This window comes from Aneurinibacillus thermoaerophilus, assembly GCF_900099925.1.
In the GTDB taxonomy this organism is placed as follows: Bacteria; Bacillota; Bacilli; order Aneurinibacillales; family Aneurinibacillaceae; genus Aneurinibacillus; species Aneurinibacillus thermoaerophilus.
Map to the genome: position 1 here is coordinate 1 of NZ_FNDE01000001.1, position 57,671 is coordinate 57,671.

A 57,671-nucleotide genomic window follows, 5' to 3' on the forward strand; every position below is an offset into this window, starting at 1 on the left:
GGAAAATATATCTTGGTTTTTTGGTTAATAGTCTCTCGAATTCAACTGGAAATTCGTGATTTTGAGGGGCTTAAACATACTATACGAGGAGGATTTGTCATGAGCAAGAAAGCGGCGGATATGTCATTTGAGGAAGCGATGAAACAATTGGAAAACGTTGTGCAGCAGTTAGAAGCAGGAGAGGTGCCGCTTGAAAGAGCGATCGCGTTGTTTCAGGAAGGAATGGAGCTTTCCCGTCTGTGCAGCCGGAAATTGGAGGATGTGGAGCAAAAAATCGAAATGTTGCTGGAGCAGGAAGGGGAGCAAATTGCGGTTCCGTTTCGATTGGAGGGAGACGGCGAGTGAACCAGGCGCTGCTACATGACTATATGAAAACCAAAGCCGATCTTGTCGGGAAACGGCTGGCGGATTTGATCGAAACGCCGGAGATTCCGGAAACACTGCGTCAGGCGATGGCGTATTCATTGCTTGCAGGAGGAAAGCGCCTGCGTCCGGTGCTGGTGCTTGCGACGCTCGAAGCGTTCGGTAAGTCGATTGATGCAGGGATTCCGGTCGCCTGTGCCGTGGAGATGGTGCATACATACTCTTTGATTCATGATGATTTGCCTGCGATGGACAACGATGATTTTCGGCGTGGAAAGCCGACGAACCATAAAGTGTATGGGGAGGCAACAGCGATTCTCGCTGGCGACGCGCTGTTGACGTACGCTTTTGAAACGGTGTGCAGTGCGGAAGAAGCGGGTGCGCCATCAGGGCGTGTGTTGCGCATTGTACGGGAGCTGGCTTCTTACGCCGGCCCAAGAGGTATGGTGGGTGGACAGAGTGCGGATATGGAAGGTGAGGATATTCCGCTAACGCCTGAGCAACTCCGGTATATTCATCAGCATAAAACGGCCGATTTGCTTGTCTTTTGCGTGCGCGCGGGTGCCATTCTTGCCGGGGCTTCGGAAAGACAGTTATCGCTTTTGACCCGCTATGCGAACAATATCGGACTTGCGTTTCAAATTCAGGACGATATTCTTGATGTGACGGGCGATGAAACGAAAATGGGCAAGCCTGTAGGCAGTGACGAAAAGCGCAAAAAATCAACATACCCTGCGCTTATCGGAATGGAGAAATCGCGCTCGCTCCTGAAACAATTGATCGAAGAGGCAAATTTGGCGCTCGTGGAAGCTGCCCTTGAAGATAATAGTATTTTACGCGCCTTAGCTGCCTTTATCATTGAACGGGACTATTAAAGAAAAACCGCAGACCGCAGGTTTATACCTGCGGCCTTTTTTTTAGATTGGAGTTTATCGTTCGTTTGTGATACCATGTTGTTGATTCGTTTATAAAAAAATAGGTATGATATGTGTGCTATGTATGGAAAAATTAGAATGAAACGTTGAAAGCGAGGGTTTTCCTTGTTATCTACAATCAATTCCCCGCAAGACTTAAAAAAATTAAATATATCTCAACTAACTGAACTGGCGGAAGAGATTCGCGCGTTTCTCATCGAAAATTTATCAGTGACCGGGGGACACTTGGCGCCGAACCTTGGCGTAGTAGAACTAACGCTTGCGCTTCATTATATTTTTGACAGCCCGAAAGATAAACTCATTTGGGATGTAGGGCATCAGGCTTACGTGCATAAAATGCTGACAGGGCGTATGGAAAGGTTCGATACGCTGCGCCAATATAAAGGATTATGCGGTTATCCAAAGCGGAGTGAGAGCGAACATGATGTTTGGGAGACGGGTCATAGTAGCACTTCGCTTTCCGCGGCGATGGGCATGGCAATCGCCCGCGATTTAAAAGGTGAGAAGCACAAGGTCATTGCGATTATCGGTGACGGTGCGCTAACCGGCGGCATGGCGTTGGAAGCGATGAATCATATGGGGCACGAAGGCAGAGATGTTACTGTTATATTGAATGATAACGAAATGTCCATCGCGCCGAACGTCGGGGCGATGCACAACCACTTAGGAAAGCTGCGCACGAACCATAATTACAGACGCGCTAAGGAAGAGATTGAACAATTGCTGAAGAAAATACCGGCAGTTGGCGGCAAAATGGCCAAGCTGGTCGAGCGGCTTAAAGATGGTCTGAAATATGTAGTCGTGTCCGGCATTCTTTTTGAAGAGCTGGGCTTTACATATCTGGGACCGGTGGACGGGCATAATTTGCCTGCGTTGATGGAAGCTTTGCGTCAGGCGTCTCACACAAAAGGCCCTGTACTCGTTCATGTTATTACTAAGAAGGGGAAAGGATATGCCCCGGCTGAGCTCGACTCATACGCATTTCATGGTGTGGGTATGTATAAGATCGAGAGCGGTGAAGTGTTGAAAAGTGAAGGCCCGCCGAGTTACACAAGTATTTTCGCACGTACAATTGAAAAACTGGCCGAAAAAGATTCCCGCATCGTAGCAATTACAGCAGCGATGCCTAACGGTACAGGTCTTGATCACTTTGCGCAGAAATATCCCGAACGCTTTTTTGATGTCGGAATTGCAGAGCAACATGCGACAACGATGGCGGCGGGAATTGCGACGCAGGGGTTAAAGCCGGTGTTTGCTGTATATTCTACATTTTTGCAGCGTGGGTACGATCAGCTTGTGCACGATGTATGCCGCCAGAACCTGAATGTGACGTTTGCCATTGACCGAGCTGGTTTGGTCGGCGCGGACGGGGAAACACATCAGGGTGTATTTGATATCGCATATATGCGCAGCCTGCCTAATATGACAATTATGATGCCGAAGGACGAGAATGAATTGCAGCATATGCTGTACACGGCGCTTATGTATGATGGCGGTCCGATTGCTGTCCGTTATCCGCGCGGTAGCGGAGAAGGGGTGCCGTTAGATGGAGAGTTCAAGCTTCTTCCGATCGGTAAAGCAGAAATTTTGCGTCCAGGAGTGCATGTGGCGATTTTGGCATTTGGGAACATGGTGCCTATCGCGCAAAAAGCTGCGGACATGCTGATGGCGGAAGGAATGAATCCGATGGTGGTCAATGCCCGGTTCGCCAAACCGTTGGATGAGGAATTGCTTTTCATGTTGGCGCGGGACGGCTATACGATTGTGACGCTTGAGGAGGGGGCGGTGCACGGCGGCTTCGGCAGCGCCGTACTCGAATGTTACGCGCAGGCCGGTTATCATCATATAACGGTCGAATTAATGGGCATCCCGGATTACTATGTGGAACACGGCAGTGTGAAGGAACAGCGCGCTGAGGTAGGCTTAACTTCTGAAAAGGTAGCACATAAGGTTCGTTCGCTTTGGCCGGCAAGGAGGCAGAGGGCGTAGTCAATGAACAAAAAAGAAAGAATTGATGTACGCTTGGTGCAGGAAGGTTATTTCCCGAGCCGAGAAAAAGCAAGGGCCGCCATTATGGCAGGCCTTGTCTTTGTGGGGCAAGAACGCTGTGACAAACCAGGGGTGAAAGTGGAAGTCGATAAGTCGATTACGGTTAAAGGACATGTTCATCCTTACGTCAGCCGTGGCGGATTAAAGCTTGAGAAAGCGCTCAAAACATTCGGCATTGATGTAACGGATGCGGTGGTAATGGATATTGGTGCTTCCACTGGTGGATTTACCGACTGTGCACTTCAGCACGGTGCACGTCTTGTGTACGCGATTGATGTAGGTTATGGGCAGCTTGATTGGTCGTTGCGTCAGAACGAAAAAGTAGTCGTGATGGAGCGGACCAATTTTCGTTATTTGAAAGCGGACGAATGGGAAGGCGAGCGTATCCAGTTCGCCATGATTGATGTTTCTTTTATTTCGTTGCGGTTGATTTTGCCTGTCCTCAAAGATTTCCTAGATCCGGGTGCCAGCGTGCTAGCATTGGTTAAGCCACAGTTTGAAGCAGGGCGCGAACAAGTTGGAAAGCATGGTGTCGTTCGTGATGCGGCTGTGCACAGGGAAGTGCTCACCACAATGATGAGGTTTAGCGAGCAGCTTGGCTTTCGGGTGCGCGGTCTATCATTTTCTCCAATTACGGGTGGCCAGGGCAACATTGAGTTTTTGCTATATTTGGAATGGACAGAAGGGCCGGTGGTGCCGGAAGACCATACGGAAGATATTGCTCGTATCGTGCGAGAAGCGCATGCCGCTTTCTAAATAGAAAGGTAAAAAGCAGGAGCCTTGAAAGAGGATTCCTGCTTTTTTGCATTTTTATGCACTCGGAAATAAAACCATGTATAATAAGAGAGCAGGCAGTATCACCCTACGTAATCGAGGTGTTGTTTGTGACGGCAATAGGCATCGTAATGAACAAAGATAAGCACAATGCTTGGCTTGTAGCCGAAGCGCTTGTCCGCCTGCTGGAGGGGAAAAAAGCGGGCGTATATATAGACCATGTGGTTGCTGCCCATATTGGACGGCAGGATTTATCTTTACCGCTTGAACAGTTTCATGAAAAAGTAGATATTGTGTTCGTATTGGGCGGAGACGGCACATTGATCGGCTTAGCCCGCGAAATCGCTCCGTATTCCATTCCGATTCTCGGGATTAATCTTGGGCACCTTGGCTTTCTTTCTGAATCAGAGCCAGACGATTTGCCACGTGCGGTGGATCGCATCTTAAGCGGTGAATACTGTGTGGAAGAGAGGATGATGCTGCAAACGGAGGTATTCCGTAACGGGGAACGGGTTCACCAATCCGTTGCGCTGAATGATGTTGGCATTGCAAAGGGAAGCTTCGGTCGAATGATTAAATGCAGCGTGTACGTTGATGATTTATATGTAGGTACCTACAACGGCGACGGGCTCATTATTTCTACTCCTACGGGTTCAACCGCCTATTCCTTGTCGGCAGGAGGGCCAATTGTGGTACCGTATATCAATGTTATTTTGTTAACGCCAGTGGCGCCACATTCGCTGACAGCCCGTCCGCTTGTACTGCCAGCTAACGAAGAAATTCATGTGGTAGTTGATGCGACTCATAATGATATTGGCTTAACGATCGACGGCCAGCTTGGATATCCGCTTAAGATTAATGATGAAATTGTCATTTGCCGCTCACCTTACATTACTCCGCTAATTAAATGGAAAGAGCGAAGCTTTTTCGAAGTTGTGCGAAAAAAACTTCAAAGGGAGAACGGATAACATGAAAGAAAGCAGTACCGGAGGAAAGAATATGAACAAAGGTCAACGACATATTAAAATCAGAGAAATTATTGCTCGGAATGATGTAGAGACGCAGGACGAATTGGTTTATTTGTTGTGTGAAGCAGGATTTAATGTAACACAGGCTACAGTCTCACGCGATATTAAAGAATTGCACCTGGTGAAAGTGCCGACAAACGATGGGCGTTATAAATACTCTTTGCCTGCTGATCAGCGTTTTAACCCCCATCATAAATTGAAGCGAACCCTGATTGACAGCTTTGTCAGCATCGATCAGGCGGATAATCTGCTTGTGATGAAGACGATGCCGGGCAACGCACATGCGATCGGCGCGTTGATTGACAACTTGGAATGGTCCGAGATTTTAGGTACGATTTGCGGCGATGACACGATTCTAATTATTTGCCGGACAAAAGAAGCGGCAGGCGAGATGTCGCAGCGTTTTCTTAACATGCTGTAAACAGGCGGAGGGGGACTGTTTAATGCTTCTGGAATTAAACATTCGCAACTTTGCCGTAATTAAAGAGGTCTCCATTTCGTTTGGACGAGGCCTTACGATTTTAACCGGAGAAACGGGAGCAGGGAAATCGATTTTGATTGACGCCATCAGCATGCTTCTTGGTGGACGCGGCTCTTCTGAATATGTTCGCTACGGATGCAAAAAAGCGGAAATTGAAGGACTGTTCGAATTCGAAGCAGATGCCCCGGTGCTTGGCATGCTCAAGGAGATGGGGATTGATGTGGAAGACAATACGCTGATTATTCGCCGTGAATTGGCGAGTACGGGCAAGACGGTATGTCGGGTGAACGGTCGGCTTGTAACTCTATCCATGCTTAGAGAAGTGGCTCCGTGGCTGATCAATATTCATGGCCAGCACGAACATCAATCGCTTATGCAGGGTGAGCGGCATATTGACTGGCTGGATGCATTTGGTGACGAGAGAATCGTTCCCGCCTTTCGTGAATTTTCTAAGCTGTACGCGCAGTATCAGCAACTCCGTTCCGAATTGGATTATATATCCACTAATGAACGGGAAATGGTACAGCGAATGGACATGCTTCGGTTTCAATTACAGGAGATTGTATCCGCTAACTTGAAGCCAGGTGAAGACGAAGAGCTTATGAAGGAGAAGAAAAAGCTTTCGGGTGGCGAAAAGCTTGTGTATAGTCTCGAAGACGCGTATCGTTCCCTTATTGGAGAACAGCGTGGCATTGACTGGGTGGGGAATGCGGTTAGCCATCTAGAAACCATTCTTGAATACGATGAAGAACTAAGGGAAACACATCAAATGTTAGAAAGCGCATTTTACCAGATTGAAGAGGCAGCACGACTCATACGCGCGTACCGCGATACTATTGAATTCGACCCGGAGCGCCTCACACAGATTGAGAGCAGGCTGGATGAAATCAATCGTTTGAAGCGGAAATACGGCCTTTCGGTGGATGAAATTTTGGAATACGGTGCTTCCATTGAAGATGAACTCGACAGCATGGAAAATCGGGAGACGCGCATTGAGGAACTGCAAAAGAAGCTAAAGGAAGTCGCTCTTGATTTAGCGGTTGAGGCCCAAGAACTTTCGCAAATTCGCAAGCAAATCGCAGAAAAACTTGCCGTGGCGATTGAGCAGGAACTGAAAGACCTGCACATGAGCCGTGCCCAGTTTAAAATCGCCGTTCGGCAGCAGGAAGATGAGCGTGGACTTGATGTGAACGGTAACCGTTTTCGTGTGACGAGCAAGGGGATCGACACCGTCGAGTTTCTGATTGCGCCGAATCCGGGCGAACCGCTCCGACCGGTCAGCAAAATTGCCTCCGGCGGCGAATTGTCCCGTATTATGCTGGCGATGAAAACGATTCTTGCCGATGCGGAGAGCACGGATACGATGATTTTTGACGAGGTAGATACAGGAGTAAGCGGGCGGGCCGCACAGGCGATTGCGGAAAAATTGATGCGGGTTTCCCGCAAACGTCAGGTATTGTCGATTACACATCTGCCACAGGTGGCAAGCATGGCTGATACGCATCTGCGCATCGAGAAACATATGAATGAGAAAGAAACGGAGACGAAAGTCAATCCGCTGTCGTACGAGGAGCGGGTGGTAGAACTTGCTCGCATGCTCGGCGGCGCTCAGGTAACTGAGACAACGAAAGACAATGCCCGTGAAATGCTGGCGCAGGCTGAGGAAGTCAAGCAGGAGCTGGAAGGGTAAGCAGGAAGAGATTGTTTGAGCTATGCGGTTATAAACGCAGCCAACTACGGCAACATTATTACTACAGATATATGGAGGTGTAGGTAGGGAACGTGTAGGAGCGTGATGACCCATTGACCACCCGAAACAAAAAGAAAATGCTGATTGGATGCATTACAATTGCACTCGCTCTTCTCACTTTCTCTTCGACCCCTTTTCAGCAATTTGCTTCTTTTCCTGAGAAAATCCGCATGTTCCAGGGCTCTCTGTCTCAGCTTTCGCTCACCATGCCGGTGACGGCAACGCTTGAATCGACTGATCCTGATGTGGCGCATGTCAAGGAAGCCGTTACGTCAAAAAAGGTCGATTTACGCAATCCCCTTACCATTCAGCCCGGAAAACCGGGCGAAGCTAAAGTGACGCTAAAGCTTGGCAATATTCCTGTAAAAACGGTTGATGTGGAGGTTTTGCCTCAGCTAAAAGTAATACCGGGCGGACAGTCTATCGGTGTGCAATTGCACACTACCGGTGTCTTGGTCGTTGGCCATCATCAGGTGGAAAGCCGAGGCAAGAAGTTTTCTCCTGGAGAATTTGCTGATGTTAAAGTGGGCGATATGATCATCGGAATTAATGACGTGACCATCCACAACATGGATCAAGTGGGAAAGATAGTGAATGAAGCAGGGAAGCAGGGAAAAACAATCAAACTGAAGATTCTTCGGGGAAAGCAAAAGCTTACCGTTGATTTAAAGCCCGCTCTTGAGGATAAGGACAACACATATCGGATGGGATTGTATATTCGTGATTCGGCTGCCGGAGTTGGAACGCTGACGTTTTATGACCCGGAAAGCAAAAAGTATGGCGCGCTTGGCCATGTAATTTCCGATATGGACACCGGGAAGCCGATTACGGTCGGTAAAGGGCATGTTGTGCAGTCAAATGTAACATCCATTGAAAGAGGAAGAAACGGTGCGCCCGGCGAGAAGTATGCGCAGTTTCGCAACGAACGAGTCAAACTGGGCACCATTGAAAAAAATACGCTGTTTGGAATTTTCGGCACGATGAAGCAATTGCCGGATGACGCACTTACAACAGAGCCGATTCCGATTGCGCTGAGCGAGCAGGTAAAGACCGGGCCAGCCGAAATTTATACAGTCGTTAATGGTCAGAAAGTGGAAAAGTTCAAAATTGAAATCGTAAACACGATACCGCAAAAATACCCGGCCACCAAAGGATTGATCATTAAAGTAACAGATCCGGTACTGTTGAAAAAAACCGGAGGTATTGTTCAAGGGATGAGCGGAAGCCCTATTATTCAAGATGGTAAGCTTGTTGGTGCAGTTACTCATGTGTTTGTAAATGATCCGACCAGTGGATACGGTACGTATATCGAATGGATGTTGCAGGATGCGGGGATCGATCTTCGGCATCAAGCAGAAGAAAAGCGCAGGGCGAGTTAACTCCCTGCGTTTTTTTTGGAGTTTCGTCGAAACAGATAAATATTGGTCGAAAAGTCATTGGATTTTATTTGCAGGAGATAAAGGAAGAACGTCGAATTACAAAGTGGACAGAGCCATATTGCTTTTCCATACAGAAATTAGCCGCATATATACATGAAACGAGAGGATTTATAAGCAATGTGATGAAAATATAATTAAAGCAGTAGCGCAAAAGGGGCGAGACCATTTTGAGAATGATTCAAGTGATTTTGGCGGATGACAATCGAGAATTTACAGAATTGCTTCAGGAGTATTTGAATGACCAGCCTGATATTGAAGTCGTAGGAGTTGCGTTTAACGGAAACGACGTATTGAGTTTATTGAAGCATACGTTGCCGGATGTGTTGATTCTTGATATTGTTATGCCGCACTTGGACGGACTGGCGGTGCTTGAACAAATCCGCAGCATGAAATTGCCGACTATGCCGAAGATTATTATGCTGACCGCGTTTGGACAGGAAGAAATTACGAAGAAAGCAGTAGAATTGGGCGCATCGTATTACATTTTGAAACCGTTTGACATGGAAGTTTTGGCGAACCGCTTGCGGCAGGTTGCAGGGCTGACCCCTGTTTCTGCCCATAATCTACGTTCGCCTTCTCTGCCGCCGAAAGGAAAAAACCTTGATCAGAATATCACGAATATTATTCATGAAATCGGTGTTCCAGCACACATTAAAGGCTATTTATACCTGCGTGAAGCGATTACGATGGTGTACAATGATGTGGAGTTGCTCGGATCGATTACGAAAATTTTGTATCCGGAAATTGCTAAGAAGTTCAATACGACAGCAAGTCGGGTGGAACGGGCTATTCGGCATGCGATCGAAGTAGCATGGAGTCGTGGCAACATGGATTCCATCGGCAAACTGTTCGGCTATACGGTGAGCAACAGCAAAGCAAAACCGACGAACAGTGAATTTATTGCCATGGTCGCGGACAAGCTGAGAATTGAGCATCATGTAGGATAGAGTAAGTTGTATCAAGTATTTTATATTTATGCAAATTAAACCCAATCAGTGAAACAATACCAGCTCCCTTCTTTTCAAAGCTATAATTTTTTCATCAAGTCGCAATGGAGACATATGCCAACAAATTTTTCATGCAAGACTATTGAAAATATTAAACTGTAATGAAAGCAAAAGCTGACGCCTGTTTTTATGGTGTCGCTGCCTATGCCTAAAAGAAACTCCCAAGTGATGGTACGCTGAACCGCTTGGGAGTCCATCATGTTTATCGCGTTGAAATGGGATGAATAACATGATATTTTTATATTGTCTTTCCGGAAGTTGGCGGATTGTGAAGGGGTGACGCCAATGCGTATGAAAAAAGCATATGTGATTATCTCGGTTATTGTTGCCATTTCTTTGATATTGTCTATGATTGTGCCGTTCCTGCCATAAGGGGATAAAGTATGGACAATGGATAAAAAAATTAATGTGAACGGCGATTCGATACACGGGCATGAAGATTGAGCTTCTGATCTAGAAGTTGGCTGATTTCCACAACTTCCGGATGGCATAAACTGTTCTTTTCTTTGGCGATTTTATACATAGATTCGCGGAGTTGTGTGATTTCTTGTTGCAGATTTTCCAATTGATAGACAAAGTCTGTGTTCGGGGTATTTTCCATATACGAGGAAAGCATCTGAATTCCTCCTTCCGTATCTTGGCTTAAGCAACGCACATTCCTTGATGATTCCTAAAATTAGTTTGTGGATTTTTGTTTGCTTTTTGTTTTTTAATATATAGTGTTTACCGCTGGACTATGCTTGTATAAGGTAAAATTAACAGGAGAAAATAAACGAATGAGTATGCTGAAAAGTAGGAAAATTTTTGTTATGGACGTGGCGGAAACGGCGCTTGAGATGGGCATGCGTTATTTAGCATCTAGCCTTGGCCGGGAAAATATCCGCTATGCACAATTGGATGGATGAGGTGACATGATGGCAAGAGTGGATTTGCATTCTCATACAGTAGCGTCTGACGGAACATTCACAGTACGCGAGGTAATAGAGCGGGCGAAGCAAAAAGGACTTTGCGCTCTTGGCATTACCGATCACGATACGGTTGCAGCTTTACCGGAAGCGTTGGAGGAAGGAAAACGCCTTGGAGTGGAAATCGTACCAGGTGTTGAAATCAGTTCTGTAGATGAAGGGAAGGATGTGCATGTGCTTGGATATTATATTAACATTCATGACGAGAAGTTTCTTTCCTATCTCGAAGAGCTGCGCCAGGTACGGAGCAGGCGTAATCGGATGATCATTGCGAAGCTGAATGAACTAGGCATTGATATTACGGTAGAAGAAGTAGAAAGCCGCAAGAAAGAACAAGAGGGGAACATAGGGCGGCCACATATTGCCGAAGTATTGATGGAGAAAGGAATTGTGGCATCCATGGGAGAAGCGTTTGATAAATATCTTGGTTTTTCTGGCGCTGCGTATGTGAACCCGCCGCGTATTTCACCGGAGGAAGCGATTGACTTGATTAAGGATGCGGGCGGAGTAGCTGTGCTCGCTCATCCTGGCCTGTATGATAAGCCAGATATGGTAAGACGGCTGATCGGCCATGGTTTACAGGGGATTGAAATTCACCATCCGGATAACGATGAAGCGGATCGACGTCTATACGGGGAAATGGCGGATGAATACGGTTTGGTAAAGACAGCAGGCTCAGACTTTCACGGCATGCGGAACGCTCTTATATTTCATGCCGATTTAGGAACATGCACGACCACCCTAGACACCGTGCGCTATCTGCGTGAATTAAGCAAAAGCTGGTAAAAACATAAAAATCACGAAAGAGACATGTTCGTCAGCATTCCTTTTTGTTACATGGATTTAATCATTGCGATGTGTTCAATCCCCGCTTCCATAAACGTCTCCCCGTGTGCCTTATAGCCAAGGCGTTCATAAAACGGCTTGGCATGTACCTGCGCGTTCAATTTTAAGGTATGATAACCGCTTGCTTTCGCTTCAGCTTCTAGTTTCTCCATGAGCAAACGTCCGAGTCCGCTTCTGCGGCAGGAAGAAACGATAGCCACCCGTTCGATTTTACCGATCCCCTCGCCATAAGGACGTAACCTTCCCGTACCGACGGCATTTCCATTCTCATCAAGTGCCAGGACGTGCAGTGTATCAGCACTTTGATGGTCATACTCGTCCCATTCTATTTCTTCTGGCACATTCTGCTCTTCAATAAATACTTGGCGTCTAACAGCAAGAGCTTGCTGTTTCTCGGTTTCATTATGTACACACTTCACAGTATATATTGACATTATTTATCAGCTCCTTTTTTCTTTTTCTGTAAAGTAACATTGATTCTCTGTATATTTTTTATGATGATGGAAACCCTTATACATATTGAAAAAAGGGGGGGTTTTTTGGCTATTTTTTATATTGTTATTTTGTCTTTACTTTCCCTTTTCTTGCTTTTTGGTGCGAGTTATCTGGTGGTGGTCGTGCTAAACAAAATCAATCCGCCGCGTGCGGATTGGAAAGCGGAATATAGGCTTGCGTCTAAAGACAAAGAACCGGAGGATTAAGGCGAGAATCGGCCTTAAGCGCCGGTTTTTTTATGTTATTAAGAAAGGATATGTTATTTTACAGTATAAAGCAACATATATTTTCTTTTCATGAGTAAATGAGGAAACATTCACGCGTTTTGCTATTGGCAAAGAAACCAAGAAGAACATATATATAATTATATCTTTTTTCTTTAATATTTGTTATAGCCAGAATATTACCATCGTTACGGATCGGTTGTGATATGATGAAATTATATATTTTTTTTACTTGTAGCGTTATTGGTTTGGGGAAGGAGATAAAAAATGAAAAGACAAGTACACAGCAAAGAAGTAAAAAATGCAGCATTGCAGCGTCTTGCTGAGAGAGGGGTTACCGTTGAAGATATCGCGGAAATCGTTTATTTGATGCAGGCACCGTACAATGTGAATCTAAAAATGAATGTTTGCATTGAGAGTGTACGGGCGGTGCTGGAAAAAAGAGAAATTCAGCATGCTATTCTCGTAGGCACCGAATTGGATATTCTCGCTGAAAAGAAAATGTTATCCGAGCCGTTGCAATCGATTATAGAAGCTGATGAAGGGCTATTCGGTTGCGATGAAACATTGGCGCTCGGTTCTGTATTCGGTTATGGAAGCATTGCTGTCACCACTTTTGGTCATCTTGACAAGCAAAAAGTGGGGGTTATCAAACGGTTGGACACGAAGCGAGGGAATGGGATTCATACGTTCCTGGATGATTTGGTGGCGAGCATTGCGGCTTCCGCTTCAAGCCGACTGGCCCATCGCTTGCGCGACGAGGAAGAAGTGGAACGTGATCGACAGTTGAACGCTCAACCTAATAATGAACAGGGGAGCTAAGCTTTTATATTTTTAACCTGTATCTATTGTGGAGAAAGAGTTCTGGAGTAACCGGAACTTGTTTTTTGGCGTATGAGAAAGGATATGTTGTTTTACAGTGATAAAGCAACATATCCTTTTTTTGTGAGCAAACAGGAGAACACTCGTAAGGTGTGTGCCAAACGTAGCTTTTTCTATGTGGAGTGTACGGGACAGAGAGAATCGGAAAGACACGCTAGAAGGAAATGGATATGTGTTTATGCAGAAAGTTTCCCTTAGGAAAAAAAGTTTGATCAACGAAAAATATTTTTATATAATTGCTATTGAATATACATTACGCGAATAATGGAAAGGAGTTTTATGGATGTTTTTCTTGCCGGATTTGCCGTATGCATACGATGAACTTGAGCCTTATATTGACGCTCGAACTTTGGAAATTCATCACAGTAAGCATCATGCAAATTATGTGAACCAATTAAATGTTGCTTTAGAAGGACAACATGAATTGGCTGATAAGTCAATAGAGTGGCTATTAAGCAATTTAGAGCATATTCCAGAATCTATTAGAACGGCTGTCCGTAATAATGGTGGCGGACATTATAATCATTCTTTATTTTGGTCGGTGATGAGTCCAACTGGAGGAGGAGAACCAATCGGGGAGCTCGCCGAGGCGATTGCTGCTTGTTTTGGCAATTTTAAAAATATGAAAGAAATGGTATCCCAAGCTGCGATTCGCCATTTTGGCAGCGGATATGGCTGGCTTGTTTTTGATAACGGGAAGTTGGAAGTTATGAGTACATCTAACCAGGATACTCCTCTTGCGGAAGGAAAAATCCCGCTTATGGTCATTGATGTGTGGGAGCATGCTTATTACTTGAAGTATCAAAATAAGCGTCCTGATTTTGTTTCTGCTTGGTGGAATGTGGTGAATTGGAGAGAAGTAGAAAAACGTTATCAAGAAGCAAAAGAAAGAATGAGCGTATAAAAAAATTTACTTATAGAAAAAAAGTTGCATTAGGTAAAAATATAAGTTATAATTTTATTGTAAAAATATTACATCCTTTTTGGTTGTGGATATGTTTCTGCATTCGGCTGCCGATATACTCAGGCAGCCTGATTTTTTGCATAAATATTTTTTATATTGTTCTTTTATCTTTATCCCGGAAAGTGATGAGCGAAAAGAAATGGAAGATGGGACAAAAGAAAAACAAAACAAAAAGACAAATGACGCGTATAAATATAGTAGGCGAAGAATCGGGAAAGAGGTTGAAGAATGAAACGCAAAGCAATAGTCCTGCTATTATCGCTACTTGCTTCCAGCGTAACGGCTGCGGCTTCAAGCAATGTATATCTCGGAAAATATCCGATTGTGCCTGTTGAAATAAACGGCAACAAGCTTCAAGAAAGCACCCCGTCTTTTTCTGTAAACGGCACCACAGTTGTTCCGCTACAGACGATCGCTGAACAGCTAGGCGCTTTCGTTATGAAAGATGAAGAAAGCGGAAAGACGACGGTAGTCAAGCCAAATATTAATATGATTGTGGCGGCATCCATCGATGAGAAGCGACAACGGAATTATACCATCGAGTCCCCGTTTATGATCGTGTCCAAAGGAAGCAAAGCCTCATTTGATATTTTTGTTGATGTGGACAATGCTCCAAAATCGGACTCCCTCGTATTCAAGCTTGTCATTCGTAACCCTTCCGGTGCCGAAGAGTACGTTAGTTATCCCCAGAGTTATTCAACCGTCCGGAATGGCACCGCTTTTTTATATACGCATAATGTAAAAGAGATGCAGTTTAAAGAGGCTGGTGACTATAAGGTTCAGATGATTATGAAGCTGGGTAACAGCGGTGATTACCAGGTCGTTGGCGAAAACATCATTCATTCGCGATAGCATTTTGACTTATCCCTGTATTTATATTTATGTAAAAAAGTGATATAATCAGGATATACTACAGGGTAGCGTTGTAAACTGCATATATTTTATTAAAGAAAGGAACGAGAGCAGCGGATGAAAGCGAAGCCTAAAAGGCGCACCTCTAAGCTTGATGTAGAGGGACCGAATATACGTGTCGCATGGAATGATACACAGTCGCTCACGGCATCTTGGGAAATTGATGAACGTCAGAAGGAGGCTATTGAGCAGCGGTTTGCGATTCCGGTTTCTGAATTGCCGTTTGTACTTCGGCTGTATGACGTAACAGACCGGATGATCAAAAATGATGGCCTTGACTCGTATGTTGATTTTGATATCAACGTGCAGGCGTCAAATTGGCTTTTGTACGGAATCGAATCCACCCGTCAGTATTGTGTAGAATTAGGGGTGCGCATGGTTGACGGTCGGTACTATTCGCTGAAACGATCCGATCGGATCCTTCCCTATGCAGGGTAAAAAAGGGCAGATGCATCTGCCCTTTTTTACGCATGTGTTGATCGCTGTTATTTACGCGGGTTGAAGTACATGATGCGACCATTAAACAGGTGCAGTTCGGCTTTGTACTCTTTGGCCAAATATTTGCAAAATTCGTTAGCTTTTCCTTTATCCCCGTGTGTAGATTGTTCGGTCAGCGTTACCTGTATATAGTGTTCTTCGTTAGGATTGGTCTGTCCTTCGCTTTTCAGGTCCGGTTGTATGGCGTGCTTTTCCGTCTGGCGTGAACCAACGCCGATCAGAATATAACGATACAGCTTTTCGTCCGTGCCTTTTAAGTAAAACCATTGACCGCTTGCTTCCGGCTTTTGTTCGATCGTATACGGAAACGCAGAGTTCTGGTACTCCCATCCCAGCTGTTCCCCTGTCTTTGTTGTCATTTCGATATAACGTTGCAGTTTCTGTTTTACATCATCAAGAGTGACTTGCTTTGTAGTTGACCCTTCAACAAATTTTATGTAGGCGCTTCTGCTCATATATCCTCACTCCCACCCCGGGTTCTTATGATATCTTACCTTGAGTTTAGCACCGTACCCAATCTTTGACAACCGAAAACCGGATGAATTTCTATACATCTTTGCCGATTCTATTGTTGACTAAATTTTTAGAAAAATATACTATTGTATAGTAGATAAAATAATTTTCGATATATTTTCATGTTGTGGAGGGGGAAGGAGAGGCTAATTATGGATTACCACAACCAATCACAGGATTTGCATGAAGTACTTAACACATTGCGCGCTATTGCCGTCATCAATAAAGAGGATTGGGAAACAGCCGCAAGAAGTCTGGGGCTTGATTCGGCTGTCCAGCTTAATATTTTATGGATTGTGTATTGTTACGAAGGAGTACGTGTCACCCAGATTGCGGAATGGACGTTCTGGCATCCGTCCTCTGTTGTCATTCATGTGAAAAAGATGATGGAGAAGGGACTCGTCACAATTGAGAAGAGTGACAAAGATGGCCGCGTAGTCAATGTGTACTTGACTGAAAAAGGAAAGGGAATTATCGAAAAAAGTAAAGTACAGGCCCCGGAAGTGTTTCGCATTACACGGGCGCTTGAAAGCCTAGAGGAACGCTATGGTCGTAATGTGTCTGCACTCTTTTTCGAATGTTTGGACTTTTTAGCAGAAGAGCTTCATGGTTCAGAAAAAATTCACTGGTTGCGCGAAAGTGAAGACAAGATGCGTCGCATGGCTACCATGTAATGACAAAGGAGCGGAAAAGGCCGCTCCTTCATTTTTGAATCGGAAAAATGCTGATTTTCCGTTCGATTGTTTTGCCTTCTTCGTTTATGATAACAATTGTGATGGTTGTGTTTTCGCCGATGCTCTTCCGGCCGATGCGGAACAGTAAGCTTTCATTCGCTACCGAATGGGGAGCTACTTTTATTTCTGTAGGCAGTATGACATCCCAGTTTTCTGGAATGTTTTTGTATTTCAGCTTATAAGTGGCTGGTTTGTCGCGCAGATTTTCTACCTGCAGATTATACGTATAAATGATATGGTTTTCAGAGGGGACACCTTGCAAGTTTTTGTCAATACTTACGGTGAATCCCGTGCTTGTGAAGATGGCGAATAGCAAAATGGACACCATGACAGCCATAAGAACGGTAAGCACCAAGCCTGTGCCGCGGAACATATTTTTGATCCCGCCGGTTCGCGAATTTTTATCGGACAGAATCATTTGCAGCATCCCGTATGGGCAGGCGTTGCGACAGAACACGTGGCGCAGGCGGTTAACCATAATAAAAAAGAAGATTGTTGTTAGAACGTATGCCCAGAACGCCCATGCTCCTGTATCAAGAGAAGTGATTTCGCGAAATAAGTCTTTTGGATTGTAAAAATAGGCGATCATGCTAAAAGCGATGATTGGAGCGAATACGAGTGACAAACCGATATCGAGAACGGTGCGCAGTGCCGGATGATTGCGCAACGTTCTAGAATGAGTGATTTTTGTTAAGTATTTGGAAAACGTGTTGTGTGGACACAGCCAACCACAGAATTGGCGGCCGAACCACTGCGAGATGGAGACGAAGGTAAAAACAAGCACCAGAACAGTTAATAAGAGAATGTATCCTTCATTGAAGGAAAAGCTTTTTGTAAGCACATAAAAGTGCAGATGCGTTACATCAATCCGGAATATGTCCAGCAACGGTACAATAAAGAATAAAATAAGGATCGTAACTTGCATGAATGCGCGCTTACTCATTGCCTACACTCCTTTATATTCTCTTCCTGAATTCTTTATAGAGCAATAGAGTTGCACTTACTGAAATTTTCACATAGGAACTTTTGAAAAGAAAGTGAATAATTTATGACCTTTGCCCTTGGAAGGTACAGATTTACTATTTTTTAAATCAGAATTGTCAAATTATTGTTTTTGCAGTAAAATATGATTAATGACAAATTCAAGCAAATTACAAGGAGGGTTTCTGAAAATGTTCGAGCGCCTATACGAGACGTCAGAGACGACAAAAGCGAATTTTGTGGGCTTTGCATCTGAGAAGTCCCGCTACGATTTTGGGCTTATTTACACGAATCAATTTTTTGGAAAGCCTCTGGTGATTTGCATGCAGACGGGGCGTTCTTCACTGCTCTGTGCCGAAGATGCGCGAAACATCGAGGTATTGAAAGATAAGTTTGCGATTAAGGACGACGAGGAAGCGATGGAACTTTCCTTGTTTTTGCAGGGACATCTTCCAGATACAGACCATGCCTTGCCTCAGTACTAGTATTTAATGACAAGATTAAATGTAAACGCATACGTAAAAGCAAGCCTTCAGGAAATGTCTGGAGGCTTTTTAAGTGGCGAGGAAAGTGTATATGACTCTAAATCGATAAAGTGATATATGCTTTTCTTCCTACTGTTGCAGAGAAAAACTTGCGAGGCACTTGCCCGCGAGTTTTTTATTTTTGTACAAATATTTGTTTGAAAAATAGGTGCGCCTTTTAATTAAAAAACGATTGACACAATTAGTATGTCATATTATATTAATAATACAACATATTGTACGTTTATTTAGTGATTATACATCATTAAAAGCGCGTATTTACTAAATGGAGGGTGAGATTTATGGGGACAATCGTATGCCAACATTGCGAACAAATTATTGAACACTATGAGCATGAGAAGGTGGAAGTGCTGTACACATCCTGCGGTAACTGTCCGACTTGTGATGAGGAGAAATAATGAGCGTAAAAAACCCCCGCGGTTCTTGCGGGGGTTTTCGTATATGATACCGAGTTTTTATTTTATGGCTTGTGCCCGTTTAATGACTTTAACAGTCTGAATTGATTCGTCTTCCGGTCCCTGCACCGGCAGGCCAGCTTCCAGGTTTTCAAGTATATAGTCAATATTATCTTGTGTCATGATTTCTCCTGGAAGCACAATTGGAATACCTGGCGGATATACCATAATAAACTCAGCCATAATGCGTCCTGCCGCTTCACGAAGAGGAATCATTTCTGTTTCCGCATAGAACGCTTCCCTTGGTGACAGCGATAGTGCTGGAATGTTTGGCAGATGCACGGGGAGTGGTTGGATAGAATCTTTGCCGAGCTGAATGCGCGCCAGTTCGCGGAGCGCCTGTACAAGTGTTGTTACGGTCAAGATCGAATCACCTGGCGTAATGATACACAAAATGTTATACAGGTCGCTTAGCTCGACCTCAATGTTATACTTCTCGCGTAACCACACTTCTACTTGGTGTCCTGTTAGCCCAATTCCGCGCACCTGAATAATAAGCTTTGAAGGGTCCATGTCATATGTCGCTTCGCTGCCGAGAATTTCTTTGCCCACACAGTACAAGCCTGGAATTTCGTTGATTTCTTCCCGTGCGTACGCTGCCAGCTCAAGCACATGGTCTATCATCTCTTTGCCGTGCTCTACCAGTTGTCGGCGTGCCGCGTCAAGCGATGCGAGCAACAGATAAGAAGTGGATGTTGTCGTCAGCATACTGATTACGGATTTTACGCGGTTTGCGGATACGCGGCCTTCTTTCACATTCAAAATTGAGCTTTGCGTCATTGAACCGCCCAGCTTGTGCACGCTTGTGGCTGCCATATCAGCGCCTGCCTGCATTGCCGACAACGGTAGAGCATTATGGAAATGAATATGCACGCCATGCGCTTCATCTACAAGCACAGGAATGTCGTATTCGTGCACCAGATCCACGATTTCCTTCAGGTTGGCGGCAATGCCGAAATAAGTCGGGTTAATGACAAGTACCGCCTTGGCTGTCGGGTGTTGCTCCAATGCCTTGCGTACAGATTCGGTTGTAATGCCGTGCGCAATTCCTAAGTTTGTATCCATAACGGGGTGCACGAAAATCGGAATCGCGCCTGCGAAAATAATGGCAGACAATACGGACTTATGCACATTGCGCGGAACGATGATTTTGTCACCCGGTCCCACGACAGACATAATCATCGTCATAATGGCACCGCTCGTTCCTTGCACGGAAAAAAACGTATAGTCGGCGCCGAATGCTTCTGCCGCCAGTTCCTGCGCTTCTTTAATCATCCCTTTTGGATGATGGAGATCATCGAGCGGGGCGATATTGATTAAGTCGATCGATAGTGCATTCTTTCCGATAAAATCGCGGAACTCAGGAAGCATACCGCTTCCTTTTTTATGGCCCGGAATGTGAAACTGGATTGGATTGCGCCGGGCGTGTTCCAGGAGCCCCGTAAACAGGGGAGTTTTTGATTGATCCATAGAGCATTCCCCATTTCTGTATGTGATGTCGCCTTACGCGGTATAATCATTCATTACATTGCAAACAAATTAGAGTATATCAAAATGCATTTCTAATTTAAATCTTTCTTTGTTAAGGGGAACTGATTTCCATCTATTTTTTTATTTTTAATTGTTCTTAAAAATCAGAAAGGATTTTTAGAAGCTGAACGCGAATACAATCATATACAATTGTGTTGAAGGAGTGGGGAAAGGTATGAAAACACGCATAACAGAGATTTTCGGCATTAAATACCCTATTGTGCAAGGCGGGCTTGCATATCTGGCGTATGCTGAATTGGCAGCGGCTGTTTCCAACGCCGGCGGTTTGGGGCAGATTACGGCTATGACGTTAGGTACGGCGGAGAAATTGCGCGAAGAAATTCGGAAAGTACGCACGATGACCAATAAGTCCTTTGGGGTGAATTTCGCTATTGGACAGCATGGTAGACCGTATGAAGAATTGCTGGAAGTGGCGATCGAGGAAAAAGTTCCGGCCATCTCTGTGACTGGCGGGAACCCAAAGCCGATTTTTGAGCGGCTGCAAGGAAAAGATATTCGTACACTCGTGCTGGTGGCTGGGGTACGGCAGGCGCAAAAAGCGGAAGAATTGGGCGCGGACGCGGTGATGGCAGTCGGTCAGGAGGGCGGAGGCCATCTCGGACGTGACGATATCGGGACAATGGTACTTATCCCCCGTGTGGTAGAATCGGTTTCGATTCCAGTACTTGCAAGCGGCGGTATTGGTGACGGACGCGGACTGCTGGCAGCGCTTGCGCTAGGGGCAGAAGGAATTGAGATGGGAACGCGATTTATCGCTACTCAGGAGTGTATTCATGCGAGTGAAGCGTATAAGCAAGCCATTCTCACCAGCAAGGAAACCGATACAGTTATCATTAAGCGTACGCTTGGCGCTCCGGGCCGCGTATTGAAGACGCCGCATGCGCTCAACATTGTTGCACGCGAGCAGGAAGGAGCGACGTATGAAGATTTGAAGGATATGATTAGCGGCAAAGCAAACCGTGAGTATATTTACAACGGAAACGAAGAGGCTGGATATGGTTGGGCAGGACAAGTGATCGGGCTGATCCACAGTATTCCGACGGTTCAGGAGTTATTCGATGAGATCATTTCCCAGGCGGAGGAAGGCCGCAAGCGGCTGGAGATGATTTTCGGAGCCAAGGTACATCGCTAATAAGGATTATTTAAAAACAAGGCCATCCTCTCCTTCTTTCTTTTGACTTGATTGTCTTTTTCATCCACGAAGCCAATTCGTTCTTCAAGCGGAGCGCACAAAACATCCGGATATCTCGAAAGGAAGACAACAGAGTGCTTTTCTCGCTTTCCGAACGGCTTTGTTAGAGTGAGGCAAAATCGCCGGAGAAGAGAAGGAGAGGAATGGATTCAGGTATGAACATCATAAAACGTCGATAAGCTGAACGGCTAAGCTTGTACGTAGTCAGTAGCCTTTTCAGTTACCGGAAAGCTTTGTGTTGAAGGTAAGCGTCCGCCCGCTTCCTTTGCCAAGCGGTAGAGAGGAAGCAGCGTACGGAACGTGTTTTCCACTGTTTTCATTAATTCGTTTCCTGACATGACGATTGCTTTTTCGCGGTCGATGGTAATGCCGCAGAGAATTTCTGATTTCTTGTTCTTTTTTAATTTATGTATCATTTCTTGTGCTTTGTCTTCATCCATTTGACTGTGTTGAAATACGTCTGGCTTCGTATGATCAAATGACCAAACGAACGATTTGGGGATGTTTTTTTCAATGGTTGTCCATTCTTTTTCCAAGCGTTCGGCAAACGCTGGCTTTATCGGGCATTCGTAGATGATGGCGAACCAGATGAACATATGGCTTTCCCAAAGTCCTACTTGGAAGTGCGGTAGCATTTTGTAGCCGCGTTTGTTCGCCGCCCATGCGACCCATGTGTCGTTTGGAGGATGTACGGTACGCCTTGCGTGTTTGGCGACATGGTAAAACATCTCATCTTTTGTTTCTGCTGATAAAAACAAAGCTATTTCTTTTCCTAATTCCTCTAGTTTTGGGCGAATTGTAGCTCTCAGCGCTTTCATACGCGCATCGAGCCCTGGAACAGCAAATACGGCAAAATCCTGCTCAGTGAAGCTGTGCATATTCGGGTTCCTCCTCGTCAAAATCTGTTCTCATCGTACCATGCGATGCATAAAATGTGAACACAGGCTGCCTGTATGCTTTTCTCTTGTCGTAGTGAAGTCGATTGTTGCAGACAAGCTAGATTGGTAATAGAAACACATTGCTTTTGTTTGATGAATATAGTACAATAAACATAATAAATTAAATATTTTGAAAATTCTACGAATGGAGGGGTAGTTGTGCACACATTTGAACAGATTGAGTACAGCGACGTAGCTTTATGGTTTAACGAAGAGCAGATACACGAACTTGTGGCACATATCGTCGAAGCAGGTATGAGCATCGCATGGAAAGAAACGAAGAAATACTTTACCCTCTCCGTCCGGACAGAACATAAAACTCATTGGTTAACGTTTCGTAAGGTGGGCGCGCGCTATCGTTTGCGCGATCGCCATTATAATATTTCCGATCCGCGCTTTGAAAAGATTTTGCAGTATTTTATTGAACAGGTGAAAGGGCATGCGGTAGTGAAAATCTTCTTCGGAGGACAGCTTGTCATTCAAAAAATTCGCTATGGAGAAGCGGAACAAATTATAAAAATTTCCGGTGCTTCTAAAGAGGTTATTTTCGAGAAGGAGTGTTCTGTCTCGATGGAAGAAGTAATGGCAGTGCTTTGTCGGCGCGATGCTGAAGAAAGGATTCCGGTGCTGACGCTTGAAATTGACTATGAATTGGCGGTGCTGCATGAAGCGATGGAAGCGGGAGATGAAGAGACGATTGCAGCTTGCAAGCAAAAGCTCAGCAAGCTTCATCAGGAAATGGTGATGCTAGAAGTATAATTGTAAAGGAAAGCAGGAAATAGTTTTTCCATGGAGAAATAAGTAAAGCATACTTCACCCGGAGTATGCTTTTTTGCATTTTGGATATCGCATACTAACAGAGAAGACATTTTGACTTGCGGAGGGTAGAGCATGAAAGTAAAAATCTCAAAAGAAACAATTTCTTCCATCGCTACGGATTGTTTGATTGTGACATATTGTGAGGATCAAGACACGGTGAAGGGATACGCGAAAATTGTCGACACCGCGCTTGAACACCGTATTTCGCTACTGATTGCGGAAAAAGAAATCCGTGGAACCTTCGGGGAAGTAACATTGCTGCATAACTGGGGCAAGATTCCGGCCAAGCGGACGCTTGTCCTTGGTTTGGGTAAAGAAAAGGAATTAACAGTGGCTAAAGTGCGCGACGCGATTGGAATCGCTGCCCGTTACGCCCAGAAGCGCGGAGTTAAAAACATTACATTTGGTGTATCGAATTATTATGTCGAGAAGCAACTCTGGAATGCAGTCGATATTGTGCAAAATGTTGTGGAAGGCGTTGCGCTTGGAACGTACACCTTCGCAGGTTATAAAAAGCGTGAGGAGCAGCCTTTCGTTATCGAAGAGTTTATCTTAGGAGTAGACGAAAAGATGGAACAAAGCGCGATCCAAGCTGGACTCGACAGGGCGGACGTCGCGGCGTATGCGACGAATCTGGCGCGTGATTTGGTAAATGAGCCAGGAAATAAAATGACGCCAGCAATCTTAGCGGAGCGTGCGCGCGAAGTGGCACATCGTCGAAATTTAGAAATTAAAGTGCTGGATCGAGAAGAGTTAGAAGAGCTTGGCATGGGTGCATTGCTGGCTGTTGGTCAAGCGAGCGCCAACGCGCCTAAAATGATTGTCATGAAATATTATGGGGCGGCTGACAGCAAAGAAGTGCTCGGATACGTAGGCAAAGGTGTCACATTTGATACTGGCGGCATTCAGGTAAAACCTGATGAAGGTATGGGTGAGATGAAAACTGATATGGCGGGAGCCGCAGCTGTTATCGCCGCGATGGATGCCATTGGTGCGCTACAGCCGCATGTCAATGTAATCGCGGTGATTCCCGCATGCGAAAATATGATTTCGGGCAACAATCTGAAGCCGGCGGATGTTATCACTTCCTTTTCCGGCAAAACCATTGAGGTCGTGCATACCGATGCGGAAGGCAGACTCATTCTGGCAGATGGGGTTGCATACGCCAAGCATCTTGGCGCAACTAAACTTGTTGATGTGGCAACGCTTACCGGCTCCGTCATTTCCGCGCTTGGGCATGTCGCAACCGGCATGATCACCAATAATGAACAATGGCTTGAAGAAGTAAAGGCAGCAGCGCGCATTGCAGGCGAAAAAATGTGGCAGTTACCGAACTTTGAAGAATATCAGGAATATATCCAGAGCGAAATTGCTGATATTAAGAATGATGCGGGACGTCCAGCCGGTTGTATCCAAGGCGGCATTTTTATCGGCGCGTTTGCTGGAGATACGCCTTGGGTGCATCTTGACATTGCAGGTACAGCTACAACCGACAAGGACAGAGGTCACAATCCGACAGGAGCAACCGGCGTAGCGGTGCGCACGCTCATTCAACTGGCTATCCGCTTTGGCGGAAAATAAAGACCATAAGAAAAAAGCTTTTTCCTTTATTTAGGAGAAAGCTTTTTTCTTATGTTTCGGACAAGCTAGGTTTATTTTTGTCCGGTAAAATTGGCATAATTATTTAAATGTCGGTGATTCGGTGTAGTCATGAGGCTTTCCCTGATATAAAATAAACACGTTGTGGATTTTTTGTAGTGAAAGGATGGTATAGCCGTGGAGGTATGGTTCACGAAAGAGATCGCCATGGGCATCGTCGGTCTTTTTCTTATTATGTTCCTTCTCCTTTTCATCTGGAACATTGTACTTAGCGTAAAATTTGGACGGTTACAGAAACGGTTCCGGAGGATGGCGCAAGGCAGTTCCAAAGAAAATTTGGAGCAGATGTTAGAGAAACTGTTCGATCGTATGGAAACTCTGGAGAATTCTCAGCGGGCGGTTGAACAGTTGACAGAGAGTATGCGGGCGCGTATCCGGGAACAAAAAGGCCGGCTTGGCATTCTTCGGTTTTCTGCATTTGAAAACGAAGGAAGCGACTTAAGCTTTTCTTTCGCGCTTGTGGATGAAAATAACAACGGAATGGTCATGACAAGCATTTATGGGCGTCATGAATCCCGGGTATATGCGAAACCGGTTGAGAACGGGGCTTCATTGTACGCATTGTCCGAAGAAGAAAAGCAGGCGCTTGCGCTGGCGATAAAAAATGGGGCTAAAGACGAATAAAAAAGTATTGCATGTTTGCTTCAACCGTGTTATGTTATTTCTCGTTAAGAAAATTTGTGATTAGGAACCAGGATTCACTTAAAGGGTGGGAATGTTCATCGCTCACTCGCCCCCGTGGTGAATGACGTAGGTCCTAGAGATGTTTACAATACTCATCCTAGGAAGGGGGAGCTGGAAGATGGAATACTCAACTTTCGGCAGACACATTGCAATTGATGTTTGGGGAGTGGATTTTGAGCGTTTGAATAACGCCGAATTCCTAAAAAACCATATGGTAGAAGCGGCAGAAGCTTGCGGCGCGACCGTGTTGTCGGTGCAGGCGAAACAGTTTGAACCGCAGGGCGCGACTGTACTTGTTATGCTTTCGGAAAGCCATCTTTCGATTCATACCTATCCTGAAAAAGGCTTTGCTGCCCTAGACTGCTACACTTGCGGTGAAACAGTGGATCCGCAGATTGCTATTGATTACATGGTTTCTATTTTAAAACCGGAAAAATACTATGTGAAAAAGTTAGTTCGCGGTATGGGTGAAATGGAAATTGTAACGCCAAAAGTGAACCCGAACTACATTCATGCGTAAAAAGAGAGGTGTTTACACCTCTCTTTTTTGTATCTATGCTTTTCAGCAGTTGTTTTTTGCTGGCAGGCTGGTTTAAGATGAGAACATATATAAGTTTTCATAGGCGGGAGATATATGAAATATCCAGAATTTTTTCTTATTTTTGTATTGACGGCGGTTACATATGAACTCGGTTTCGCACAAAAGCTGCCGATTCTTAAAAAAGCGATCATTTATGTATTGCTTCTTGTTGGTGCGTTTCCGCTGACAATTTTAAACGCTATAGGATTGTCGATGATTCCAGCGTTGTGCGTGGCTGTCGCCGTGCTTGCTATCGTTCGTATTCGCAGGAAAGTTGCGAAGTCGTGGCGCGAAAAAGAATATAAGGGGTGATAGTATGCTGTGGTTAACTCCTGTTTCCTTGACACCGGACGATAAGTATTGAAAGATGAGGCGCGGAAGTTGCTGGCGGTTGTTTTCGGTATTTCCGGGCCGGTGGCCGAACGGATGTCTTACTGGCTTGAACGGGGCGATTACGTCATTCTTATAAAAGAATAGAGGGAAAGGAGAGAGTGCGATGAAGCGGTTGGAAAATGCTTTGTTTGACTATTTGCAGATAAAGGTCGTTTCCGATGCCCGGCCTGAGGATAATGCGGCAAAGAAAACAAGTGATTTTTTCTATTCCATCCTTAAGGAAGATTATAAACTTGAGGGCTTGGAAATTACAAAAGACGATACGATGTATCATATAAAATATATATCTGACGGTAAAACCAAAACACAGTTTTTCGATAGGGAAGCTGTAGAGCAATTGCTTTCGGCGATTGAAGCGGAGCCGCGTTATGGCCGGTAAGGAGAGGATACCCCTCTCCTTTTTGCTGATTTTATGATTCTCGTACATAATTAGAGTATAGAAAAGAAAGCACAGGTCGAGCAGGGAAGGAGGAAATAGATGAGAGTACGGGATTACATGACGCCCAATCCGATTGTATTGCATAAGGAAGACCCGATTAGCCGGGCGGCGTCGCTACTTTTGGAAAACCGAATTGATGGCCTGCCAGTGGTGGATGAGGCGCATAAACTTATCGGCCTTGTAACAAAATCGCACGTATTCCGAGCGATGAAAAACCATTTGCCTGAGGAAACACCGGTAGGTATACTTATGCAGACTCGGCTCGTCACATTGTATGACGATCAGCAAATTTATGAGGACTGGGATGAAGAATTGGATGCAGGTCGCCTGCCTGTTATTGACCGTTCTGGCACGTTGGTTGGCATTTTGACGCGTACCGACATTTTGCGCGCGTTCGAACACCAGACGCGGAAAACCATATCACAATTAGATGCCATTTTACAATCTACGTATCATGGCATTGTAGCTGTTGATTTAACGGGGCATGTGCTATCCATTAACCAAGCGGCTGAAAGGCTCTTGGGCATTTCGCAAAAAAATATGATCCGCACATCCATTACAGAATTAGTATCTGATAAGACATTGTTGAACCTGCTTCTTTCGCTTGAAAAACAGCATATGGTGCGGCTTGACTACGGCGGACGCAAATTGTTGATTAACCATACTCCGATTGTGACTGATGAGGGAAAAAAAATCGGAATGGCAAGCGTCATGCAGGACATTACAGAGCTTGAAGTGATTTCCCAGGAATTGACTGCCATGCAAAAGTTAAACCGTGAACTAGATACAATTATCGAGTCGTCTCATGATGGAATTGTCGTAACCGACCGGAACGGCGTCATTCGCCATTTTAATCAGGCCTTTAGTCGAATGACAGGCTTGCCGGCGTACGAAGCGATCGGTTGTAAGGAAGAAGAATTAGAGCGGCGAGGAATCATTTCCCAGGCGGTTAGCAGGCTGGTTATCGAAAAGAAAAAAAGGGTAAGCGTGATTCAGCATGCGGCGAACGGTAGCGTGCTTTTATCGACGGGAACGCCGATTTTAGACGATGAAACAGGGGAAATCCTACAGATTGTTATGAATTGTCGAGACTTAAGCCAGCTGAACCGGGTAAAAGCGGAGTTGGAAGAAGCGAAGCAGCTTTCTGAACGATACCATTCCGAGCTGGAAGTATTGCGCGCGCAGCAAATGGAAATCGAAGGAATTATTGCGGAAAGCGAAGAAATGCGTAACATTCTGCAGATGTGTATCCGCATCGCCCCGGTTGATACGTCCATTTTGATTCTCGGAGAATCAGGCGTTGGAAAGGGGGTGCTTGCCAAGCTGATTCATCAGCGGAGCGATCGGGGACGCGGCCCGTTCATTTCCATCAATTGTGGCGCGATTCCTAGCAATTTGTTGGAGTCGGAATTGTTCGGGTACGCATCAGGCGCTTTTACGGGGGCACAGCAGAAAGGTAAGCCCGGCCTCATTGAACTTGCAGATGGAGGCACACTATTTTTGGACGAAATCGGAGACCTGCCACTTGATCTTCAAGTAAAATTGTTGACGGTGTTGCAGGAAAAACATGTTACCCGCATTGGGGATGTGAAGGAAAGGGCCGTCGATTTTCGGTTAATTGCCGCAACAAACGCTAATTTGCTGGAACGAGTACAGACAGGAACGTTTCGGGAAGATTTGTATTACCGGATTAATGTTGTTCCCATCGAAGTGCCGCCGTTGCGTAAGCGACGGGAGGATTTGTTCCCGATGATCCGGTATTTCTTGAACAAGTTTAATGAAAAGCACCATACAAATAAGCGTATTTCCTATGAATCGTTGGAAGTGATGCAAGCGTATTCGTGGCCGGGCAATGTGCGGGAATTAGAAAATATCATCGAGCGCCTGGTGGTAACGACTGTAGACCCGATCATTGAAGTAAAGCATCTTCCGAAATTGATGCTTGGGGCGAATCTTGCCTCGGTCGCTTTTCCGATGGAAGAAAAGCGAGAGGTGGGCATGCATTCAAAGATGGTTCTTCATGCGGCGGATCAGGAGAGTGAAAAAGAGCGTTTGCTTGCATTGTATGAAAAATACCGCAGTACCCGAAAAGTAGCGAAAGTGCTTGGAATTCATCAATCGACAGTCGTTCGCAGGTTGAATAAGTACGGGGTTCAGCAGAAAAAGTGATGCATATGCATCGGTGATGCGAGGATTGATGCAAAAATTGATGCATATGCATCAATTTTCTAAGAACAAAGTGCGCAAAATGTGCTAAAAAAGCTTGGGGTGGAATTTGGCATTGAATTTGCATTATTATAAAAAGTATAGAGGATGAATAAATAAACTATCGCAAGTTTTACTGGAGAGAACTATATTATATACATTATTATTCAATCAAAAAAGTGTCGCGGTGGGAAACTTATACAATATAAACAATAAAACATAATTAAAGATAAAAAACGGAGAAAGTCACCCCGTCAAGAGAGTGGAGAGTAACCCAAGTGAACGGTATATATCTTGCGATAGTTTATTTTCATCTAAAATCGCATAGGCTCCCCCTGCCTCTAAGCGAGCACTAGTGTAGGAGGGGAGTGACTTTCACCATTTTCAGCGATCATACTGCTTTCCAATTGGCTGTTGAGGATACGTTTCTACGCAGTGTACAATAAAAGTATCCTCATGTCCAAGGAGGTTTTGCTTATGGCAGAAGTTGTGGCGCAATCTTTAAGCCAGGAATTGCTTTCACTGCTTCAGGGTGAGCGGTTTGTCATGCTTTCCACGATCAGCAAACAATCCGGCGCTCCGTATGTAAGCGCAATTTCGTGGGTGTATGCGCCGGAAGTATCTACTATTTTGTTTGCTGTGAACAGCAAATCAGTGATCGTTGAAAACATTCAGCATAATCATCTGGTTACGCTGAGTGTGTTTGCTGAGGGTTCCGTATATTCGATTCATGGGCGCGCGCGGATTAAAGCGGATCGTATGGAAAATGTCCCGCTTAAGCTTACGATGGTGGAGATTACCATTGAGGAAGTGCGTGATGTTATGTTTTATGGCTCGCGTATTGCCATTGAGCCGCGTTATGAGAAGACGTATGATACGCGCGCAGCGGAAAAATTGGATAAACAGGTTATGCAAGCGCTTAAAAATGCCTAGTCGTATGACTAGGCATTTTGTTGTGTGTGCCCGGCATGGGCGTCATCTCTAGGGTTCAAGTCCCGAGTGGCGAAGGCAGTAGTAGCCATTAGCTTGTGGCAAGGGTGTCGACCGTGAGGTCGAATCTGAAGGAAGCCGGCGGCAAACCTCCGGCCTGAGGAACACGAATCTCATATAAGGCCAGCGTTCGTTGGATGAGCCTGCACAACAAGGCGAAGTCCATACTGCCGAAGGCGAGCGAAGGTAAATGAGGCAGGTAGATGGAGGGGAAGATGGCGCTCTTACCCGGGGAGATCTGTCTGATAGGCCGAGTATCCTCGGTAACCTCATTCGCGAGAATGAGTTGAACAGACAGAAGTCAGCAGAGGTCATAGTACATGCCATGTGACGACATGACATGGAAGGGCCGAACATTATGGAGAACGAAAGACCAGGCGTTCGAAGACACGCGATGAAGGCAGACAATCCGTATGGACTTATCCGAAGGAGGATGTGGTGAATTCCACGGGGGACTTCGGAAGGGCAGAGTGTGCCTTCGGCACAAATGGAACCTTTCGCTCACGCAAGGAGTGTACGTTCAATGATGGAACAATTGTTAGCACGGGACAATCTCTTACGTGCCTTGAAACAGGTAGAACGAAATAAAGGAAGTCATGGTGTGGACGGTATGTCCGTAAAATCCCTACGTAGATATATCATGGACCACTGGCATGACATTCGTCGTTCCATTGAGGCGGGAACTTATGAACCGAGGCCTGTCCGTCGCGTCGAAATCCCGAAGCCGAACGGAGGAGTCCGACAGTTAGGTATCCCTACCGTGCTCGACCGTTTCATCCAACAGGTAATTGCACAGATACTTACCCCTGTGTTTGACCCTTATTTTTCCGAACATAGTTATGGATTCCGCCCCTCACGGCGCGGACATGACGCGGTACGAAAAGCAAAGCAATACATTCAGCAAGGCTATCGATGGGTAGTTGACCTTGAACTTGAAAAGTTCTTTGACCGTGTCCATCATGACCGACTGATGGCAAGAATCGCGGAGAAAATAGAAGATAAGAAGCTTCTCCTGCTTATCCGTCGTTTCCTCCAATCTGGCATTATGGTGAACGGTGTAGTTCTTAATCCTACAGAGGGAACACCGCAAGGTGGCCCACTGAGTCCGCTTCTCTCCAATATTGTATTGGATGAATTGGATAAAGAACTTGAAAAGCGGGGACATAAATTTGTTCGCTACGCGGATGACTGTAATATCTACGTACGAACCCACAAAGCAGGTGAACGGGTGAAACAGTCTGTCACTGCCTTTATCAAAGGGAAGCTAAAATTGAAGGTCAATCAAGAAAAGAGTGCTGTTGACCGACCATGGAAACGCAAGTTTCTCGGTTTCAGCTTTACTTCTCTCCTTGAACCAAAGATTCGCATTGCAAAACAGTCACTACAGCGGGTGAAGCAGAAAATCCGTCAGATTACATCTCGACGCATGGGTGCGCAGGCGACTGCGTATGTGTTTGTGGAAAGAGTGGAAACTTCCCCGAACAAAAGTGAAAAGGCTTCTCGCTTTAGGCGTGCCTAGAGGAAAAGCCTATGAGTGGGGAAATTCCCGTAAGGGATACTGGCGTATCGCCAAAAGCCCTGTTTTACATCGGACTCTTGATAAACGATTCTTCGAATCGTATCAACTTAAGAGTCTAAAAGGACGATATCACGCCTTGCGGCGTACATAATGAACCGCCGTATACCGAACGGTACGTACGGTGGTGTGAGAGGACGGGGGCTAGTCACCCCCTCCTACTCGATTATTGCTTGGTGCTTCGCAGCTGATTGCGTTCTAGAAGACGAGGCGGCGCTTGCGGAACGATACGGCCAGCGATATCGGCCAGTTCCTCTGCGAATCCCGCAATCGGACGGCCGCGGCGAATGTCCGCGTTTATTTCCTTAAGCCGCTGTACGATATCCGGGTCAGCGGTAATCAAAGCTCTCGCTCCCTGGGGATCTTCCCTAAGGGATTCCGCTACCGAATATTTAATGGTACCGACTCGCGAGCGATCAAGCCTGGCATCGACATCGATGCCGACGATGGCTACCTTACCAAATACAACAGCGGTGGCACTGTTTACTTTTGGCACGCTGGAAGCGAGTTTCACCAGTCTATCCGCGGTTGCTTTGGCATTTTGCGGTTGCTTCGGTTTCGGTGCTGTTTGTTGCACACGCTGGGTTCCATTGCTTTGTGGAGCGGGTTTAGGGCTTGCCTTTTTATTTGCACTGCATCCGGCAAATATAAGAGCAAGGACAATGAGTGGCAAGAGCAAACGTTCTTTCATCTTGTCACATCCTTTCCGGTATTGAAATGCATAAGCTTTATGCGTAGTGTTTCGCAAACCGAAAGGAGTCATACATGATTTTTCCTTCTAGAATATTTTTGTGACATACACTAACAACAAATCTCCGTAAACCATAAAGTAAAGTAAAGCGAATGTATTAACGGTTACACTTTATTTGTACTTGCAAACAAAAAAGCTTTCAGCAAGCGTTTTTTATGCGTTTGCCGCTGGATAGCATCCATATATATTGCCTTGGGAGGCGAGACATTGAAAAAAATCTATGTCTTAGATACGAATGTATTGTTGCAGGATCCGCTGGCGATTTTTTCGTTTCAGGATAACGATGTTGTATTACCAGCCGTGGTATTGGAAGAGGTGGATTCGAAAAAAAGGTTGATGGATGAAATAGGAAGGAACGCGCGACATGTAGCCAGGTTGCTGGATGAACTGAGGGTGAAAGGACAACTGCACAATGGAGTCATGATGGAAAATGGCGGCCGTTTACGGGTGGAATTAAACCATCGCTCTTTTGCCAGGATGCAGGAGTTATTTCACGATATGACGAATGACAATCGGATTCTTGCAGTGGCTATGAATCTACATGATGAAGAACAGCAAAAACAGCATCCACGGCCCGTGATTTTAGTGTCAAAAGACGCATTGCTGCGGGTAAAAGCCGATGCGATTGGACTTGTGGCGGAAGATTTTTTATCCGACCGTGTGGTGCATGAGTTCTCCAGTCTCTATAAAGGATATACGATCATCAATGTTCCTGTTGATATTATTCAAAAATTTTACAGCATGCCCCTGTTTGAAATTCAAAATTTTCTTCCCGGTCGCTCTTTTTTGCCAAATGAGTTCCTGATCTTGAAAGATGAACTGGGATCATCGGCATCGGCCATCGGGCGGGTCAGCGGTGACAGAAAGTATTTGCTTCCTCTAGTGTTTGGTGACGAATTTGTTTGGGGAGTCAAAGCGCGTAACGCTCAGCAGAAAATGGCGATGGAATTGCTATTAAACAAAGAGATACCGCTTGTAACCCTTACTGGTAAGGCTGGTACAGGCAAAACGCTGCTCTCGCTTGCTGCTGGTTTGATGCAAACGGAAGATGAACACGCATACAAAAAATTGCTAGTAGCAAGACCCATTGTGCCGCTTGGCAAAGACATCGGCTATTTGCCGGGTGAAAAAGAAGAGAAGCTTCGTCCTTGGATGCAGCCGATTTATGATAACCTGGAGTATTTGTTTAACACGAAACAGTCGCGGGATTTGGATAAAATTTTGGCGGGTCTTGGAAGTATTCAGGTGGAGGCGTTGACGTATATTCGCGGACGCAGCATCCCCGAGCAGTTTATCATTATTGACGAAGCACAGAATTTAACAAAGCATGAAGTAAAAACAATTTTGACAAGGGTTGGAGAAAACAGCAAGATCATCCTGATGGGTGACCCGCAGCAAATTGACCATCCGTATCTTGATGAAGTAAACAACGGGCTGACGTATGTGGTAGAAATATTTAAAACCGAGAAAATGTCGGGACACATTACATTGCATAAAGGTGAACGGTCTTTGCTGGCGCAACTCGCGGCCGACTTGCTATAAGAGAATGGTAAAAGCTCTATCCGCTTCCGGGTAGAGCTTTTGCTTTTCGTTTTATGGAGAAAGATGGTACACTAAAAAAAACAAGAAGAGGGGGAGTTTTGATTGCGTATTTATACTTTTCCGTTAGGACCGCTGCAAACGAACTGTTATATTATCGCCAACGAAGAAACAAACGAAGCGATTATTATTGATGCGGGGATGCATCCAGGCTCGTTGCTTGACAAAGCGTCCGAATACAAAGTGCGGGCGATTTTGATGACGCATGCTCATTTTGACCATATGGGCGGATTGGATGAAATCCGGAAGAAAACCGGTGCCCCTGTATATATTCACCCGAATGAGCAGGAATGGCTGCAAAATCCGGATTTAAACGGTTCTTCACACTGGCCGATGGTCGGAGATGCAATGAGGACAGAACGGGCGGAATACGAACTTGCAGACGGAGATGTTCTGGATTTGGCCGGTATGAGCATACGTGTGTTGGAGACGCCGGGACATACGCCAGGTGGAGTATCTTTTCTGATTGGTGAGCATTTATTTAGCGGGGATACGCTGTTTGCCCATTCCATTGGCAGGACCGATTTGCCGGGCGGAAACTACGGGCAACTGATTCGCAGTATTCAGGAGAAGCTCATGCCGCTTCCCGAAGAAACGCATGTATACCCGGGGCACGGGCCTGAGACTACTATCGGATTTGAGAAAATGCATAATCCGTTTATTGCTGGAACGTTACGGTAATACTAGGATTGTCACATACTTTTCACACTAGTGTTGTGTTACATTTCCACAAAAGGCACGAACATTGCTAAACTAAAAGATAGAAGGGCTTGGAAGAATGAGGATATTCATGGATGTTTGGTGATTTACTGTCAAGAAAGGGAATGGTGAAAGAATGTTGTTGGGAATGTCCATCGGAACATGGATTTTACTCATCACTATGGTTTGCTTCTCCGGCTCCGCCCTGCTGATCTGGTATGCTGCCAAAACAAGCGGACAGTTTGACGATGTAGAAGGCGTAAAGTATCGAATGCTTGAAGAAGAGTCCGCTGTGGATGCGCCAATTGATGCAAAGCGTTGAAAAAGCATACTTGCCTGAGTATGCTTTTTTTTTGTCGTATAAGAAAGGATATGTTACTTTATCACTATAAAGTAACATATCCTTTCTTTCTATGAGTAAACAGGGAAACACTTGCAAGGCGTGTGCCAAACGTTGCCTTTTTCCATGAGGAGCGTGTGGCACTTTTATGTATTACCATATGTACGCATAGAAAGACAATAAGTCATCTATATTTTATTTGGAAACTTGTCATTTTTCTAACAAAAATCTCATGCCATGTTATAATGAATTAAGAAAAAGGAAAACACCACCTTGGGGTATAGGTGGTGTTTTAGGGGGAGGATTAGAATTTAGAGTTAAACTACTAATAGGGTGGGGCACTGCCCCTGGGTTTTACATATGGGATGTTAATTAAATGATAAATCTCTTTTTAAACTATGTCAATAGTGTTAAGTAGTAATTTGTTTTTTGTTGCTCTCAGCATCATTTTTTTAATAAACTAACTACCAGGATGAATGAATATTCTTTATAGCATGAGTTTTCGTGCCGTATCATCTATAACATACACTCTTGTTTTAGCTCTCACTTTTTCTACGTGAAAATTTATAGCTACTTTTACATCGTTTGATTTATTAAAGTCTATAAATTCTTTTATGGAAAAAGTGGTGGAAGGATTTACGAATATAAGGGGAAGAAAGAATCATTATGAATGTTATATCAGTTATCAAAGATAAAATACGAAATGCGCCAGAAAAAATGATTCCGTTCCGCACATATATGGAATATGCGCTCTATCATCCACAAAGCGGCTATTATCAGCGTTATAATCAAAAAATTGGGAAAAAAGGGGATTTTTACACCAATGTTTCCGTTGGCTCGGTGTATGGTGAAGTGATGGCCGATGTCATTTGGGAGATGATTGTGAAACTTCCGGATGATAGGCCGCGAGCGATTGTGGAGATAGGAGGCGGTACGGGACAACTAAGCGCCCAGATTCTTCATTATTTTAAGGAGAAGTGTCTTCTTCCGCTGCAAAACATTACCTATATCATGATTGAGTCAAGCAACTATCACCGTCGTTTACAGAAAGAAACGCTGGAAACGTTTCGGGATATGGTAGAAATAAGATGGTATGAAAGTATGGCGCAGGCAAAAAAAGAGATTCCAGAATTGCGAGGCGTGTTGTTTTCAAACGAGCTTGCTGATGCATTTCCTGTTCATCTTATTGAATATAGAGATGGAGAGTGGCAAGAGGTATATGTAACAGAAAATAAAAACAGCACACAAAAATTCAGCGAAAAACTGGGCCCGCTTTCGGTTCCGGAATTGGGTGTCTATATTAAAAGAGAAAACATCCCGTCTCTTGAAGGATATCGTACGGAAGTGAACTTGGCGGCTTTGCAATGGATGATAGAAATGGCGGAATGGCTTACGCAGGGATACGTTTTGACTGTGGATTATGGATACGAACGGAAGATATTATATGCACCTTCAAGAAATGCGGGCACATTGCTTTGTTACCGAGCTCATACCGTAAGCGAGAACCCGTATAAATATCCGGGAGAGTGCGATATGACTTCTCATGTGAATTTTTCTGCACTGATGGACGCAGGGATGCTTCATGGGTTGGAAACGATAGGATTTTATTCGCAGCAGCAATTCTTAATTCAAGCGGGGATTTTGACGCGTCTTCAAGGACACGCGGGCGGTGATCCGTTTGCCAGCAAAGCAGCGAAACGAAACCGCGCTATTCGTCAGCTAATTATGCCTGAAGGTATGGGACAGGCGTTCTGCGTGCTTATTCAAGCGAAAAAGACCGATCATAAGCTTGCATGTTGCCGTCCGTGGGATTTTTGAAATAAACAAAAAACGGAGGGGGGCATCAAAACTCCGCTCCGTTTTCGACGTGTTACAGAAATGAAACGACAGTATTTATCGCTGCGCTTGCATGGACCTCATCCAGATTTTTCTGATAATTACCGAAGGTTGCATAGAACATAAACCCAGTAAACGCTAACAATAAATAAGTCATGAAAATAATCATGTATGTTTTTTCAGACAAATCAACGTAGCTGAGAGCTAAGAACATCCCTGTTTGTGCAAAGAATAAGAGCGCCATTGTTTGCAGTCCACCCCATAACCCCATTAAAGCAATCACCAGGCAAAAAAACGCAAGTACACGGTACATGCGTGCCATCCTCATTCCCCTCCTTATAGCTACAATATGGATAATCTATGAAATATTATAATCCAGCAGTAAAGGACTGTAAACGTGAAGGTTTGTCTATCGAATAAACCCTTAGGACAGGCGAAGCATTGTATAGTCGCAGGACTTGCACCCTACCAGCATGGAATTTTCTTCGATTAAAGAAATATTTTTACCGAAATACGTTTCAAAAATTCCTAATAGTAACGCATGGTGCATACGACAAATGCTTTCTGGATGATTAATGGCCGCTTCTTTAAATGTGCAGTTGAATACGCGGAAGCGGAGATTTTGCCCGTCGGTGAGTTCGATTTCAGGGTGTAATCCTTGCGCTACCACGAGGCGCTGAATGGAAGCGATTTTTTCCTCTATGTTCATTTCGGTAATGCTCACGCGTTCTTTTTCGATGGCCTGTCTCGCTGCCTCATGCCCGAATTTGCGGCCCATTTCATAAAGAGCTTTCTGCCCTTCTTCTCCTAAAGTTACGAGCGTTTCTATGGCGATGTTGGCAAGTAACTGATAATCCCGCGGTGGGAATTGTAGGCTAATCATCTGATCGGATAGCGAGTAAAGACGACTTGGACGGCCGCCTTTTCCAGTTTTTTCGGAGGTGGAAGTAAGCAGATTGACGTCCTCTAATTTTGTTAGATGGAGTCGCGCGACATTTGGGTGAATATCAAATTGTTCAGCAATTTCCTGAACGGTAACGGTTCCATGCTTGGATACGATATATTGATAAATGGAAAAGCGAGTAGGATCGGCGAGCACGCTTGTTAGCTTCAAAGTTTCGTTGTCCATCGAGTATTCCCCCCTCTTTATTTTTTTAAATATCTGGGGTTAATTATAGTATAAATAGAGAAAGCGGTAAATGAAACTTTTGTAAACACTATTGACATAGAATTAAACACAATAATATAATTAAGTTAACTAACAAGAATGGGAATTTTTATTATTTTATCACTTTACATTTTTAATCAGCTATATATTTTTATATAAATTGTGAAATTGTGAACAAGGAGATGACCGGGGATGAGTGGGCACTTGACATTCTATACTTATCCAAGCTGTACGTCTTGTCGTAAAGCGAAAGCGTTCTTGAAAGAGAATGGAATTCCATACGATGAACGCCATTTATTTAAAAATCCTCCTTCGGTTGAAGAATTGTTAGAAATTATCAAAATGACAAACAACGGAACGGATGATATTCTTTCTACACGCAGCCGAAAATTTAAAGAGTTAGATAAAAATATCGAAGAGATGACCGTTTCGGAACTGTTGGAAATGGTAAGCGAAGAGCCGAGATTGTTGCGCCGTCCGATTATTTTTGACGGTGAAAATCTGATTATTGGATATAACCGCAACGCGATGCAAGAATTGCTGGCATAGAGTACGGAACTTATATAACAGACGATAGAAGCGAAGAAAGCCGACGGCAGAATGCCTGTCGGTTTTTTGTGTTACAATACAGAGGGAGGAGATAGGATTGAAACAGAATAAAGCACTGCTTGTCGATGGCATGAGTCTTCTGTTTCGCGGGTATTACGCGATGGCGAACCGAGGGCCGATGCGCGCAAAGAACGGGTATCCAACGAACGCTGTATATGGTTTTATGCAATATTTTTTTGACGCGATCATGACTTTTGAACCGACACATGTCGTTTGCTGTTGGGATATGGGGGCGAAAACGTTTCGTAACGAGAAGTTTGCAGGATACAAAGCGAACCGTAGCGAAGCACCTGATGATTTGTTGCCGCAGTTCGACCTTGTAAAAGAAATGATTGCTTCCCTTAATGTACCGAATGTCGGGGTGCCCGGATATGAAGCAGATGATGTTATCGGCTCCATTAGTCATACGTTTGCTAAGCAGGGCGCGCAAGCAATAATACTGACCGGCGATCATGATACACTTCAGCTAGTTGAAGAAAATGTGCACGTGGCAATTATGAAAAAAGGATTGTCCAATTATAAAGTGTACACGCTGGAAGCACTCCGTGCAGAAAAAGGTTTAAGCCCGGTACAAATGATCGATGTCAAAGGATTGATGGGAGACGCCTCGGACAATTATCCGGGCGTGAAAGGTATCGGGGAGAAAACAGCCATTAAACTTATTGCTAAATATGGAACGATTGAGAATCTTTTGTCGAATATGGACGATTTAACGCCAGGATTGCGCAAGAAAATTATCGAGAGCTTGGACATGCTGCATCTTTCTCGCGAACTTGCCACGATCGTTTGTGATGTTGATCATAAGATAACGCTGGATATATGCGTATGGTGCGTGGACGTAGAACAGGCGCGCGAAAAATTCGAAGAATATGAGATTCACCGTCTGTTGAACAGGCTGGTTGAATATACTACCAACGCGTAATTTAATGGAGGGAGAGAGGATGAATACGATTTTAGTAGACAGACAGGGCGGCATTGCTCTGGTAACATTGAACCGTCCGGAGGTGCGCAATGCCATCAGTTTTGAAATGGTAGAAGAATTGGATAAATGTTTGGATGAATTGGCGGTTGACCGGGAAGTTAAGGTTGTGATCTTCACAGGTTCTGGAGATAAAGCCTTTGTTTCTGGCGGTGATTTGGATCAGTTTTTGTCCGTACGCACGAAAGACAAGTCCCATCCGATGTTGATGCGGGTGGCGCGCCTCTTGAGCAAAATCGACCGCTATCCAAAGCCGACGATCGCGATGATAAATGGGGCGGCGATCGGAGGTGGTTGCGAGTTCGCCGTTGCTTGCCGCTTTCGTATGGCTAGTGACAGGGCAAGGATGGGATTTGTACAAATTGGCATGCATATTATTACCGGATGGGGCAGTGGAACGCGTCTTATGAAGAAGATTGGAACGAATCGTGCGCTGGCGTTACTTTTAACTGGGGAGATGTTCGATGCAGCGTACGGTAAGGAAGTTGGGTTTATCGATCGCGTATTTCCGCATGAAAAGTTACGTGAAGAAGTGTTTGGGTTCGCTGCTAAGATTGCGGAGAAGCCATTATGCAGCATCGAGGCGTATATGAAAGTAGCGAAAATGGTGGATTCAGGTCTGGAAAGCGACGTATGCATTGAAGAGGAAGTTGATTTGTGCTCTTCGTTATGGGGCTCGGACGCGCATTATGGAATTGTTCAGAAATTTTTGCGAAAAAAATAAGAAAGTATTATTCTCTCCGTTTAAAGATGTCTTGGACTGGACATACTATTTTAGTAGAAAGTCAGTCTATGAACTCTAGCAAGTGCATAAAGATAGTGATAACAAAGTAAATTGCTAAATAAACGGAGGGATTTGCAATATGACAGCAACACGTCAAGACGCTTGGACGCCGGATGATGATTTGGTGTTGGCTGAAGTGACATTGCGCCATATTCGTGAAGGAAGTACTCAATTATCCGCATTTGAAGAAGTGGGTGAACGGTTGAATAGAACGGCGGCAGCTTGCGGCTTCCGCTGGAACAGTACTGTGCGCAAACGTTACGAGGACGCGATTCAAATTGCGAAAGCGCATCGCCAGGAACGGAAAAAGGCAAAACGCAAGCTGAAGTCAGTCGCTGTTTCTGCGGAAGCACAGACAAGTCTAGCAAATGGGGCTTCTGCCATAGAAGGAAGCACAGGCATCATGCGTACGCAGGAATTAGAAGAGGAGATTTCGTTTGATATTGTTATCCGTTTTTTACGCAATCAGAAAGAAGCATTCAAGCGGGTGAAGCAATTAGAAAAAGAAGTGGTGGAAAGCCGTAAGAAAATCGAAGAATTACGCGCTGAAAACGATAGTCTAAAAGAAGAATTGAACCTTATGAAATCGGACTACCAGATTGTAAACGACGATTATAAAGCGCTTATTCAAATTATGGATCGCGCCCGCAAGATGGCGTTCCTTGGCGATAATGAAGATATTGATGCAAAGCCACGCTTTAAAATGGATGCCAATGGTAATTTAGAGCGTGTAGACTACAGGTAAATACTTGAAAAGCAAGAGGCGAACCGGCCAAACATTGCGGTTGGAGTGGGCCTCTTTTTTTTATGGTAAAAATTTTGAAAGTTAAAAGGTTTTTGCAAATATTTGTAGAAAGTAATATAACAGTCGTTTATTTTTACATACCATGCATGAAAGGGTGAGCAAATGGAAATCAAAACGATCCTTATTGCAAACCGTGGAGAGATTGCCCGCCGGATTATTCGGACGTGCAAAGCGAAAGGAATTCGCACGATAGCGGTTCATTCGGAAGCGGATGCCTCTATGCCTTTTGTGCGTGAAGCTGATGCGGCCGCCCTAATCGGTCCTGCGCCTGTTGCGCAAAGTTATTTAAATATGGATGCGATTTTGCAAACGGCGAAAGAACACGAAGCGGACGCCATCCATCCGGGTTACGGTTTGTTGTCAGAGAACGGGCGTTTCGCCAGAAGATGCGTGGAAGAGGGAATCGTGTTTATCGGGCCACGCGCGGAAGTCATGGAGGAGATGGGGGATAAAATTCGCGCACGTGCCAAAATGATGCAAGCAGGCGTGCCGGTTGTGCCAGGTTATAATGGAAACATTCCGGATGCGGAAGAAGCTTGCCGTATTGCCTCGGAGATCGGCTATCCGGTAATGCTGAAGGCGAGCGCGGGTGGCGGAGGCATCGGTATGCAGATTTGCCGGGATGACGAAGAAGTTAGAAAAGCATTCCAATCCGCTAAAGGACGGGCGAAAGCATACTTTGGCAACGATGATATATTTATTGAAAAATATGTGGACAATCCACACCATATTGAAGTGCAGATTGCTGGTGATGAGCATGGAAATATTGTACATTTGTTTGAACGAGAATGCTCGATTCAGCGTCGCCATCAGAAAGTGATTGAAGAAAGTCCTTCTCCGTTCCTTGATGAGACAACGCGGCACCTGATTTGTGATGCGGCTGTACGCGCGGCGCAAGCGGTCAACTATACAGGCGTCGGTACGGTCGAATTTATTATGAACGGCGACAAGGAATTTTTCTTCTTGGAGATGAATACTCGCCTTCAAGTCGAGCATCCGGTTACCGAAGCGGTAACGGGACTTGATTTGGTGGAGTTGCAGCTTGCGATCGCGGAAGGGAAAGCGCTCTCATTTTCCCAGAAAGAGGTGAAACAGCAGGGACATGCGATGGAGTTTAGGGTGTATGCAGAAGACCCGATAACGTTTATGCCATCTCCCGGCACAATTTCACGTTATGTGCAGCCTGAGGGGGAAGGGATTCGTGTTGATGATGCGGTCGAATCGGGGTCTGTCATTACACCATTCTATGATCCGATGATAGGCAAATTGATTGTAAGCGGAAATACGCGGCAAGAAGTGATAGAACGGGCGCAGGACGCGTTAGCGCAGTATGTAATTGAAGGAATTAAGACGAATTTGCCGCTACTTTCTGGAGTGTTGCGTGACGAGGAATTTGTAGCAGGCGTGTATACGACGCAGTTTGTGCAGCAAATGAAACGGACAACAAATAAATAGAAGGAGAAGGATGGTAGATTATGAAACAAGTGATAGCAAACATGGCGGGTACGGTCATCAGTGTCCTTGTAAATACGGGGGACGAAGTGCAGGCAGGTAGTGATGTGGTGATGATTGAATCGATGAAAATGGAAGTTCCAGTGGCAGCCGAAGTGTCTGGCAAAGTGAAGGCTGTCAAGGTGAACCCCGGCGATTTTGTCAATGAGGGAGATGTGCTCATTGAATTAGAAGGGTAAGGAGGGGGAAACGTGAAAGATCAGGTTACCCTTTTTGAAGTCGGCCCACGCGATGGGCTACAGAATGAAAAAACGGTCATTTCTACTTCTGACAAGGTTGAACTGATTGAGCGATTAGTCAGATCAGGTCTTCGTAAAGTGGAGGCGACTTCGTTCGTGAATCCGAAATGGATTCCACAGCTGGCGGATGCCGTAGAGGTGTTAAACCGAGTACGTATACATGACGACGTTGTATACAGCGCGCTCGTCCCAAATCTAAAAGGACTGGAGCGCGCGTGCAAGACCGGTATCAAAGAAATCGCGGTGTTTATGTCCGCAAGCGAATCCCATAACAAAAGCAATATTAACAAGTCTATCGCAGAGACATTTCCTGTGCTTCAGGAGGTGGTCGAAGCAGCTACGGCCAAAGGGATGGACGTACGTGGATACGTATCGACGGCTTTTGGTTGCCCGTATGAAGGGGAGATTTCGCTTACGGCAGTTGCTCATGTGACGGAACAGCTGCTGAAAATGGGCGTATACGAGGTGTCCATTGGAGACACGATTGGTGTAGGTACGCCTAAGCAGGTAAAAGAGCGATTCACTTCGTTGATTGGACAATTTGGAAGCGATAAGTTAGCTGGTCATTTTCACGATACGCGCGGCATGGGGCTTGCAAATGTATATGCGGCGCTGGAAGCGGGCATTCGCACGTTTGATAGTTCCATTGGCGGATTGGGCGGTTGCCCGTATGCGCCGGGCGCTTCCGGCAACATTTCTACGGAAGATGTTGTTTACATGCTGCATGGTATGGGACTGAATACAGGCGTAGACTTGGAGAAGCTTGTGGAGGCGGGGGAATTCATGGAACGGGTTTTGGGTCGAGAGCTGCCTTCACGCGTGTTGCAGGTGATGAAAAAGACAGGCAAGGAAGGAGAATGCGGCAATGAGCGATACACAGCAGGCAAATCAAACATTGGAACAGACGCTTCATGAGCGAATCGAACAAATTCAACGGGGCGGAGCGGAGAAATACCATGCGAAGAATAAAGAGCAAAATAAACTGTTTGTGCGCGATCGGCTGAAGTTGTTATTTGATGACGATTTTCAGCTTGAGGATGGCTTGTTTGCCAATTTCATGGCGGGGGATTTGCCGGCGGACGGTGTCGTAACAGCCATGGGTAAAGTAAACGGCCAGACAGTTTGTGTTATGGCAAATGATTCAACCGTTAAGGCAGGTTCATGGGGGGCTCGTACGGTTGAAAAAATCATTCGTATTCAGGAGACGGCGGAGAAATTGCGCGTGCCAATGATATATCTTGTGGATTCCGCAGGTGCGCGCATCACGGATCAGATTGAAATGTTCCCGGGCCGTCGTGGAGCTGGCCGCATTTTTTACAATCAGGTAAAATTATCCGGTATGATACCGCAGGTGTGTGTTTTGTTCGGGCCTTCTGCGGCCGGCGGCGCGTATATTCCAGCATTCTGCGATATCGTAATTATGGTGGAAGGTAATGCCAGCATGTATCTCGGTTCGCCGCGTATGGCGGAAATGGTAATCGGTGAGAAAGTGACGCTGGAAGAAATGGGTGGAGCCCGTATGCATTGCTCGGTGAGTGGTTGCGGTGACGTGCTTGCCTCTTCGGAGCAGGAGGCGATCGCATCTGCGCGCAGATACTTGTCCTACTTTCCTGCTAATTATCAGGAGAAGCCTCCGGTAGAAGAGGCGAGGCCTCCAAGAACAGGAGTCCGCAGCGTGGAAGAAATCGTGCCGACCAATCAGAACGCGCCGTTTAATATGTATGAATTGATTGAAGCCATTGTGGACGAAGGTTCTTTTTATGAAATAAAAAAATTGTTTGCGGCAGAACTTATTACCGGATTGGCCCGTATGAACGGCAAACCGGTGGGCATTATCGCCAATCAGCCGCGCGTTAAGGGCGGCGTTTTGTTCGTTGACTCGGCTGACAAAGCGGCGCGCTTTATCAACTTGTGCGACGCGTTCGGCATTCCGCTTATTTTTCTTGCCGATGTACCTGGCTTTATGATCGGCACGAAAGTAGAACGCGCGGGAATTATCCGTCACGGGGCAAAGATGATTTCCGCGATGTCCGAAGCCACTGTGCCAAAAATCTCGATCATTGTGCGCAAAGCGTATGGTGCTGGATTGTACGCGATGGCGGGACCCGCGTTTGAACCGGATTGCTGCCTTGCGCTGCCAACCGCCCAGATCGCTGTTATGGGACCGGAAGCGGCGGTGAACGCGGTGTATAGCAACAAAATTAATGGTATCGAAGACCCGAAAGAGCGCCAGGCGTTCATTATGGAGAAACGTAAAGAGTATCAGCAGGATATTGATATTTATCGTCTTGCGTCGGAACTTATTATTGATGGTATTGTGGAAGGAAGCCGCCTGCGCGAGGAACTGATTGACCGTCTTGCCGCTTACAGTAGTAAGCAGCTTACGTTCTCACATCGCAAACATCCGGTGTATCCGGTGTAAGCGGGGTGGGGAGTAAAGCGGCACCTCCGCCCTTCTTTTCATTTCATACTGAGGATTGGTACTTTGCTCCCGGCGTTTTCTAATGTGTACGAATGTGCTATGATGGAACATAACGATAGCAATTGAGGAGCGGGAGTATGAATCGGTCTTTTCAGCAGCGGATTTTAGAGGCTGCACATAAAGTTTTCATCGAAAATGGGTATCGTCAGTCCGACATGCGATCCATCGCCAGAGAAGCAGGAATCGCCGTCGGTACGATTTATAACTATTATCCGAATAAAGCGGTACTGTATCAGGAGATTCTTACTGGGCAGTGGAGCGAATTGGAGCAGGCTATTTTCCGGATGACATGCGACAGAGAACTGGAACCGCTTTTGAGACTGCACAATATTACAGATTGTTTGCTTAAATTCGTATCGCAACACTCCAGTTTTTGGCGGGAAATTATGGAAGACTCGAAACGCGAAGCAGAATTGCCGGATGAAGGACATAAAGCCCAGATTCAGGCGTTTGAACAGTTGAAAAAGCATTTGCGCCGCTTGTTTTCCGAAATGGTAACCGACGATTCAGCTTGGATTGAGCGCCACGTACTGACGTATATTGCCGCGGTCACACATATCGGTGTGTTTTTTCCGGATCAATTAGATATGAACCGAGAATATGTGACTGAACTGGTTCAACATATCGTTCAGTTAACGGAAAAGAAAAACTGCGACACTATATAGTACAAATAAAAAAGCGAAGCAAAAAAAGAACTGCATAGAAGTGCTTCTATAGCAGTTCTTTTTTGTGCTATAAGAAGATTCATCGGTAAATCTCTTCTTTCTCCTAGATTTGTTTTCTATTTTTACAAAGAAATATTTTATGTCCGCACCGCTGTTTTCTTTTTTTCTCGTTTAGCGATATACTTATTTTTGATAAGAGAAGAAAGGATGAGCCACGTGCAGATTAAACAGGTGAAGATATCATTCGATCAAAAACTTGTACATGATTATATACATAACTACGAAAAGGTGAAGGAGTTCTATCCATATCACCCGTACCGGCAGAAGGATTACGAAGAACGTCTGGCATGGCTCGAGGCGCATCCGATTTTGCACCGCGTCGAACTTGTAGAAGGGCTTCTTGCGTTCAACAAAGAAATTGGCAATCATGCCCGTGCGCTGGAGAATATTGAAAAGCTGCGCCAGCCGGATACATATGTCGTAGTGGCTGGTCAGCAGGCAGGCGCGCTTACAGGGCCGCTGTATACGATTCATAAGGCGATTACGATTATTCGGCTTGCCGCTGAGCAGGAGCGGCTTCTGGGCAAGCGAATGATTCCTGTGTTCTGGATCGCAGGTGAAGATCATGATTATGAAGAAGTGAACCATGTATATACGCAGAGCGGCGGCTCCGACATTAAGAAAATAAAGCTGGAGACAGAATCGCCAGGGCGCGTCTCCATTTCCCGGTTACCGATAAAGCCAGAAACGCTGCGTGCATTCGTAGACGAATATTTCATTCAGCAGATTGTGACTGAGTTTTCTGATGAGCTAAAAGAAAAGCTGTATGAGTTTGCCGATGCTTCGGATACGTTGACAGGCTTTTTCGCGCGAACGATGGCTTGGCTGTTTGGGGAACAGGGACTGGTTCTTATGGATTCGGCGCTTTCCTTTGTCCGCCAATTAGAAAGGCCGGTGTTTGCCCGTGTTATCGAACAGAATGCGGAGTTAAACCAGGCGGTTGCTGCGCAAGGAAATAAGCTCGTAGCACTTGGTTATCATCGGCAAGTAGAGACCGACGAGACGAATGCACAGTTTTTCTTGTATAAAGGCAACGAAAGAATAGGCGTTACGCGGTTGCCAGACGGAACATTTAAAACACGAGACGGCAGTGAAACATATAAAAAAGAGGAACTTTTGGCGTTGCTTGAAGAACGACCGGATCGATTCAGTGCAAACGTGGTGACTCGCCCGCTTATGCAGGAGTACTTATTGCCCACGCTGGCATTTGTCGGCGGACCGGGTGAAATTGCATACTGGGGGTTGTATAGGAACAGCTTTATGCTTCTGGGATTTAACATGCCGCCTCTTGTTCCGCGCCTGACTTTCAGTTTGTTTGAAGGAGCGGTACAGAAAAGTATGCGGAAGTTTGGTTTAAGCGTAGAGGACGTATTGAACAGGCTGGAGGAGAAAAAAGAAGAATTTCTAGCTGCACAGGATACGCTTCACCTGGAAGACAAGTTTGCACGAGTGAAAGCCGAGATACAGGCGCTGTACGAGCCGCTGATCCGGGAAGCGGCCGGCATTGAACGCGGCCTTGAGAAGCTGGGTGAGAAAAACCTGGAGAAAATTCTTGAGCAGGTGGCATACTACGAAGGGAAAACCCGCTCCGCTTTTATTAAACGGCACGAAGCGGCGCTGCGGCAGTTTGACCGCATTAGAGCATCGCTCTTTCCATTGGACAAACCGCAGGAACGAGTTTACAATATATTTGGTTATCTTAATAAATACGGCATAACATGGTTTAGGGAGTTTGTTTCGTATCTATACGACATTTCGCCCGAACACTATGTCGTATGCATTGATTAAAAAACGGGGGGCTGACAATTTGAACACGATGGAAAAAAGCATTGTGCGCGATATGAGTCTGGCGCCAAGCGGTCATCTGAAAATTGATTGGGTAAAAGAACACATGCCGGTGTTAAACCGCATTCGCGAACAATTTGAAAAAGAGCAGCCGTTCAAAGGGCTGAAAGTTGCTATTTCGCTGCACCTGGAGGCAAAAACGGCATACTTGGCGAAAGTGATTAAAGCCGGCGGCGCTGACGTGACGATTACAGGCAGCAACCCGCTTTCCACACAAGATGATGTAGCGGCTGCGCTTGTTGAAGATGGTATTACAGTATTTGCTAAATACAATCCGAACCCGGATGAATATAAAGAGCATCTTATCAAAACATTGGAAACGAAGCCGGATCTGATTATTGACGATGGAGGAGATCTTGTCACCATTCTGCATTCCGAACGTCCGGATTTGCTTGCGCAGGTGCGCGGCGGCTGCGAAGAAACGACAACAGGCGTAATTCGCAACCGGGCACTGGAAAAGTCCGGCGAACTGAAATTCCCAATGATTGCTGTAAACGATGCGTATTGCAAATACTTGTTTGATAATCGCTACGGTACGGGTCAATCTGTTTGGGACGGCATCAACCGCACGACGAATCTTGTTGTGGCTGGCAAAACGGTTGTCGTTGTAGGCTATGGCTGGTGCGGACGCGGTGTAGCGCTACGTGCGAAGGGGCTGGGTGCCAAAGTTATCGTTACGGAGGTTGACGGCATTAAGGCCATCGAAGCGTACATGGACGGTTTTGAAGTCATGCCGATGGCGGAGGCCGCAAAGCATGGGGACTATTTCGTAACCGTAACAGGCAACCGCGACGTTATCCGTGGCGAACATATAGAAGTGATGAAAGATGGTGCAATTCTTTCTAATGCCGGTCACTTTGATGTCGAGATTAATAAGCAAGAGCTTGAAGCGCTTGCGGTATCCAAGCGCGTAGTACGCAAAGACATTGAAGAATATGTGATGAAAGACGGTCGCAAAATTTATCTGCTTGCAGAAGGACGTCTCGTAAACTTGGCGGCTGGGGACGGCCATCCGGCAGAAATTATGGATATGACGTTCGCACTGCAGGCTGTATCGCTCGCTTATGTTAATGAGCATTATAAAAAAATCGGTCCGCGCGTACTGAATGTACCTTATGAATTGGACGAAAAAGTGGCCCGTCTCAAACTAGAAGCTTTGGGACTGGGTATAGACACTTTGACCGAGGAACAAAAGGCGTATTTGGAAAGTTGGAAAGAAGAATAGGAAAAAGGTTATAATGTCGAATAGGTGTAATTACCTATTCGACATTTTTTTTATGATTTTAGCGCTAATTCAGCAAAACTTCCTATTTTTTTATAGAAGGATTTTCGTTTATAAGCTAGAATTACGTATGTGGTATAAAGTGGGGCAAAGTGGATGTCCGCGCTTTCACTCGCCTTTTTTTCAGGAATGACTGAATGTGTACAGGACAAGCAGGGCAGAGTAAATATACCGATCGTTTTGCTTCAATATGGTCTTATTGATAAAGGATGCGCCGTTATTGGCGTATCCAGCATTGAGATTTGGAGCCGGGCGATGTGGAAGGAATATGTCGCCCATTCCAGCGATATTTTAATGAAATTGCAGAAAAGATGATTGATTTTGATTTGTAGCAGGATACAAGGAGGAAATATGATGTTCCATCATATTACGGTGCTGCATCAGGAAGCAGTAGACGGCCTGGTGATTAAGCCGCACGGAATTTATGTGGACTGTACGCTTGGGGGCGCTGGCCACAGTTCGTTAATCGCGTCGCGCCTGACGAAAGGAGGCCGTCTTATCGCGATTGACCAGGATGATTACGCCCTTGCTTCCGCTAAGGAGCGGCTTGCGCCGTATATGGAACATGTGACGCTGGTAAAAAGCAACTTTCGCCGTATTGCGCACATATTGGACGAATTATATATCGAACAAATTGACGGCATATTGTTCGACCTAGGCGTTTCCTCTCCGCAGCTTGATGAAGCTGAACGGGGGTTTAGCTATAATGCGGACGCGCCGCTTGATATGCGAATGGATCGGACGCAGCCGCTAACGGCCCATGAGATTGTGAACGGGTGGCCGGAAGAAGAGTTGGCGACCCTTATTTTTGAATATGGCGAAGAAAAATTTGCTCGCCGTATTGCTAGAGAAATTGTACAGGAGCGCAAAAAGCGTCCCATCGAAACGACGGGAGATTTGGTTGAACTTATTAAGCGCGGCATTCCGGCCGCGGCAAGACGCACCGGACCACATCCTGCAAAGCGAACGTTTCAGGCGATCCGCATTGCGGTAAACGATGAATTAAACGCGTTTAGGGAAGCATTGGAATCAGGGATTGAGCGGCTTGCACCCGGTGGCAGGGCAAGTGTTATTACGTTCCACTCGCTGGAAGATAGAATTTGTAAACAGACGTACCAAGAATACAGCAAAGGATGTGTATGTCCACCGGATTTTCCGCAATGTGTTTGCGAGAATAGACCGGTTTTGAAAATTATTACACGTAAGCCGATTGTACCTAAAGAAGCCGAATTGAAAGAAAACCGCAGAGCTCGTTCGGCGAAATTGCGGATTGCTGAAAAATTAGCAAATTAGGAAAAGGGGGAGAGGTAGCATTGCGTTTATACAATCAGGGAAATCTCGCCGCGCGTATCGAACAGAAGCCGAAGCAGCGCATGATTCAAAAGAAAAGGGTTACAATTCGCTACGGCATTAGCTCGGGAGAGAAATTGCTCTATTTTTTCGCGATTATTGCTCTTGTGGGTGTATCCACGCTCATCGTCGCTCGCTATGCGCAAATTTCCGACTATAACTATCAAATTCTTGAGACAAAGAGCGAGATGAAAAAAATGACAGAGGAAAACGGAGAGCTTAGAGCGAAAATCGATGAACTGAGCAAGCCAGAAAGAATCCGCAGCATCGCCGAACAAATGGGTTTGAGCAAGCTTGACAATACGGTTCGCGTATTCAAAGGCGGTACGGCCTCGAATTAGGGGGACATAGAAATGAAAGATATAAGAAAGAAAATTAACCTGCGTACGTTTTTCATAGGGGGGCTATTTACGCTCTCTTTTTTTGCGCTTATTTTCCGCACGTTCTGGATTCAGTATATTGATAGCCCTGAATTGCTTGTCAAAGCCAAAGATACATGGGAGAGAAGTAGCGCGCTTAACCCGAAACGCGGCGAGATTGTAGACCGCAATGGTCAAGTTCTCGCTTATCAGGGAAAAGCGTATACCGTTATCGCGCGTCTAAAGCCGTACCCGAATGACAAAAAAAATACAAACTATGTGAGCAATCCTGAAGAAACAGCGTCCAAATTAGCTCCCATTCTTGACATGCCGAAAGAAAAAATTTTACAGCGTCTTATGCGCAAAGACGTAGACCAGGTAGAAATCAGGCCAGGTGGTTGGAAAGTTCCGAAAGAAACCGCTGATAAGGTAAAGGAGCTTAACCTTCCAGGCATTGGATTATATGAAGAATCACGCCGTTATTATCCGTACGGCACATTTGCTTCTCATGTGATAGGCTATACCAACCTAGATGGAGAAGCGAAGATGGGGCTTGAACGCCAGATGGACGAGCAACTGCGCGGAGAAAAAGGAAGTCTGAAATTTAGAAAGGATCGGCTGGGCAACCAGCTTCCGGGAGGCGTGGAGTCGTACAAGCCGGCCAAAGACGGAAATAAAGTTGTGCTGACGCTGAACCACCAGATCCAAAGCTATGTCGAGGACGCGCTGAACCAGGCGGACGCTAAATATAAAATGAAGAGCGTTAGCGTTGTGGTAGCAGATCCGAACACTGGTCAGATTCTGGCGATGGGCAGCCGCCCTAGCTTTAATCCGAATGCTCCCAAGGATATTCAAAATTTCACGAATCCGGTTGTCAGCGCGGAATTTGAACCGGGTTCCACATTTAAAATCGTCACACTGGCTGCGGCGATTGAAGAAAAGGAGTTTAATGCGAACGAATATTATAAGTCCGGAACTTACAAGATCAAAGGCAGTCCGCCAGTTCGTGACCATAACCGCGGCATTGGTTGGGGCTGGATTACGTTTAAGGAAGGTGTGAAGCGTTCCAGTAACGTGGCGTTTGTTATTCTCGGATACGACAGACTGAAAAAAGATAGGTTGTTTAGCTATCTGCAAAAGTTTGGCTTCGGTGGGAAAACCGGGATTGAACTGCCGCATGAGGCGCGGGGTTCATTCGATCCAAATCGGAAATATTATCCGCGTGACATCGCGTCTATCACGTTCGGACAAGGTGTAACTGTTACGGCGATTCAGCAGGTGGCGGCAGTTGGTGCGATCGCGAATGGCGGCAAGCTGATGAAGCCATATATTGTAAAAGAGATTCGTGACCCGAAAACGAACGAGGTGATCCAGGAGTTTAAGCCGCAAATGGTTCGCCGCGTTGTGTCCGAAGATACGGCAAAGCAAGTGCGCGATTTGCTGGATGCGGTTGTCAACGAGAAGCATGGAACCGGCCAACCGTTTGCGCTGCCGGGCTATCATGTCGCCGGTAAAACGGGAACTGCTCAGGTAGCGCGTAATGGACATTATGTGCGCGGTAAATATATTAACTCCTTTATTGGTTTTGCGCCAAAAGATAAGCCGAGACTGCTTGTTTATGTGATGGTGGAAGAGCCGCAAATTGATACACCGTCTGCGGGCGGCAAAATTATTGCGGCCCCGATTTTTAAGTCTGTTATGGAGCGCAGTCTCCAATACTTAAAGCTCTCGCCGGATGAGACGGATGGCCACACGACAGAAATCATGGGCGATGAATCGACCGTTATGCCGGATCTTATCGGAAAAAACGTTAGTCAGGCGAAACAAATCTTAGGGCAGGCCGGCCTTCGCGCCGAAATTCTTGGAAACGGAAAAACGATTGTCAGGCAATATCCGAGCGCGAAAGCGGAGTTGACCAAAGGAAGTGCTGTGTATATATTGACCGTTAAAGATGGAACGCAGATGCCGAATTTGACGGGCAAAACGCTGCGTGAAGTAATGGAGCTTGCTTCGCTGCTCGATATCCAAGTGACCGGCATTAACGGGGAAGGCTACGTCATCACTCAGAGTATACAGCCAGGAGCAAAAGTGAAAAAAGGCGACAAGCTGGCGGTGACACTGGCGCCGAAATCAACGACAGGCGCGGCGCAGCCGGAAGGAGAAAAAGCGAAAAAGCACAAGGAAGAAAGTGGTGAACAGAACATAAAAACGGCGAACTAAGGAAAGCCCGTTCTATCTTTTTTCTTCATCGAATAGGGTTATTGTTGAGAGTATAATATGCGGACGGGCATACACGCGTCCGCGTATCCATTCGATGAGGGGGGAGAAAGGACGTGCGTGTATCCGGAGTTACCGTTCGACGCCGTATTTTTATTGCGATGCTGCTTGGGTTTTTTATGTTCCTATTGCTTATCACACGCCTTGGATATGTACAATTATGGAAAGGATCTGGGCTTACGGACATGGCGGAAGAATTGTGGACGCGCAACATTCCGTTTGAAGCCAAGCGGGGACGGATTCTCGATCGGAATGGGGAAGTGCTTGCGTACAATATTAGCGTACCTTCCGTTTTGGCCATCCCGGCCCAAATCAAAGACAAATCCATGACCGCACGCAAGCTGGCGCAGGTTCTAAAAGGAAATGAAAAAGAAATACTCAAAAAAATTAGCCAGCGTCAGTTGATTGTGCGCGTGCCGGGAGGCCGCCGCATTTCCCCGGAGGTGGCCAAACAGGTGCAGGCGTTGAATTTGCCTGGCATTCAATTGACGGAAGATAGTCAGCGTTATTATCCACGTGGCGCGTTTTTGTCCCATGTGCTCGGCTTCACCGGAGTGGATAACCAGGGGTTAACCGGGATTGAGCGCGTGTATGATGAACAACTAAAAGGGAAGTGGGGCTATATATCGTTCGGCGCAAATGCAGCCGGTCAGAAAATGCCAGGTCTTTCGGAGCGATTTACTCCGCCGGAGGACGGGAAGGATTTGCATTTGACGATCGATGCTAATATTCAAGCCATTATTGAGCGGGAGCTAGACCAGGCGATGGTTGTATACCAACCGGACGATGCGCTTGCGATCGCTTATTCGCCAAAAACCGGGGAAGTGTTGGGAATGGCGAGCCGGCCGAACTATGATCCGGGCCGGTACAAAGAATATCCGGTTGAGACATATAACCGAAACTTGCCGATCTGGAAAACGTATGAGCCGGGTTCCACGTTCAAAATTATTACTTTGGCGGCCGCGCTGGAAGATAAAAAGGTTGATTTGGATAAGGACACGTTCAACGACCCTGGATTTATCAAAGTGGCGGGTGCGACATTGCGCTGCTGGAAGCGAGGAGGACATGGCCATCAAACGTTTTTAGAAGGCGTAGAAAATTCATGTAACCCCGGTTTCGTTCTGCTAGGCCAGCGTCTTGGCAAAGAGCGCTTGTTTCACTATATTAAAGAGTTCGGATTCGGCAAGCGGACGGGGATTGACTTGCTTGGCGAGGAAAATGGTGTGCTATTTTCACTTAACCGTGTCGGACCAGTGGAACTTGCTACCACGGCGTTTGGTCAAGGGGTATCGGTGACGCCCATCCAACAGGTGGCGGCGGTCGGTGCCGCGATTAATGGCGGCAAGCTGATGAAGCCGTATATTGCCAAAGCGTGGTATGATTCAAAAACCGGCAAGATGCTAGAGGAAAACAAGCCGAAGGTGGTGCGTCAGGTGATTTCGCCTGAGACGTCCGCCAACGTGCGACGTGCGCTGGAAAGTGTCGTAGCGAACGGTACAGGGCGCAATGCCTATATCGACGGGTATCGTGTCGGCGGCAAGACGGGAACCGCCCAGGTGGTAGAAAACGGGGTTTACTCGAAGAACAAGCATATTGTATCGTTTATTGGGTTTGCACCAGCGGATGATCCGCAAATCATTGTGTATACAGCTATTAACAATCCGAAGGGCATTCAGTTCGGGGGGCGTGTCGCTGCGCCGATTGTACGTAACATTCTCGATTCTTCATTGCGTTATATGAAAGTTTTGCCCCGAACACAGCAGATGGAGAAAGAGTATCAGTATACGGACAAAAAAATCGTTCAGGTGCCGAATCTTATCGGCATGGAACGTAAAGATATTACCGGTTCCTATTATTCTTTCCCTCTTGATATTTCAGGCAGAGGCAGTAAAGTCACTTACCAGTCACCGCAACCGGGAACAAGAGTAGAAGAAGGCTCGACCATTCGCGTCTACCTGGGTGACAAATGAAACAAAGAGCATTAAAATATATGCGGATATGCATGAGAGATAGAAAGCGGATTTTCCGTCGGAAAGAAGGAGAAGGGTAATGCAACTAGAACAGTTATTGGCACCTCTTGCCCTGTGGCGCGCCACAGGAAATGTGAAAACAAACATTACAGGGATTGAAGTTGATTCGCGTAAAGTAAAGCCGGGCGACTTGTTTATATGTTTGCCCGGTTTTACGGTCGACGGACATGATTTCGCCGTGAAAGCCGTAGAGCGAGGCGCGGTGGCCGTACTTGCCCAACGTGAGGTAAGCGTGCATGTTCCGGTTGTGTACGTGCCGGATACAAAGCGCGCGATGGCTGTGCTGGCAGACCGGTTTTTCGGCCATCCAACGCAACACATGAAAATCATCGGGGTAACTGGAACGAACGGCAAGACGACGACCACGTATTTAATTGAGCGTATTCTGGGAGAAGCCGGTCATCCAACCGGCATCATCGGCACGATCGAGATGCGCCTGGGTGATGAAGTACGGGAAGTGAAAAATACGACGCCTGAAGCGCTCGACTTGCAGCGTGCGTTTCGCTGGATGAAAGACAAAGGAGCAGAATACGCGGCGATTGAAGTATCTTCACATGCACTGGATATGGGACGTGTACGCGGCGTGCGTTTTGCGACAGGCGTATTTACCAATCTAACGCAAGATCATCTTGATTATCATAAAACGATGGAGAATTACTTGCAGGCAAAAGGCCTATTGTTTTCACAGCTTGGCAATGAGTATGATAATGAGCGGATGAAATACGCTGTGTTGAACGCGGATGATCCGGCGAGCGAAACGTTTGCGCGGATAACCCCGGCGCAGATCATTACATATGGTATTCGTAATGCAGCGGATGTACGCGCGAGAGATATTTTGATTACGGCCAACGGTACGCGCTTGACGATTGATACGTTTGTTGGGAGCATGACGCTTACGCTTCGCATGATTGGCAACTTCAACATATACAATGCGCTCGCTGCCACTGCGGCTTGCCTTGTAGAGGGCATACCGCTTGAGCAGATTAAGGCTACGCTTGAAAAAGTGGAAGGTGTGCGTGGCCGCTTTGAGAGAGTGGATGCAGGACAGGACTTCACGGTTATCGTTGACTATGCTCATACGCCGGATAGTCTGGAAAATGTATTGAAAACAATCCGCGAATTTGCGGAAGGCAAAGTGTATTGCATTGTTGGTTGCGGCGGCGACCGCGACCGGACAAAGCGCCCGATTATGGCCTCTATTGCAGCGCGCTACGCGGACGTGGCTGTGATTACGTCCGACAATCCGCGCTCTGAGGATCCTAAGGCCATTATAGACGAGATGGTGGCTGGCCTTATCGCCGATGGCGTAAGTGAAGAGCGCTACTTTACGCGCGTGGACCGTCGGGAAGCCATTCGTGAAGCGATTCACAGGGCAGCGCCGAGCGACGTGGTGCTCATCGCCGGCAAAGGCCATGAAACGTATCAAATTTTAAAAGACAAAACCATTCATTTCGATGATAAAGAAGAGGCCTATCAAGCCATACTAGAAAAGAAAAAGTAGGATGAGGAGAAAATAGAAAGGAGGGCGCACAATGCTAGTACGGGTTTTGTTTTTTTCGATCGCTGCAGCTTTTTTGATTGCGGTTCTTCTCGCTCCGCTCTTCATTCCTATTCTAAGACGCTTGAAGTTTGGCCAGACAATCCGCGAGGAAGGACCGAAGGGGCACCAAAAAAAAGCGGGTACACCGACTATGGGCGGAATTATTATTTTGCTTGCGCTGACTTTTACAGTGATTAAATTCGCGAATCAGTCGGTCGAGATATTTCTGTTGCTTTTTATTACACTGGGCTATGGATTAATTGGTTTTCTTGATGATTTCATCAAAATCGTGATGAAGCGAAATCTCGGGCTGACCGCAAGACAAAAATTGTTTGGTCAACTCGTAATTGGCGGCGTATTTTATTATGTGCTGCTCCGCAACGGTTATGACACAATTGTTTCGATTCCCGGTACGGATTGGGGCATAGAGCTGGGATGGCTGTACTTGCCTCTTGTATTGCTTATGACTATCGGCGCTTCTAATGCCGTCAATTTGACAGACGGACTGGACGGGTTGTTAGCGGGAACGAGCGCGATTGCATTCAGCGCATATGCGGTAATTGCCTGGACAGCCAGCCAGATGAATATCGCTAT

Annotated in this window: 60 protein-coding genes and 1 pseudogene (1 of these 61 running past the window's edge); 52 read left to right on the top strand and 9 right to left on the bottom strand. The window is 45.9% G+C overall.

All coding sequences use genetic code 11. From position 1 onward, the window contains the following. Positions 1-99: 99 nt before the first annotated feature. From xseB to spo0A, 9 genes are all read left to right on the top strand, one after another. Positions 100-345, top strand: a complete 246-nt coding sequence (gene xseB / locus BLR88_RS00005) for an exodeoxyribonuclease VII small subunit (protein ID WP_057898258.1) — start codon at positions 100-102, stop codon at positions 343-345. Next, entirely contained in the window at positions 342-1,238 is an 897-nt protein-coding gene (locus BLR88_RS00010; RefSeq protein ID WP_057898259.1) for a polyprenyl synthetase family protein, read from the top strand. The genes xseB and BLR88_RS00010 overlap by 4 nt, the downstream gene beginning before the upstream one ends. Before the next feature lie 165 nt (positions 1,239-1,403). After that, a complete protein-coding gene (gene dxs, locus BLR88_RS00015; protein WP_057898260.1) occupies positions 1,404-3,287 on the top strand; it encodes a 1-deoxy-D-xylulose-5-phosphate synthase in 1,884 nt (627 codons plus the stop codon). 3 nt (positions 3,288-3,290) lie between these two features. Then, positions 3,291-4,103, top strand: coding sequence for a TlyA family RNA methyltransferase (locus tag BLR88_RS00020; RefSeq protein WP_057898261.1), 813 nt, complete (start codon positions 3,291-3,293; stop codon positions 4,101-4,103). 128 nt (positions 4,104-4,231) lie between these two features. Next, a complete protein-coding gene (locus tag BLR88_RS00025; RefSeq protein ID WP_091259550.1) occupies positions 4,232-5,089 on the top strand; it encodes an NAD(+)/NADH kinase in 858 nt (285 codons plus the stop codon). A 31-nt stretch (positions 5,090-5,120) separates the two neighbouring features. Then, a complete protein-coding gene (gene ahrC / locus BLR88_RS00030; RefSeq protein WP_057900271.1) occupies positions 5,121-5,570 on the top strand; it encodes a transcriptional regulator AhrC/ArgR in 450 nt (149 codons plus the stop codon). A gap of 22 nt (positions 5,571-5,592) precedes the next feature. Further along, on the top strand, positions 5,593-7,320 hold the full coding sequence (recN, locus tag BLR88_RS00035) for a DNA repair protein RecN (RefSeq protein WP_057898262.1): 1,728 nt from the start codon (positions 5,593-5,595) through the stop codon (positions 7,318-7,320). Between the two features lie 137 nt (positions 7,321-7,457). After that, positions 7,458-8,759: a SpoIVB peptidase gene (gene spoIVB, locus BLR88_RS00040; RefSeq protein ID WP_057900272.1), complete on the top strand. Its 1,302-nt coding sequence runs from the start codon at positions 7,458-7,460 to the stop codon at positions 8,757-8,759. A gap of 233 nt (positions 8,760-8,992) precedes the next feature. Beyond that, a complete protein-coding gene (gene spo0A / locus BLR88_RS00045; protein WP_409359874.1) occupies positions 8,993-9,766 on the top strand; it encodes a sporulation transcription factor Spo0A in 774 nt (257 codons plus the stop codon). A 463-nt stretch (positions 9,767-10,229) separates the two neighbouring features. Here spo0A and BLR88_RS00050 read toward each other — a convergent pair whose 3' ends face one another. Then, a complete protein-coding gene (locus tag BLR88_RS00050) occupies positions 10,230-10,442 on the bottom strand; it encodes an aspartyl-phosphate phosphatase Spo0E family protein (RefSeq protein ID WP_057898264.1) in 213 nt (70 codons plus the stop codon). 160 nt (positions 10,443-10,602) lie between these two features. On the opposite strand from BLR88_RS00050, the gene BLR88_RS20285 reads away from it, so the two are divergent. Next, a complete protein-coding gene (locus BLR88_RS20285; protein ID WP_257721586.1) occupies positions 10,603-10,731 on the top strand; it encodes a hypothetical protein in 129 nt (42 codons plus the stop codon). A gap of 6 nt (positions 10,732-10,737) precedes the next feature. After that, on the top strand, positions 10,738-11,577 hold the full coding sequence (locus tag BLR88_RS00055; protein ID WP_057898265.1) for a PHP domain-containing protein: 840 nt from the start codon (positions 10,738-10,740) through the stop codon (positions 11,575-11,577). Between the two features lie 47 nt (positions 11,578-11,624). Here BLR88_RS00055 and BLR88_RS00060 read toward each other — a convergent pair whose 3' ends face one another. Further along, a complete protein-coding gene (locus BLR88_RS00060) occupies positions 11,625-12,071 on the bottom strand; it encodes a GNAT family N-acetyltransferase (protein ID WP_057898266.1) in 447 nt (148 codons plus the stop codon). 105 nt (positions 12,072-12,176) lie between these two features. On the opposite strand from BLR88_RS00060, the gene BLR88_RS19250 reads away from it, so the two are divergent. The 5 genes from BLR88_RS19250 to BLR88_RS00085 all read left to right on the top strand — a co-directional run bounded on the left by BLR88_RS19250 (position 12,177) and on the right by BLR88_RS00085 (position 15,552). Further along, on the top strand, positions 12,177-12,338 hold the full coding sequence (locus BLR88_RS19250) for a hypothetical protein (RefSeq protein ID WP_156424006.1): 162 nt from the start codon (positions 12,177-12,179) through the stop codon (positions 12,336-12,338). Between the two features lie 285 nt (positions 12,339-12,623). Further along, a complete protein-coding gene (locus BLR88_RS00065; RefSeq protein ID WP_057898267.1) occupies positions 12,624-13,178 on the top strand; it encodes a phosphatidylglycerophosphatase A family protein in 555 nt (184 codons plus the stop codon). A 343-nt stretch (positions 13,179-13,521) separates the two neighbouring features. Beyond that, positions 13,522-14,142, top strand: coding sequence for a superoxide dismutase (locus BLR88_RS00070; RefSeq protein WP_057898268.1), 621 nt, complete (start codon positions 13,522-13,524; stop codon positions 14,140-14,142). A gap of 288 nt (positions 14,143-14,430) precedes the next feature. Next, a complete protein-coding gene (locus BLR88_RS00080; RefSeq protein ID WP_057898270.1) occupies positions 14,431-15,054 on the top strand; it encodes a stalk domain-containing protein in 624 nt (207 codons plus the stop codon). A 117-nt stretch (positions 15,055-15,171) separates the two neighbouring features. Next, complete coding sequence (locus tag BLR88_RS00085; RefSeq protein ID WP_057898271.1) at positions 15,172-15,552, top strand: DUF4912 domain-containing protein; 381 nt, start codon at positions 15,172-15,174, stop codon at positions 15,550-15,552. Between the two features lie 47 nt (positions 15,553-15,599). On the opposite strand, the gene BLR88_RS00090 is transcribed toward BLR88_RS00085, so the two are convergent. Then, positions 15,600-16,067 carry a DUF1885 family protein gene (locus tag BLR88_RS00090; RefSeq protein ID WP_091259560.1) on the bottom strand — a complete coding sequence of 156 codons (468 nt, stop codon included), beginning with the start codon at positions 16,065-16,067 and terminating at the stop codon, positions 15,600-15,602. Between the two features lie 210 nt (positions 16,068-16,277). Here BLR88_RS00090 and BLR88_RS00095 point away from each other — a divergent pair, with 210 nt between their 5' ends. Beyond that, positions 16,278-16,799 (top strand): MarR family winged helix-turn-helix transcriptional regulator, encoded by a 522-nt coding sequence (locus BLR88_RS00095; RefSeq protein WP_057898273.1) that lies wholly within the window; start codon positions 16,278-16,280, stop codon positions 16,797-16,799. A gap of 28 nt (positions 16,800-16,827) precedes the next feature. Here BLR88_RS00095 and BLR88_RS00100 read toward each other — a convergent pair whose 3' ends face one another. Beyond that, positions 16,828-17,802 (bottom strand): 4Fe-4S binding protein, encoded by a 975-nt coding sequence (locus BLR88_RS00100; protein WP_057898274.1) that lies wholly within the window; start codon positions 17,800-17,802, stop codon positions 16,828-16,830. A gap of 229 nt (positions 17,803-18,031) precedes the next feature. On the opposite strand from BLR88_RS00100, the gene BLR88_RS00105 reads away from it, so the two are divergent. Together BLR88_RS00105 and BLR88_RS00110 are read left to right on the top strand one after the other, a co-directional pair. After that, positions 18,032-18,325 (top strand): DUF3055 domain-containing protein, encoded by a 294-nt coding sequence (locus tag BLR88_RS00105; protein ID WP_057898275.1) that lies wholly within the window; start codon positions 18,032-18,034, stop codon positions 18,323-18,325. Positions 18,326-18,666: 341 nt separating this feature from the next. Beyond that, a complete protein-coding gene (locus BLR88_RS00110) occupies positions 18,667-18,783 on the top strand; it encodes a GapA-binding peptide SR1P (protein ID WP_057898276.1) in 117 nt (38 codons plus the stop codon). A 57-nt stretch (positions 18,784-18,840) separates the two neighbouring features. Here BLR88_RS00110 and BLR88_RS00115 read toward each other — a convergent pair whose 3' ends face one another. After that, a complete protein-coding gene (locus BLR88_RS00115) occupies positions 18,841-20,310 on the bottom strand; it encodes an aminotransferase class I/II-fold pyridoxal phosphate-dependent enzyme (protein WP_057898277.1) in 1,470 nt (489 codons plus the stop codon). Positions 20,311-20,545: 235 nt separating this feature from the next. On the opposite strand from BLR88_RS00115, the gene BLR88_RS00120 reads away from it, so the two are divergent. Further along, a complete protein-coding gene (locus BLR88_RS00120) occupies positions 20,546-21,523 on the top strand; it encodes an NAD(P)H-dependent flavin oxidoreductase (protein ID WP_057898278.1) in 978 nt (325 codons plus the stop codon). Positions 21,524-21,771: 248 nt separating this feature from the next. On the opposite strand, the gene BLR88_RS00125 is transcribed toward BLR88_RS00120, so the two are convergent. Continuing rightward, positions 21,772-22,461 (bottom strand): YktB family protein, encoded by a 690-nt coding sequence (locus BLR88_RS00125; protein WP_057898279.1) that lies wholly within the window; start codon positions 22,459-22,461, stop codon positions 21,772-21,774. Positions 22,462-22,680: 219 nt separating this feature from the next. Between BLR88_RS00125 and BLR88_RS00130 the strand changes: the two genes are divergently transcribed. The 10 genes and pseudogenes from BLR88_RS00130 to ltrA all read left to right on the top strand — a co-directional run bounded on the left by BLR88_RS00130 (position 22,681) and on the right by ltrA (position 31,960). Further along, positions 22,681-23,280: a hypothetical protein gene (locus BLR88_RS00130; protein WP_057898280.1), complete on the top strand. Its 600-nt coding sequence runs from the start codon at positions 22,681-22,683 to the stop codon at positions 23,278-23,280. A gap of 132 nt (positions 23,281-23,412) precedes the next feature. Beyond that, positions 23,413-24,921 (top strand): leucyl aminopeptidase, encoded by a 1,509-nt coding sequence (locus BLR88_RS00135; RefSeq protein WP_057898281.1) that lies wholly within the window; start codon positions 23,413-23,415, stop codon positions 24,919-24,921. A gap of 195 nt (positions 24,922-25,116) precedes the next feature. Next, entirely contained in the window at positions 25,117-25,623 is a 507-nt protein-coding gene (locus BLR88_RS00140; protein WP_057898282.1) for a DUF4446 family protein, read from the top strand. 178 nt (positions 25,624-25,801) lie between these two features. Continuing rightward, positions 25,802-26,203 (top strand): adenosylmethionine decarboxylase, encoded by a 402-nt coding sequence (speD, locus tag BLR88_RS00145; protein WP_057898283.1) that lies wholly within the window; start codon positions 25,802-25,804, stop codon positions 26,201-26,203. Positions 26,204-26,317: 114 nt separating this feature from the next. Then, positions 26,318-26,575: a YlaH-like family protein gene (locus tag BLR88_RS00150; RefSeq protein WP_057898284.1), complete on the top strand. Its 258-nt coding sequence runs from the start codon at positions 26,318-26,320 to the stop codon at positions 26,573-26,575. Between the two features lie 184 nt (positions 26,576-26,759). Beyond that, positions 26,760-27,035: a hypothetical protein gene (locus tag BLR88_RS00155; protein WP_057898285.1), complete on the top strand. Its 276-nt coding sequence runs from the start codon at positions 26,760-26,762 to the stop codon at positions 27,033-27,035. A gap of 99 nt (positions 27,036-27,134) precedes the next feature. Further along, entirely contained in the window at positions 27,135-29,264 is a 2,130-nt protein-coding gene (locus BLR88_RS00160) for a sigma-54-dependent Fis family transcriptional regulator (protein ID WP_057898286.1), read from the top strand. A 513-nt stretch (positions 29,265-29,777) separates the two neighbouring features. Further along, the gene (locus tag BLR88_RS00165; protein WP_057898287.1) at positions 29,778-30,233 is read left to right on the top strand and encodes a pyridoxamine 5'-phosphate oxidase family protein; all 456 of its coding nucleotides are present in this window, start codon (positions 29,778-29,780) and stop codon (positions 30,231-30,233) included. Between the two features lie 247 nt (positions 30,234-30,480). Then, complete coding sequence (locus BLR88_RS19255) at positions 30,481-30,621, top strand: hypothetical protein (protein ID WP_175493529.1); 141 nt, start codon at positions 30,481-30,483, stop codon at positions 30,619-30,621. Positions 30,622-30,813: 192 nt separating this feature from the next. Next, positions 30,814-31,960 (top strand): annotated as a pseudogene (gene ltrA, locus BLR88_RS00175) (group II intron reverse transcriptase/maturase). Positions 31,961-32,032: 72 nt separating this feature from the next. Here the strand turns inward: ltrA and BLR88_RS00180 are convergent. Further along, the gene (locus tag BLR88_RS00180; protein WP_057900273.1) at positions 32,033-32,557 is read right to left on the bottom strand and encodes a YhcN/YlaJ family sporulation lipoprotein; all 525 of its coding nucleotides are present in this window, start codon (positions 32,555-32,557) and stop codon (positions 32,033-32,035) included. Positions 32,558-32,824: 267 nt separating this feature from the next. Between BLR88_RS00180 and BLR88_RS00185 the strand changes: the two genes are divergently transcribed. The 4 genes from BLR88_RS00185 to BLR88_RS00200 all read left to right on the top strand — a co-directional run bounded on the left by BLR88_RS00185 (position 32,825) and on the right by BLR88_RS00200 (position 37,073). Further along, the gene (locus BLR88_RS00185; protein ID WP_057898288.1) at positions 32,825-34,159 is read left to right on the top strand and encodes a PhoH family protein; all 1,335 of its coding nucleotides are present in this window, start codon (positions 32,825-32,827) and stop codon (positions 34,157-34,159) included. Positions 34,160-34,261: 102 nt separating this feature from the next. Beyond that, positions 34,262-34,897: an MBL fold metallo-hydrolase gene (locus BLR88_RS00190; protein WP_057898289.1), complete on the top strand. Its 636-nt coding sequence runs from the start codon at positions 34,262-34,264 to the stop codon at positions 34,895-34,897. Between the two features lie 166 nt (positions 34,898-35,063). Then, positions 35,064-35,237, top strand: coding sequence for a cbb3-type cytochrome oxidase assembly protein (locus tag BLR88_RS00195; protein ID WP_204244858.1), 174 nt, complete (start codon positions 35,064-35,066; stop codon positions 35,235-35,237). 684 nt (positions 35,238-35,921) lie between these two features. After that, positions 35,922-37,073: a class I SAM-dependent methyltransferase gene (locus BLR88_RS00200; RefSeq protein WP_057898291.1), complete on the top strand. Its 1,152-nt coding sequence runs from the start codon at positions 35,922-35,924 to the stop codon at positions 37,071-37,073. 52 nt (positions 37,074-37,125) lie between these two features. On the opposite strand, the gene BLR88_RS00205 is transcribed toward BLR88_RS00200, so the two are convergent. Together BLR88_RS00205 and BLR88_RS00210 are read right to left on the bottom strand one after the other, a co-directional pair. After that, positions 37,126-37,413 (bottom strand): DUF2626 family protein, encoded by a 288-nt coding sequence (locus tag BLR88_RS00205; RefSeq protein ID WP_082705934.1) that lies wholly within the window; start codon positions 37,411-37,413, stop codon positions 37,126-37,128. A 102-nt stretch (positions 37,414-37,515) separates the two neighbouring features. Continuing rightward, positions 37,516-38,220 (bottom strand): helix-turn-helix transcriptional regulator, encoded by a 705-nt coding sequence (locus BLR88_RS00210; protein WP_057898292.1) that lies wholly within the window; start codon positions 38,218-38,220, stop codon positions 37,516-37,518. Between the two features lie 231 nt (positions 38,221-38,451). On the opposite strand from BLR88_RS00210, the gene BLR88_RS00215 reads away from it, so the two are divergent. The 18 genes from BLR88_RS00215 to mraY all read left to right on the top strand — a co-directional run. Beyond that, entirely contained in the window at positions 38,452-38,808 is a 357-nt protein-coding gene (locus tag BLR88_RS00215) for a Spx/MgsR family RNA polymerase-binding regulatory protein (RefSeq protein WP_057898293.1), read from the top strand. A gap of 97 nt (positions 38,809-38,905) precedes the next feature. Continuing rightward, positions 38,906-39,790, top strand: coding sequence for a 5'-3' exonuclease (locus tag BLR88_RS00220; RefSeq protein WP_409359875.1), 885 nt, complete (start codon positions 38,906-38,908; stop codon positions 39,788-39,790). A 19-nt stretch (positions 39,791-39,809) separates the two neighbouring features. After that, complete coding sequence (locus tag BLR88_RS00225; protein WP_091259563.1) at positions 39,810-40,571, top strand: enoyl-CoA hydratase/isomerase family protein; 762 nt, start codon at positions 39,810-39,812, stop codon at positions 40,569-40,571. Between the two features lie 139 nt (positions 40,572-40,710). Further along, positions 40,711-41,376 (top strand): RsfA family transcriptional regulator, encoded by a 666-nt coding sequence (locus BLR88_RS00230; RefSeq protein WP_057898295.1) that lies wholly within the window; start codon positions 40,711-40,713, stop codon positions 41,374-41,376. A gap of 168 nt (positions 41,377-41,544) precedes the next feature. Next, positions 41,545-42,891, top strand: a complete 1,347-nt coding sequence (locus BLR88_RS00235; protein WP_091259656.1) for an acetyl-CoA carboxylase biotin carboxylase subunit — start codon at positions 41,545-41,547, stop codon at positions 42,889-42,891. Between the two features lie 20 nt (positions 42,892-42,911). Further along, positions 42,912-43,127, top strand: coding sequence for an acetyl-CoA carboxylase biotin carboxyl carrier protein subunit (locus tag BLR88_RS00240; RefSeq protein ID WP_091259567.1), 216 nt, complete (start codon positions 42,912-42,914; stop codon positions 43,125-43,127). A gap of 12 nt (positions 43,128-43,139) precedes the next feature. Then, positions 43,140-44,102 (top strand): hydroxymethylglutaryl-CoA lyase, encoded by a 963-nt coding sequence (locus BLR88_RS00245; RefSeq protein ID WP_082705935.1) that lies wholly within the window; start codon positions 43,140-43,142, stop codon positions 44,100-44,102. After that, positions 44,053-45,609, top strand: a complete 1,557-nt coding sequence (locus BLR88_RS00250) for an acyl-CoA carboxylase subunit beta (RefSeq protein WP_057898297.1) — start codon at positions 44,053-44,055, stop codon at positions 45,607-45,609. The genes BLR88_RS00245 and BLR88_RS00250 overlap by 50 nt, the downstream gene beginning before the upstream one ends. Positions 45,610-45,746: 137 nt before the next feature. Further along, positions 45,747-46,334 (top strand): TetR/AcrR family transcriptional regulator, encoded by a 588-nt coding sequence (locus tag BLR88_RS00255; protein ID WP_057898298.1) that lies wholly within the window; start codon positions 45,747-45,749, stop codon positions 46,332-46,334. Positions 46,335-46,541: 207 nt separating this feature from the next. Beyond that, on the top strand, positions 46,542-48,182 hold the full coding sequence (gene bshC, locus BLR88_RS00260) for a bacillithiol biosynthesis cysteine-adding enzyme BshC (RefSeq protein WP_057898299.1): 1,641 nt from the start codon (positions 46,542-46,544) through the stop codon (positions 48,180-48,182). Between the two features lie 19 nt (positions 48,183-48,201). Further along, entirely contained in the window at positions 48,202-49,464 is a 1,263-nt protein-coding gene (locus BLR88_RS00265) for an adenosylhomocysteinase (RefSeq protein ID WP_057898300.1), read from the top strand. A gap of 186 nt (positions 49,465-49,650) precedes the next feature. After that, the gene (locus tag BLR88_RS00270) at positions 49,651-49,836 is read left to right on the top strand and encodes a division/cell wall cluster transcriptional repressor MraZ (RefSeq protein WP_236781981.1); all 186 of its coding nucleotides are present in this window, start codon (positions 49,651-49,653) and stop codon (positions 49,834-49,836) included. 36 nt (positions 49,837-49,872) lie between these two features. Continuing rightward, entirely contained in the window at positions 49,873-50,814 is a 942-nt protein-coding gene (gene rsmH / locus BLR88_RS00275; RefSeq protein ID WP_408863243.1) for a 16S rRNA (cytosine(1402)-N(4))-methyltransferase RsmH, read from the top strand. Between the two features lie 20 nt (positions 50,815-50,834). Next, on the top strand, positions 50,835-51,212 hold the full coding sequence (ftsL, locus tag BLR88_RS00280) for a cell division protein FtsL (protein ID WP_057898303.1): 378 nt from the start codon (positions 50,835-50,837) through the stop codon (positions 51,210-51,212). Positions 51,213-51,224: 12 nt separating this feature from the next. Then, a complete protein-coding gene (locus BLR88_RS00285) occupies positions 51,225-53,450 on the top strand; it encodes a PASTA domain-containing penicillin-binding protein (RefSeq protein ID WP_091259570.1) in 2,226 nt (741 codons plus the stop codon). A 113-nt stretch (positions 53,451-53,563) separates the two neighbouring features. Continuing rightward, a complete protein-coding gene (locus BLR88_RS00290) occupies positions 53,564-55,477 on the top strand; it encodes a stage V sporulation protein D (protein ID WP_091259573.1) in 1,914 nt (637 codons plus the stop codon). Between the two features lie 79 nt (positions 55,478-55,556). Next, positions 55,557-57,038: a UDP-N-acetylmuramoyl-L-alanyl-D-glutamate--2,6-diaminopimelate ligase gene (locus BLR88_RS00295; RefSeq protein ID WP_091259576.1), complete on the top strand. Its 1,482-nt coding sequence runs from the start codon at positions 55,557-55,559 to the stop codon at positions 57,036-57,038. Positions 57,039-57,069: 31 nt separating this feature from the next. Further along, a protein-coding gene (mraY, locus tag BLR88_RS00300; RefSeq protein ID WP_057898306.1) for a phospho-N-acetylmuramoyl-pentapeptide-transferase crosses the window boundary here: on the top strand, positions 57,070-57,671 show its 5' portion. The gene runs 361 nt beyond the window's last position; 602 of the gene's 963 nt are visible here — the first part of the coding sequence; its start codon is at positions 57,070-57,072; its stop codon lies beyond the right edge, outside the window.

Bases quoted from the DNA above. Each gene is read 5' to 3' on its own strand.
- xseB (WP_057898258.1), top strand. From the start codon at position 100: ATGAGCAAGAAAGCGGCGGATATGTCATTTGAGGAAGCGATGAAACAA.
- BLR88_RS00020 (WP_057898261.1), top strand. From the start codon at position 3,291: ATGAACAAAAAAGAAAGAATTGATGTACGCTTGGTGCAGGAAGGTTAT.
- ahrC (WP_057900271.1), top strand. From the start codon at position 5,121: ATGAACAAAGGTCAACGACATATTAAAATCAGAGAAATTATTGCTCGG.
- recN (WP_057898262.1), top strand. From the start codon at position 5,593: ATGCTTCTGGAATTAAACATTCGCAACTTTGCCGTAATTAAAGAGGTC.
- spoIVB (WP_057900272.1), top strand. From the start codon at position 7,458: ATGCTGATTGGATGCATTACAATTGCACTCGCTCTTCTCACTTTCTCT.
- spo0A (WP_409359874.1), top strand. From the start codon at position 8,993: ATGATTCAAGTGATTTTGGCGGATGACAATCGAGAATTTACAGAATTG.
- BLR88_RS00050 (WP_057898264.1), bottom strand. From the start codon at position 10,442: ATGCTTTCCTCGTATATGGAAAATACCCCGAACACAGACTTTGTCTAT.
- BLR88_RS20285 (WP_257721586.1), top strand. From the start codon at position 10,603: ATGAGTATGCTGAAAAGTAGGAAAATTTTTGTTATGGACGTGGCGGAA.
- BLR88_RS00055 (WP_057898265.1), top strand. From the start codon at position 10,738: ATGATGGCAAGAGTGGATTTGCATTCTCATACAGTAGCGTCTGACGGA.
- BLR88_RS00060 (WP_057898266.1), bottom strand. From the start codon at position 12,071: ATGTCAATATATACTGTGAAGTGTGTACATAATGAAACCGAGAAACAG.
- BLR88_RS00065 (WP_057898267.1), top strand. From the start codon at position 12,624: ATGAAAAGACAAGTACACAGCAAAGAAGTAAAAAATGCAGCATTGCAG.
- BLR88_RS00070 (WP_057898268.1), top strand. From the start codon at position 13,522: ATGTTTTTCTTGCCGGATTTGCCGTATGCATACGATGAACTTGAGCCT.
- BLR88_RS00080 (WP_057898270.1), top strand. From the start codon at position 14,431: ATGAAACGCAAAGCAATAGTCCTGCTATTATCGCTACTTGCTTCCAGC.
- BLR88_RS00085 (WP_057898271.1), top strand. From the start codon at position 15,172: ATGAAAGCGAAGCCTAAAAGGCGCACCTCTAAGCTTGATGTAGAGGGA.
- BLR88_RS00090 (WP_091259560.1), bottom strand. From the start codon at position 16,067: ATGAGCAGAAGCGCCTACATAAAATTTGTTGAAGGGTCAACTACAAAG.
- BLR88_RS00095 (WP_057898273.1), top strand. From the start codon at position 16,278: ATGGATTACCACAACCAATCACAGGATTTGCATGAAGTACTTAACACA.
- BLR88_RS00100 (WP_057898274.1), bottom strand. From the start codon at position 17,802: ATGAGTAAGCGCGCATTCATGCAAGTTACGATCCTTATTTTATTCTTT.
- BLR88_RS00105 (WP_057898275.1), top strand. From the start codon at position 18,032: ATGTTCGAGCGCCTATACGAGACGTCAGAGACGACAAAAGCGAATTTT.
- BLR88_RS00110 (WP_057898276.1), top strand. From the start codon at position 18,667: ATGGGGACAATCGTATGCCAACATTGCGAACAAATTATTGAACACTAT.
- BLR88_RS00115 (WP_057898277.1), bottom strand. From the start codon at position 20,310: ATGGATCAATCAAAAACTCCCCTGTTTACGGGGCTCCTGGAACACGCC.
- BLR88_RS00120 (WP_057898278.1), top strand. From the start codon at position 20,546: ATGAAAACACGCATAACAGAGATTTTCGGCATTAAATACCCTATTGTG.
- BLR88_RS00125 (WP_057898279.1), bottom strand. From the start codon at position 22,461: ATGCACAGCTTCACTGAGCAGGATTTTGCCGTATTTGCTGTTCCAGGG.
- BLR88_RS00135 (WP_057898281.1), top strand. From the start codon at position 23,413: ATGAAAGTAAAAATCTCAAAAGAAACAATTTCTTCCATCGCTACGGAT.
- speD (WP_057898283.1), top strand. From the start codon at position 25,802: ATGGAATACTCAACTTTCGGCAGACACATTGCAATTGATGTTTGGGGA.
- BLR88_RS00150 (WP_057898284.1), top strand. From the start codon at position 26,318: ATGAAATATCCAGAATTTTTTCTTATTTTTGTATTGACGGCGGTTACA.
- BLR88_RS00155 (WP_057898285.1), top strand. From the start codon at position 26,760: ATGAAGCGGTTGGAAAATGCTTTGTTTGACTATTTGCAGATAAAGGTC.
- BLR88_RS00160 (WP_057898286.1), top strand. From the start codon at position 27,135: ATGAGAGTACGGGATTACATGACGCCCAATCCGATTGTATTGCATAAG.
- BLR88_RS00165 (WP_057898287.1), top strand. From the start codon at position 29,778: ATGGCAGAAGTTGTGGCGCAATCTTTAAGCCAGGAATTGCTTTCACTG.
- BLR88_RS19255 (WP_175493529.1), top strand. From the start codon at position 30,481: ATGAGGCAGGTAGATGGAGGGGAAGATGGCGCTCTTACCCGGGGAGAT.
- BLR88_RS00180 (WP_057900273.1), bottom strand. From the start codon at position 32,557: ATGAAAGAACGTTTGCTCTTGCCACTCATTGTCCTTGCTCTTATATTT.
- BLR88_RS00195 (WP_204244858.1), top strand. From the start codon at position 35,064: ATGTCCATCGGAACATGGATTTTACTCATCACTATGGTTTGCTTCTCC.
- BLR88_RS00200 (WP_057898291.1), top strand. From the start codon at position 35,922: ATGAATGTTATATCAGTTATCAAAGATAAAATACGAAATGCGCCAGAA.
- BLR88_RS00205 (WP_082705934.1), bottom strand. From the start codon at position 37,413: ATGGCACGCATGTACCGTGTACTTGCGTTTTTTTGCCTGGTGATTGCT.
- BLR88_RS00210 (WP_057898292.1), bottom strand. From the start codon at position 38,220: ATGGACAACGAAACTTTGAAGCTAACAAGCGTGCTCGCCGATCCTACT.
- BLR88_RS00215 (WP_057898293.1), top strand. From the start codon at position 38,452: ATGAGTGGGCACTTGACATTCTATACTTATCCAAGCTGTACGTCTTGT.
- BLR88_RS00225 (WP_091259563.1), top strand. From the start codon at position 39,810: ATGAATACGATTTTAGTAGACAGACAGGGCGGCATTGCTCTGGTAACA.
- BLR88_RS00230 (WP_057898295.1), top strand. From the start codon at position 40,711: ATGACAGCAACACGTCAAGACGCTTGGACGCCGGATGATGATTTGGTG.
- BLR88_RS00240 (WP_091259567.1), top strand. From the start codon at position 42,912: ATGAAACAAGTGATAGCAAACATGGCGGGTACGGTCATCAGTGTCCTT.
- BLR88_RS00250 (WP_057898297.1), top strand. From the start codon at position 44,053: ATGAGCGATACACAGCAGGCAAATCAAACATTGGAACAGACGCTTCAT.
- BLR88_RS00255 (WP_057898298.1), top strand. From the start codon at position 45,747: ATGAATCGGTCTTTTCAGCAGCGGATTTTAGAGGCTGCACATAAAGTT.
- bshC (WP_057898299.1), top strand. From the start codon at position 46,542: ATGAGCCACGTGCAGATTAAACAGGTGAAGATATCATTCGATCAAAAA.
- BLR88_RS00270 (WP_236781981.1), top strand. From the start codon at position 49,651: ATGACTGAATGTGTACAGGACAAGCAGGGCAGAGTAAATATACCGATC.
- rsmH (WP_408863243.1), top strand. From the start codon at position 49,873: ATGATGTTCCATCATATTACGGTGCTGCATCAGGAAGCAGTAGACGGC.
- BLR88_RS00285 (WP_091259570.1), top strand. From the start codon at position 51,225: ATGAAAGATATAAGAAAGAAAATTAACCTGCGTACGTTTTTCATAGGG.
- BLR88_RS00295 (WP_091259576.1), top strand. From the start codon at position 55,557: ATGCAACTAGAACAGTTATTGGCACCTCTTGCCCTGTGGCGCGCCACA.